General features: G+C 71.9%; 54 protein-coding genes (1 of these 54 cut by a window edge). 35 read left to right on the top strand and 19 right to left on the bottom strand.

Features of this window, described 5'->3' with window-relative positions; genetic code table 11:
* The coding region (locus AB0M54_RS28465; RefSeq protein ID WP_364474612.1) for an NAD(P)-binding domain-containing protein at window positions 1-508 on the bottom strand (508 nt) is incomplete at its 3' end.
* A 139-nt stretch (window positions 509-647) separates the two neighbouring features.
* On the opposite strand from AB0M54_RS28465, the gene AB0M54_RS28470 reads away from it, so the two are divergent.
* Window positions 648-1,214: a GrpB family protein gene (locus AB0M54_RS28470; RefSeq protein WP_364474614.1), complete on the top strand. Its 567-nt coding sequence runs from the start codon at window positions 648-650 to the stop codon at window positions 1,212-1,214.
* Between the two features lie 58 nt (window positions 1,215-1,272).
* Here the strand turns inward: AB0M54_RS28470 and AB0M54_RS28475 are convergent, their stop codons facing one another.
* Both AB0M54_RS28475 and AB0M54_RS28480 read right to left on the bottom strand, forming a co-directional pair.
* Window positions 1,273-1,422, bottom strand: a complete 150-nt coding sequence (locus AB0M54_RS28475) for a helix-turn-helix transcriptional regulator (protein ID WP_364318130.1) — start codon at window positions 1,420-1,422, stop codon at window positions 1,273-1,275.
* Window positions 1,423-1,689: 267 nt separating this feature from the next.
* The gene (locus tag AB0M54_RS28480; protein WP_364474616.1) at window positions 1,690-3,123 is read right to left on the bottom strand and encodes a hypothetical protein; all 1,434 of its coding nucleotides are present in this window, start codon (window positions 3,121-3,123) and stop codon (window positions 1,690-1,692) included.
* Between the two features lie 143 nt (window positions 3,124-3,266).
* Here AB0M54_RS28480 and AB0M54_RS28485 point away from each other — a divergent pair, with 143 nt between their 5' ends.
* The 5 genes from AB0M54_RS28485 to AB0M54_RS28505 all read left to right on the top strand — a co-directional run bounded on the left by AB0M54_RS28485 (window position 3,267) and on the right by AB0M54_RS28505 (window position 8,271).
* Complete coding sequence (locus tag AB0M54_RS28485; RefSeq protein ID WP_364474618.1) at window positions 3,267-5,108, top strand: hypothetical protein; 1,842 nt, start codon at window positions 3,267-3,269, stop codon at window positions 5,106-5,108.
* A gap of 33 nt (window positions 5,109-5,141) precedes the next feature.
* Complete coding sequence (locus tag AB0M54_RS28490; protein WP_364317632.1) at window positions 5,142-5,336, top strand: hypothetical protein; 195 nt, start codon at window positions 5,142-5,144, stop codon at window positions 5,334-5,336.
* 29 nt (window positions 5,337-5,365) lie between these two features.
* Window positions 5,366-6,931 (top strand): YncE family protein, encoded by a 1,566-nt coding sequence (locus AB0M54_RS28495; protein ID WP_364474620.1) that lies wholly within the window; start codon window positions 5,366-5,368, stop codon window positions 6,929-6,931.
* A 90-nt stretch (window positions 6,932-7,021) separates the two neighbouring features.
* On the top strand, window positions 7,022-7,588 hold the full coding sequence (locus AB0M54_RS28500; RefSeq protein WP_364317642.1) for a sigma-70 family RNA polymerase sigma factor: 567 nt from the start codon (window positions 7,022-7,024) through the stop codon (window positions 7,586-7,588).
* Window positions 7,585-8,271, top strand: a complete 687-nt coding sequence (locus AB0M54_RS28505) for a zf-HC2 domain-containing protein (RefSeq protein ID WP_364317643.1) — start codon at window positions 7,585-7,587, stop codon at window positions 8,269-8,271. The genes AB0M54_RS28500 and AB0M54_RS28505 overlap by 4 nt, the downstream gene beginning before the upstream one ends.
* A gap of 84 nt (window positions 8,272-8,355) precedes the next feature.
* Here AB0M54_RS28505 and AB0M54_RS28510 read toward each other — a convergent pair whose 3' ends face one another.
* The 5 genes from AB0M54_RS28510 to AB0M54_RS28530 all read right to left on the bottom strand — a co-directional run bounded on the left by AB0M54_RS28510 (window position 8,356) and on the right by AB0M54_RS28530 (window position 12,102).
* The gene (locus AB0M54_RS28510; RefSeq protein ID WP_364474621.1) at window positions 8,356-8,964 is read right to left on the bottom strand and encodes a hypothetical protein; all 609 of its coding nucleotides are present in this window, start codon (window positions 8,962-8,964) and stop codon (window positions 8,356-8,358) included.
* Between the two features lie 171 nt (window positions 8,965-9,135).
* Window positions 9,136-10,812, bottom strand: coding sequence for a sulfate permease (gene sulP / locus AB0M54_RS28515; protein ID WP_364474623.1), 1,677 nt, complete (start codon window positions 10,810-10,812; stop codon window positions 9,136-9,138).
* A gap of 43 nt (window positions 10,813-10,855) precedes the next feature.
* Window positions 10,856-11,200 (bottom strand): HAD-IA family hydrolase, encoded by a 345-nt coding sequence (locus AB0M54_RS28520; RefSeq protein ID WP_364474625.1) that lies wholly within the window; start codon window positions 11,198-11,200, stop codon window positions 10,856-10,858.
* A complete protein-coding gene (locus tag AB0M54_RS28525) occupies window positions 11,152-11,364 on the bottom strand; it encodes a hypothetical protein (RefSeq protein ID WP_364474627.1) in 213 nt (70 codons plus the stop codon). Before AB0M54_RS28525 ends, AB0M54_RS28520 begins: the two co-directional genes overlap by 49 nt.
* A 66-nt stretch (window positions 11,365-11,430) precedes the next feature.
* Window positions 11,431-12,102 carry a GntR family transcriptional regulator gene (locus AB0M54_RS28530; RefSeq protein WP_364474629.1) on the bottom strand — a complete coding sequence of 224 codons (672 nt, stop codon included), beginning with the start codon at window positions 12,100-12,102 and terminating at the stop codon, window positions 11,431-11,433.
* A 111-nt stretch (window positions 12,103-12,213) separates the two neighbouring features.
* Here AB0M54_RS28530 and AB0M54_RS28535 point away from each other — a divergent pair, with 111 nt between their 5' ends.
* The 10 genes from AB0M54_RS28535 to AB0M54_RS28580 all read left to right on the top strand — a co-directional run bounded on the left by AB0M54_RS28535 (window position 12,214) and on the right by AB0M54_RS28580 (window position 20,173).
* Window positions 12,214-13,014, top strand: a complete 801-nt coding sequence (locus AB0M54_RS28535) for an FAD binding domain-containing protein (RefSeq protein ID WP_364474631.1) — start codon at window positions 12,214-12,216, stop codon at window positions 13,012-13,014.
* Window positions 13,014-13,547, top strand: a complete 534-nt coding sequence (locus AB0M54_RS28540; RefSeq protein ID WP_364317654.1) for a (2Fe-2S)-binding protein — start codon at window positions 13,014-13,016, stop codon at window positions 13,545-13,547. Before AB0M54_RS28535 ends, AB0M54_RS28540 begins: the two co-directional genes overlap by 1 nt.
* On the top strand, window positions 13,544-14,866 hold the full coding sequence (locus tag AB0M54_RS28545; RefSeq protein WP_364317656.1) for a molybdopterin cofactor-binding domain-containing protein: 1,323 nt from the start codon (window positions 13,544-13,546) through the stop codon (window positions 14,864-14,866). Before AB0M54_RS28540 ends, AB0M54_RS28545 begins: the two co-directional genes overlap by 4 nt.
* Window positions 14,854-15,867: a molybdopterin cofactor-binding domain-containing protein gene (locus tag AB0M54_RS28550; RefSeq protein ID WP_364317658.1), complete on the top strand. Its 1,014-nt coding sequence runs from the start codon at window positions 14,854-14,856 to the stop codon at window positions 15,865-15,867. The genes AB0M54_RS28545 and AB0M54_RS28550 overlap by 13 nt, the downstream gene beginning before the upstream one ends.
* Window positions 15,861-16,163: an EthD family reductase gene (locus tag AB0M54_RS28555; RefSeq protein WP_364317659.1), complete on the top strand. Its 303-nt coding sequence runs from the start codon at window positions 15,861-15,863 to the stop codon at window positions 16,161-16,163. Before AB0M54_RS28550 ends, AB0M54_RS28555 begins: the two co-directional genes overlap by 7 nt.
* Before the next feature lie 11 nt (window positions 16,164-16,174).
* Window positions 16,175-17,020: a MoxR family ATPase gene (locus AB0M54_RS28560; protein ID WP_364474633.1), complete on the top strand. Its 846-nt coding sequence runs from the start codon at window positions 16,175-16,177 to the stop codon at window positions 17,018-17,020.
* A gap of 202 nt (window positions 17,021-17,222) precedes the next feature.
* The gene (locus tag AB0M54_RS28565; RefSeq protein WP_364317663.1) at window positions 17,223-18,119 is read left to right on the top strand and encodes a VWA domain-containing protein; all 897 of its coding nucleotides are present in this window, start codon (window positions 17,223-17,225) and stop codon (window positions 18,117-18,119) included.
* On the top strand, window positions 18,116-19,024 hold the full coding sequence (locus tag AB0M54_RS28570) for an amidohydrolase family protein (protein WP_364474635.1): 909 nt from the start codon (window positions 18,116-18,118) through the stop codon (window positions 19,022-19,024). The genes AB0M54_RS28565 and AB0M54_RS28570 overlap by 4 nt, the downstream gene beginning before the upstream one ends.
* Before the next feature lie 68 nt (window positions 19,025-19,092).
* Window positions 19,093-19,554, top strand: coding sequence for a nuclear transport factor 2 family protein (locus AB0M54_RS28575; protein ID WP_364317667.1), 462 nt, complete (start codon window positions 19,093-19,095; stop codon window positions 19,552-19,554).
* 1 nt (window position 19,555) lies between these two features.
* On the top strand, window positions 19,556-20,173 hold the full coding sequence (locus AB0M54_RS28580; RefSeq protein ID WP_364317669.1) for a TetR/AcrR family transcriptional regulator: 618 nt from the start codon (window positions 19,556-19,558) through the stop codon (window positions 20,171-20,173).
* Window positions 20,174-20,270: 97 nt separating this feature from the next.
* Here the strand turns inward: AB0M54_RS28580 and AB0M54_RS28585 are convergent, their stop codons facing one another.
* Together AB0M54_RS28585 and AB0M54_RS28590 are read right to left on the bottom strand one after the other, a co-directional pair.
* Window positions 20,271-21,644, bottom strand: a complete 1,374-nt coding sequence (locus tag AB0M54_RS28585; RefSeq protein ID WP_364474637.1) for a GGDEF domain-containing protein — start codon at window positions 21,642-21,644, stop codon at window positions 20,271-20,273.
* An 80-nt stretch (window positions 21,645-21,724) separates the two neighbouring features.
* On the bottom strand, window positions 21,725-22,993 hold the full coding sequence (locus AB0M54_RS28590) for an acetyl-CoA C-acetyltransferase (protein ID WP_364474639.1): 1,269 nt from the start codon (window positions 22,991-22,993) through the stop codon (window positions 21,725-21,727).
* Window positions 22,994-23,039: 46 nt separating this feature from the next.
* Here AB0M54_RS28590 and AB0M54_RS28595 point away from each other — a divergent pair, with 46 nt between their 5' ends.
* From AB0M54_RS28595 to AB0M54_RS28610, 4 genes are read left to right on the top strand one after another with little or no spacing between them, the layout of a single operon-like run.
* A complete protein-coding gene (locus tag AB0M54_RS28595) occupies window positions 23,040-24,329 on the top strand; it encodes a 3-oxoacyl-ACP reductase (protein WP_364317674.1) in 1,290 nt (429 codons plus the stop codon).
* The gene (locus tag AB0M54_RS28600; protein WP_364317676.1) at window positions 24,329-25,108 is read left to right on the top strand and encodes a MaoC/PaaZ C-terminal domain-containing protein; all 780 of its coding nucleotides are present in this window, start codon (window positions 24,329-24,331) and stop codon (window positions 25,106-25,108) included. The genes AB0M54_RS28595 and AB0M54_RS28600 overlap by 1 nt, the downstream gene beginning before the upstream one ends.
* Window positions 25,109-25,148: 40 nt before the next feature.
* Window positions 25,149-26,360, top strand: coding sequence for an acyl-CoA dehydrogenase family protein (locus tag AB0M54_RS28605; RefSeq protein WP_364317678.1), 1,212 nt, complete (start codon window positions 25,149-25,151; stop codon window positions 26,358-26,360).
* Entirely contained in the window at window positions 26,360-27,925 is a 1,566-nt protein-coding gene (locus tag AB0M54_RS28610; protein ID WP_364474641.1) for an AMP-binding protein, read from the top strand. Before AB0M54_RS28605 ends, AB0M54_RS28610 begins: the two co-directional genes overlap by 1 nt.
* Window positions 27,926-27,933: 8 nt before the next feature.
* Here AB0M54_RS28610 and AB0M54_RS28615 read toward each other — a convergent pair whose 3' ends face one another.
* Window positions 27,934-28,404, bottom strand: a complete 471-nt coding sequence (locus AB0M54_RS28615) for a hypothetical protein (protein ID WP_364474643.1) — start codon at window positions 28,402-28,404, stop codon at window positions 27,934-27,936.
* A gap of 38 nt (window positions 28,405-28,442) precedes the next feature.
* Here AB0M54_RS28615 and AB0M54_RS28620 point away from each other — a divergent pair, with 38 nt between their 5' ends.
* Entirely contained in the window at window positions 28,443-28,595 is a 153-nt protein-coding gene (locus tag AB0M54_RS28620; RefSeq protein ID WP_364317682.1) for a hypothetical protein, read from the top strand.
* A 203-nt stretch (window positions 28,596-28,798) separates the two neighbouring features.
* On the opposite strand, the gene AB0M54_RS28625 is transcribed toward AB0M54_RS28620, so the two are convergent.
* The 3 genes from AB0M54_RS28625 to AB0M54_RS28635 form a co-directional block, all read right to left on the bottom strand.
* Window positions 28,799-29,482, bottom strand: a complete 684-nt coding sequence (locus AB0M54_RS28625) for a VTT domain-containing protein (RefSeq protein ID WP_364474644.1) — start codon at window positions 29,480-29,482, stop codon at window positions 28,799-28,801.
* Between the two features lie 108 nt (window positions 29,483-29,590).
* Window positions 29,591-30,421 carry an ABC transporter permease gene (locus AB0M54_RS28630; protein WP_364474646.1) on the bottom strand — a complete coding sequence of 277 codons (831 nt, stop codon included), beginning with the start codon at window positions 30,419-30,421 and terminating at the stop codon, window positions 29,591-29,593.
* Window positions 30,418-31,338 carry an ATP-binding cassette domain-containing protein gene (locus tag AB0M54_RS28635; protein ID WP_364474648.1) on the bottom strand — a complete coding sequence of 307 codons (921 nt, stop codon included), beginning with the start codon at window positions 31,336-31,338 and terminating at the stop codon, window positions 30,418-30,420. Before AB0M54_RS28635 ends, AB0M54_RS28630 begins: the two co-directional genes overlap by 4 nt.
* Window positions 31,339-31,450: 112 nt before the next feature.
* Here AB0M54_RS28635 and AB0M54_RS28640 point away from each other — a divergent pair, with 112 nt between their 5' ends.
* The 3 genes from AB0M54_RS28640 to AB0M54_RS28650 all read left to right on the top strand — a co-directional run bounded on the left by AB0M54_RS28640 (window position 31,451) and on the right by AB0M54_RS28650 (window position 33,965).
* Entirely contained in the window at window positions 31,451-32,650 is a 1,200-nt protein-coding gene (locus tag AB0M54_RS28640; RefSeq protein WP_364474650.1) for a sensor histidine kinase, read from the top strand.
* Complete coding sequence (locus AB0M54_RS28645; RefSeq protein WP_364317691.1) at window positions 32,647-33,321, top strand: response regulator transcription factor; 675 nt, start codon at window positions 32,647-32,649, stop codon at window positions 33,319-33,321. Before AB0M54_RS28640 ends, AB0M54_RS28645 begins: the two co-directional genes overlap by 4 nt.
* Window positions 33,322-33,446: 125 nt before the next feature.
* Window positions 33,447-33,965, top strand: a complete 519-nt coding sequence (locus tag AB0M54_RS28650; protein ID WP_364317693.1) for a TrmH family RNA methyltransferase — start codon at window positions 33,447-33,449, stop codon at window positions 33,963-33,965.
* A 140-nt stretch (window positions 33,966-34,105) separates the two neighbouring features.
* Here AB0M54_RS28650 and AB0M54_RS28655 read toward each other — a convergent pair whose 3' ends face one another.
* Together AB0M54_RS28655 and AB0M54_RS28660 are read right to left on the bottom strand one after the other, a co-directional pair.
* Complete coding sequence (locus tag AB0M54_RS28655) at window positions 34,106-34,765, bottom strand: response regulator transcription factor (RefSeq protein ID WP_364317695.1); 660 nt, start codon at window positions 34,763-34,765, stop codon at window positions 34,106-34,108.
* Entirely contained in the window at window positions 34,762-35,601 is an 840-nt protein-coding gene (locus AB0M54_RS28660) for a histidine kinase (protein ID WP_364474652.1), read from the bottom strand. Before AB0M54_RS28660 ends, AB0M54_RS28655 begins: the two co-directional genes overlap by 4 nt.
* Window positions 35,602-35,700: 99 nt before the next feature.
* Here AB0M54_RS28660 and AB0M54_RS28665 point away from each other — a divergent pair, with 99 nt between their 5' ends.
* From AB0M54_RS28665 to AB0M54_RS28680, 4 genes are all read left to right on the top strand, one after another.
* Window positions 35,701-36,408, top strand: a complete 708-nt coding sequence (locus AB0M54_RS28665; protein WP_364317698.1) for an ATP-binding cassette domain-containing protein — start codon at window positions 35,701-35,703, stop codon at window positions 36,406-36,408.
* Window positions 36,405-37,139 carry a hypothetical protein gene (locus AB0M54_RS28670; RefSeq protein WP_364317699.1) on the top strand — a complete coding sequence of 245 codons (735 nt, stop codon included), beginning with the start codon at window positions 36,405-36,407 and terminating at the stop codon, window positions 37,137-37,139. Before AB0M54_RS28665 ends, AB0M54_RS28670 begins: the two co-directional genes overlap by 4 nt.
* Complete coding sequence (locus tag AB0M54_RS28675; protein ID WP_364317701.1) at window positions 37,136-37,696, top strand: hypothetical protein; 561 nt, start codon at window positions 37,136-37,138, stop codon at window positions 37,694-37,696. The genes AB0M54_RS28670 and AB0M54_RS28675 overlap by 4 nt, the downstream gene beginning before the upstream one ends.
* A 71-nt stretch (window positions 37,697-37,767) precedes the next feature.
* Window positions 37,768-38,334: a TetR/AcrR family transcriptional regulator gene (locus AB0M54_RS28680; protein WP_364317703.1), complete on the top strand. Its 567-nt coding sequence runs from the start codon at window positions 37,768-37,770 to the stop codon at window positions 38,332-38,334.
* A gap of 98 nt (window positions 38,335-38,432) precedes the next feature.
* On the opposite strand, the gene AB0M54_RS28685 is transcribed toward AB0M54_RS28680, so the two are convergent.
* Window positions 38,433-45,896 (bottom strand): SDR family NAD(P)-dependent oxidoreductase, encoded by a 7,464-nt coding sequence (locus tag AB0M54_RS28685; RefSeq protein WP_364474653.1) that lies wholly within the window; start codon window positions 45,894-45,896, stop codon window positions 38,433-38,435.
* A 414-nt stretch (window positions 45,897-46,310) separates the two neighbouring features.
* Window positions 46,311-47,813, bottom strand: a complete 1,503-nt coding sequence (locus AB0M54_RS28690) for a hypothetical protein (RefSeq protein ID WP_364474655.1) — start codon at window positions 47,811-47,813, stop codon at window positions 46,311-46,313.
* Between the two features lie 110 nt (window positions 47,814-47,923).
* On the opposite strand from AB0M54_RS28690, the gene AB0M54_RS28695 reads away from it, so the two are divergent.
* Window positions 47,924-48,661 (top strand): SDR family oxidoreductase, encoded by a 738-nt coding sequence (locus tag AB0M54_RS28695; protein WP_364474657.1) that lies wholly within the window; start codon window positions 47,924-47,926, stop codon window positions 48,659-48,661.
* A 24-nt stretch (window positions 48,662-48,685) separates the two neighbouring features.
* Here the strand turns inward: AB0M54_RS28695 and AB0M54_RS28700 are convergent, their stop codons facing one another.
* Window positions 48,686-49,282, bottom strand: coding sequence for an AAA family ATPase (locus AB0M54_RS28700; RefSeq protein ID WP_364474659.1), 597 nt, complete (start codon window positions 49,280-49,282; stop codon window positions 48,686-48,688).
* Between the two features lie 77 nt (window positions 49,283-49,359).
* Here AB0M54_RS28700 and AB0M54_RS28705 point away from each other — a divergent pair, with 77 nt between their 5' ends.
* From AB0M54_RS28705 to AB0M54_RS28730, 6 genes are all read left to right on the top strand, one after another.
* Window positions 49,360-51,117, top strand: a complete 1,758-nt coding sequence (locus AB0M54_RS28705; RefSeq protein ID WP_364474661.1) for an FGGY family carbohydrate kinase — start codon at window positions 49,360-49,362, stop codon at window positions 51,115-51,117.
* 97 nt (window positions 51,118-51,214) lie between these two features.
* Window positions 51,215-52,051 carry a tagatose-bisphosphate aldolase gene (locus AB0M54_RS28710; protein ID WP_364474818.1) on the top strand — a complete coding sequence of 279 codons (837 nt, stop codon included), beginning with the start codon at window positions 51,215-51,217 and terminating at the stop codon, window positions 52,049-52,051.
* Window positions 52,052-52,083: 32 nt separating this feature from the next.
* Window positions 52,084-53,073, top strand: a complete 990-nt coding sequence (locus AB0M54_RS28715) for a LacI family DNA-binding transcriptional regulator (RefSeq protein WP_364474663.1) — start codon at window positions 52,084-52,086, stop codon at window positions 53,071-53,073.
* Between the two features lie 125 nt (window positions 53,074-53,198).
* Complete coding sequence (locus tag AB0M54_RS28720) at window positions 53,199-54,359, top strand: alcohol dehydrogenase catalytic domain-containing protein (RefSeq protein WP_364474665.1); 1,161 nt, start codon at window positions 53,199-53,201, stop codon at window positions 54,357-54,359.
* Between the two features lie 117 nt (window positions 54,360-54,476).
* On the top strand, window positions 54,477-55,229 hold the full coding sequence (locus tag AB0M54_RS28725; protein WP_364474667.1) for an SDR family oxidoreductase: 753 nt from the start codon (window positions 54,477-54,479) through the stop codon (window positions 55,227-55,229).
* Between the two features lie 323 nt (window positions 55,230-55,552).
* Window positions 55,553-55,849 carry the 5' portion of an MFS transporter gene (locus tag AB0M54_RS28730; RefSeq protein WP_364317718.1) on the top strand. It continues 1,131 nt past the right edge of the window, so the window shows 297 of its 1,428 coding nt (coding positions 1-297); it begins with the start codon at window positions 55,553-55,555; the stop codon falls past the right edge of the window.

The raw sequence follows: 55,849 nt of genomic DNA on the forward strand, positions 1-55,849 counted from the left end.
ACTCGACCTCCGTCGTGCGCGGTGCGGCTGCGGGCCGCGCGCCCCCCCGGGCGCCCACCCCGGGCGGGCCCGCGGCCCCCCCGCGCCCCCGCCCCCCCGCCGCCAGGTGCTGCCAGTAGATGTTGTTGAAGACCTTGACCAGCCGGGCGCCGCTCAGATGCTTCTGCTCCAGCTCGGCGCTGGTCAGCGTGCCGTCCGCCAGCTCGGGGAAGTCCCCGTCCCGCTGCGCGGAGTAGTTGTTGGTGTCGAGCACGACCTTGCCGGCCAGCCGCTCGGCCGGCAGCTTCCGGAAGGCGTGGAACGGCACGCTCACCACCACGAGGTCGGCCGCCGCAGCCACCTCCGCGGGCGTCGCCGCCCGGGCCCGCGACCCCAGCCGCGCGACCAGATCGGCCAGCGTCTCCGGTCCCCGCGAGTTGCTCAGCACCACGTCGTGCCCGGCGTCAACGGCCAGCCGAGCAACCGTCCCACCGATGTTCCCGGTCCCGATGAATCCCACAGTCGTCATGTCGCCGACAACCCGGACAACCCCGGTGGCATTTCCACCCGGCCGCCCCTGTAACGACCGCCACGTTTTCCCGAACCCTCAACTCGACGTTGACCCTGAACCTCAGGGTGAGGGTGAGGCATCGGTAGCGTTTGTCGTCATGCCGTTCCCGGACGAGAAGGTGCAGGTCGCGGTCATCGATTATCGGTCGAGCTGGATCGATGAGTACGAAGTGCTGGCGGCCGAACTCCGTGCGACGCTGGGCGACGTGGCGGTCGAGATCGACCACGTCGGGTCGACCTCGGTGCCCGGGCTGGCGGCCAAGGACTGCCTCGACGTGCAGGTGCGCGTGGCGGTGCTCGACGAGCCCCGGATCGTCACCCGGCTGGGCGCGATCGGCTTCCGCCGCCGGCCCGAGCCGTGGAACCGGGCGGAGCACTCGGCCGGGCGGGACTACCGCAAGCTGGTCTTCGCCCCTCCGGTGGGCGCTCGTCCCAGCAACGTCCACGTGCGCGAAAGTACGGGTGGGAACGCCCGCTACGCGCTGCTGTTCCGGGACTTCCTGCGCGGCGACGACGACGCGCGACGGGCGTGGGGCGCGTTCAAGCAGCGCCTGGCGGTCAGCGTGCCTGATCTGCTGGATTACGGGCAGATCAAGGCGCCGGCCACCGACGTCCTGATGGCGGCGGCCGAGCGGTGGGCGGCCGACACCGGCTGGGAGCCGTGACGTCAGGACACGGCGGCAGCGCAGCGGCAGGCGGCCCGACACCGGCTGGGGGCGGACGTCAGGACAGGGCGGCGGCCAGGTCGCGGCGGGAGACGATGCCCAGTTTCTGGTAGGCGTGGGCCAGGTGGGTCTCCACGGTGCGGCGGCTCAGCTGCAGGCGGTGGGCGATGTCGCGGTTGGTCAGGCCGGTCGCAGCCAGGACGGCGATCTGGCTGCGACCGCGTCGGTCAGGGACGCCGGGCCGTGTGGCCCCTGCTGATCGGGGCGGTCAAGACAAAGGTCGGGGCGGTCAGGTGAAAGGTCGGGGCGGTCAGGAGAAAGGCGGAAGGCCCGCACCTCGACCAGCGTGCGGGCCCCCGACCCATCACGGCGTCCCGTGGTCGAAACGGGATCGGGGCGGAGGCTAGTGAGCCGCCCGCTCTGCCCGGCCGGGGCCGCCCCCGGCTCGTTGAGCTAACGCCGTATGTCCAGATTTCTAGTGCTGCCCGGAGAAGACCCCCGCCCCGCGCATCATGCCCGCCAGCAGCGGCGACGTCACGGTCACGCCGTGCACCAGGTCGCGGGCCGGGCTGGTCGGTTCCACCCCGTCCTGCCGGTACGGCTGGGTCCACCCGGTCGACGCGGGGTCGATCCCGGCGGCCTCGCACCAGTCCCGAACCGTGGCGGCGGGGCACGAGGCGTCGCCGAGCACCACGTCCCAGGGCAGCGGCAGCATCGTCCACACGCCGATGTCGGGGTGCTGCCGGCCGCCCGAGCTCACGTGCCACCGGTACACGTCGGCCGCCATCAGCGCCGGCACCTTGCCAGGCAGCGACGTCTCCAGCACGTGCTCCAGGTTCATCGCGGTGAGCAGGTTCAGCCAGCCCGTACGCAGCTGGTTGAAGGCCCGCGAGGCCGCGTTCCAGGTGGACGAGTCGTCGCCGGGCCGCACCATCATCCGCCCGCGGTCGCGGTGGTGGTCGAAGGTCCGCCGCAGCGTCCGCGCGCACGCGACCATCTGCTCGTAGTAGACGCCGAGCAACTCGCCCCGCTGGGCGTCGGTGAGCCGGTCGAGCACCTGCGGCCGGGTCAGCACCCGGGCCAGCGCCTCGGGCCGGCCGGTCGGGGCGTCGAGCGCGGCGCGCAGCAGCGCCTCGGCCAGCTCGTCCATCGGCCGCGCCTGCTGCCCGGCCGTGAAGACGGTGCGCATGCCGAGCCGCGCCGTGTAGTAGGCGACGAACGCCGCGGTGCGCGGGCAGGCGGTGAAGGTCTCACGATCGATGGTGTACGCGAGGCGCGACTTCCCGATCGCCGTGACGGTTTCCCGGTCCCGCTCGGCGGCCAGCACCGCGGTCCGCTGCTGAAGGTGCAGCACCGCGCGTACGGCCTTCCGGTATCCGCGTACCCGCAGGCCGGGCAGCTGGTCTTGGCGCTCGGCGGCGTCCAGCCGGGTGCGGGTGTCGGTGTGCCCGCCGACGTCACCGCGCCGGCCGTGCGGCTTGCCCGGCCACGTCTGCCCGTACTTCCGGACGCCGGCGCGGCGCATCTTCCGGCGTACCGGATCGGCGGGGCCGGTCAGACCGAGCGCGGGCAGCGCCTGGCCGAGCCAGCGCTCCAGCTCGCCCGGGTCGGCGGGATCGGCCGGGGCCGGCGCGGGCGTGTGCGCGGCGGTCCAGACGGGGACCATCGCGGTCGCGGCGGCCTGGTAGGCCCGGTCGAGCCCCGGGTGCCGCCGCCACTCCCCCGACATCGACGACCCCGGCGCGAACGACCCGGCGCTCATGACGGCGAGGTGGCGCAGCTCGCGGGCCGGGCGCGCGTCGAGCCACCCGGTCGCGCCGAGCATGACGAGACGCGCGGCAACCAGCTGCGGAGTCGGCCGGGCGCGCAGCCCACCGTGCAGCTCAGCGAGGATGTCCGCCGTGGCCACAGCCATCGATCATGGCCGCCGGCCCCGCCCGCCGCCACCGATTTGCCGCTGAGCGGAACGGCCGGCCGTCGGAGGGTCCTGGTGAACCCGGATCACGGGCGGGCCGTGGTGGCGGTGAACCCGCCGATCACGAGGAGCCCACGATGACGTCCACCCCGATCCCGATCAAGCGCGCCGCCTTCGCGGGGCTTGCCGTCCTGATGCTCACCTCCGGCTGTGGGTGGTTCGGCCGCGATGAGCGCACGGCCACCTTCCACGAGGGCGCCGTCCGCGACGATGCGACCGGTGTACGTCTGATCAGCGCCGGCGCGGACGGGACCGACGTACGGTTCGCCACCGAGAAGGACCCGCCGGACGCGCCGAACCTGGACTTCGCCACCGGGGTCGGCGAGGCCGTGGACATCAGGCCGGAGGGCGCGCTGCCGGGGGCCGAGGTGCGGATGCGCGCCGACGCGGCCCAGGCCCACGGGTTCATCGCCGTCTTCAACACGAAGGCGGGCGCGTGGCTGCCGCTGGACACCCGGTACGACGCGCGGGCACACGAGCTGGTGGCCGAGGCGCCGCACTTCTCGATGTACGGGATGTTCCTGCCCAAGGTCGTGGACCGCGTCCGGGACCTGCTGGCCGGCCAGGTGCTCGGGGTGCTGCGGAAGATGCGCGACGACGTCACCGGCACGATGCGGCTCGCGGACATGGCCGACTGCGGCGGCGGGCGGACCGCCGACGGGAAGGTGCTGCCCGGGGCGAGCACGGCGGTCGCCGCCCGAGGGTGGGCCGCGGACGTCCAGAAGGGGCACGCCAAGGAACTCGGGGTGTGCGTCGTCGAGGATCAGGGGGCCCGTTGGTTGCGGGTGGCGAACCGTAACGGCTACCCGGTCGTGTTGATGCCGCCGGCCGGGGCCACCGACGCGTCGCCCAACGACTACGACGTCCGGATGCTTGGCGACGACCTCTTCCTGCTGGCCGGGCGCCAGCTCGAGGCGGTCGCCGGGCACGGGCTGGCCGGCGGGTTGAAGAGCGCCGAGCTGAAGGTCACCACGGACGGCACGTTCACGGTCGACGTGGTGGCGTCGCCGTTGCCGATCGCCTGGGACGTCGGCACCGCCCTCCTTTCGGTGGTGCTTCCCGGCGTACCCAAGGCGAAGGTCGCTCTGAATGCCGCCGAACGGCGCGCCATCGACGCTCTGGGCGGTCCGGCCGCGGGGTTGCACGCGAGCCGCGAGACGGCGGTCAACAAGATCAAGGACGACCCGGCGCTGCGTGATCCGGGGCAGCGGCCGGAGCAGGCCATGGCGCTGCTGGACCTCTGGTCGTGCCTGGCCAAGTCGAAGGCGGCCGTGCTGAACGTGTCGGCGACGGACGCGTTCGAGGCGATCCGGCACTGCGTCGGGCTGGTCGCACAGGCGCTCGGCCGGGAGGCGGTGGCGCTCGGCACCGACGTACTCAAGAACCTCAAGGTGTTCAACGAGGTCGGCGACTTCCTCCGGCACGCGATCACCCCGGCCGTGATCGAGGTGCGGGCGCCGCTGCGGGCGAGCCGGCTCGGCGGCGTCGACTGGCTCGCCGTGGCCGGCCCCGACCTCGGCTGCGACAGCGAGCCCGAGATGCTGAAGCGGCCCGAGAGCCACGACATCACCGGCGACGGGGTGCCGGACACGTTCGTGACGCTCGACTGCTGGACCAGCAACCAGATCAGCCCCGATCAGATCCGGGTGTACGACGGCAGCTCCGACCCGTCGGCCCCGGCCCTGCTCGGCGTGCTCACCGACGGGGCCGCCGCCAACTTCCACCTCGAGTGCCTCACGTTCGACGGCAAGACCGTGCAGACCAGGGGGTACGTGCTGCAGGGTGCCGACCCGGCCGGGGTGCCCAGCCTCCTGGGCGTCCGCTCGGCGACCTGGGACGGCATGCGGTTCCGGCTGTCCGGCCTGACCACGAGCGCGGCCCCCGACGGGTACGAGTCGGCCGTTCCCGGCTGCGACTGAACCGTTTCCACCTCTCCGTACGTACACCAGGACATGTGGGATGACCGCCGCCTCCTGGCCGCGATCGCCGCCCTGCCGCCGGAGGCCTTCATCGAGGGACCGCCGGAGGGCGGCGATCTGCTCTGGCGCCGCGCCGCCAAGCGCCTGCGCGCCGCCGAGGGTTCCCCGTCCGCCGGGTCGTCCGACGACCCTCAGCTCGCCCCGGTGATCCCGCTCCCCCTCGACTGAGCAGGCGTTTTCGGCGCAAGATGGTGCCGATGAGCGAAACACGGCTGCCCGCGAAACTGCGGAAGCGGATCACCAGCGTCAACCGCGACGTTCGCGTCCGGGTGATCGCCGAGCTGGAACGGCTCGCGACCGGCGCCGACACCGACCGGGCGGCGGCCGCCCTCGACGCCCTGTCCGCGCTGGCGACGGACGACAGCCTCGCGGTCCGGGAGGCGGCGTCGGCGGCGCTGGGCCGCACCACGATCAGCCTCGACCCCGATCGGGTGGATTTCGGCGACCTCGTGCCCGGCACCTCGCGGGTGGTCGCCGAGGTGACGATCGGCGGGCCGCCGCTGGCCCGGGCGCTCACCGCCACCGCCTCCGACCCGGCCCTGCGGGCGACCCTGGACGGCGACCGGCTGCGCGTCTCGTGGCTGCCCAGCGCCGGCGCGTTCCGCGGCACGGTCACCCTGCACGGCCCGGCCGGCGACACGAACCTGCTGGTCACGGGTCAGGCCGGGGCGGCGTCACCGCCGTCACCGCCCTCGCCGCGGCCCCGGTCCCGGCGGCGGTGGCCGGTCGTGGCCGCGGCCGTCGCCGTCCTGCTTCTGATCGCCGGGGCATGGACGCTGCTGGACCAGCCTCCTCGGGTGAGCCCTCCGCCCACCGCCCGGCCGGCCGGCCCGCCGCCGCCGCGGCTGGTCAGCTCGCCCAAGCCCCGGGTGGCAGGCACGATCCCGGTCGGCGCCGAGCCCGAAGGCGTGGCGGTGTCCCCCGACAGCAGCACGGTCTACGTGGCCAACCAGGGCGCCCGGGTGCTCTCCGTGATCGACGCCGCGTCCCGCCGGGTGACCCCGGTGACGCTGCGCAACACGGCCCGGTTCGTCGCCGTCTCCCGCGACGGCCGCACGGTCTTCGTCTCGATGTACGAGAAGACGGGCACCGTGATCAGCGGCAGCGGTGTCGCCGTGGTGGACGCGGCCACCCGCACGGTCCGCCGGTACCTGGCCACCGGCGCCCAGCCGTACGACCTGGCCGTGGCGCCGGACGATCGGCTGTGGGTGCCGATCCACGGCGGCCGCAGCGTGGAGATCTACGCCGCGGGCGACCTCCGGCTGGTCACCCGGGTCTTCGTGCCCAAGAACCCGCATTCGGTGGCGTTCTCGGCCGACGGCCAGCGCGCCTTCACCCCCGACCACGAGTCGAACTCGATGTCGGTCATCGACATGCGCACCGACCGGCGGGTGGCCACGCTGGCCGTCAGTCGCGCCCCGCACAGCGTGGCGGTCACCCCCGACGGCCGGAAGGTGATCGTGGCCGCGTGGGAGGCCGGAGCGGTCGACATCATCGACGCGCTGACGCTGGGCCGCGCCGGGCCATTCCGGGTCGGCTACCACCCTCAGAGCGTGGCGGTGGCCGTGGACGGCGGGTTCGCCTACACCGTGAACGAGGGCGACGCCACGGTGTCGGTCATCCGGGTACGCGACGGGCGGGTGACCGCGACCATTCCGGTCGGTGACAGCCCCCGGACCGTTGCCGTCGCGCCCGACGGTCGTTTCGCATACGTGACGAACGGCCACGACAACACCGTCTCGGTGCTTTCCCTGGCCGCCTGAGACGCTGCCGGGGTCGGGCGATCGGTCCATTGACCTGCGCGCATGCACTTCGGGCAAGATCGTTGACGAAAGGTTCCTGAGGGAGGTTGCATGGCGGTGGGGTGGCCGCGCCGGCGCGAGTCGAGCGCCGACGACCTGCTCATCCGCCGGCTCTACCAGGAGCACGGTGGCGCGCTGCTGGCGTACGCGACGCGGCTGATGGGCGACCGCGCGCTCGGCGAGGACGTCGTGCAGGAGACGCTCGTCCGGGCCTGGCGCAATCCGGACCGGCTGACCGAGGACAAGGGCTCCGTCCGCGGGCTGCTGTTCACCATCACCCGCAACATCGCGATCGACCGGCACCGCGCCCGGCAGGCCCGCCCGACCGAGGTGGCCGAGACGATCAGCTCCACCCCGGTGGAGAAGGATCATGCCGACGCCGTGGTCGACTCGATGGCCGTGCTCGGCGCCATGGACAAGCTCGCCCCCGAGCATCGTGACGTGCTGAAGAAGATCTACTACGAGGGCCGCAGCGTCGACGAGACGGCCGAGTCCCTGGGCATCCCGCCCGGTACCGTGAAGTCCCGAAGTTATTACGCGTTACGCAAGCTGCGGGAGGCCATGGCCGAACGCCCGGGCGGAGCGGGGCTGACGATCGCGGAGGGAGCGGCCGGATGAGCGACCATCAGACCGAACTGCTCGGCGCGTACGTCCTCGGCGTGCTCGACCCCGGCGAGCGGTCCACCGTGCAGAAGCACCTCGACGGCTGCGAGCACTGCCGGGCCGAGGCCGACGAGCTGCGCGAGATGGAGGCGGCGCTGGGCGAGCTCCCGCCCGAGGCGCTGATCGAGGGCCCGCCCGAGGACGGCGACCTGCTGCTGCAGAAAACCCTTCGCGAGGTACGCGGTGAGCGCGCCCGTGGCGACCGCACCCGCCGGGCGGTCTGGGTGGCGGCGGCCGCCGTGGCCGGCGTGGCGGTTCTGGGCGGCGGCACGCTGATCGGCCGCGCGACCGCCCCGTCGGGCCAGATCGCGGCCCCCGCCCCGGCCATCTCGACCGCCGTTCCCGGCACCCGCGGCGGCACCGCCACCGACCCGGCCACCGGCGCCGCGATGGCGGTCCAGGTCGAGCCCGCGGCCGGCTGGGTGCGGGTGCATGCTCAGGTGTCGGGGATCGCGACCGGAGAACAGTGCCGCCTCTGGGTGGTCGCGCGCGACGGCCGTCGTCGCGAGGCAGGCAGCTGGCTGGTGGCCGGCGCCGCCTCCCGCGTCGACGGGTCGGCTCTGGTGGCGCCGGCCGACGTCGCCTCGGTGCAGGTCGAGACCTTCGCCGGCCGCCCCTTGATTACCGTGCCCGTCTAGGCCGTGTTTCAAGACCCGGCCAGGGCTGCGACGTGGCCCTGATCGGGTTATGAAACACGGCCCGGCTCCATCGGTAGTCCGTTGTCACGGGGTGAACTGCTCTTTGACGCGGCTGACCTTGCCGTCCTTGAACGTGAGGATGAACAGGCGGTTCTGGCTCTCGGCGGCCAGTCCCTCGAGCGAGGTCTCCAGCTGCACCATGATGTCGTTGGGTGACTGCAAGGACAGCTTGGCGCCCGGGGCGAGCGTCGCCGTGCGGAGCTTCGGGTTGTGGTTGCGGATGTAGTAGTCGTTGCACATGGCGCTGTCGCTGATCCGGACGCCGTCGGCCTTGCACGCCTTGCGGGCCGCCGCCCCGGTGAACCACTCGACCTTGTCGAAGGTGACGGTGCGCGAACCGGTGTCGACGGCGGTGAGGTAGCCGTACTGCGTGCCCACCAGATCGGTCGTGGTTTGTGCCTTCGGCGCCGGGGCTTCAACGGTCGGCGGTTCCAAAGCCGGCTCCGAAGCCGGCTGTTCCGCATCCGGCTCGGCGGTCGGCAGGTCGGCGGACGGCGTGACGACGGGCTCCGAGGCCGCGGCCGGCACGGGCTCGGGCTGCGGTTGCGGCTCGTTGCGCGCGCATCCCGCGACTCCCCCGGCGACCGCGGCACCGGCGACGGCAAGGACGATCAGGCGGTTGAGGTGCTTCATGACGGCCTCCCGGTGGCGTTGGATTCACCGCCACCACGGCCGCCGCCCCGATCCGGTTCACCCGAACTTTCGGCTCACCCATCCGGAAGATGGCTCGTTCCGACCATCGAAAGTCAGTGCCGGTCGGTGCGGAAGATGCGGCCGGCGTCGGCTGCGCACGCTCGCAAGCGGTCATCCGGACGGGCGAGTGGCCTCGTAGGCGGCGACCGTGGTCGGCAGGGTCGGGAAGATGTGGTCGGCGCCGATCGAGCCGGTCAGGCCGTACCGGTCGAGCTCGGCCCTCAGGTCTTGTTTGACCCTGGCCAGACCGAACACGATGCCGCGGGCGGTCAGCTCGGCCCGGAGCCGGTCGAGGGCGTCCAGGGCGGTGCTGTCCACCTCGACGTTGGCCTCGGCGTTCAGGACGAACCAGCGGACCGGCTCGGTCTCGGCGGCGACCGCGGCCAGGGCGCGCTGCCGGAAGTTCTCGGCGTTGGCGAAGAACAGCGGCGAGTCGTAGCGGTAGATCAGCAGACCGGGTACGGTCCGCGCGGCCGGGAAGTCGTCGACGTCGTGCATGCCGGCCAGCCCGGGGACGAGACCGAGGACCGCGTCGTGCGGGCGGGCCACCCGGTGCAGCATCTCGGCGACGGACAGACCGACCGCGAGCAGCACGCCGGTCAGAATGTCGAACACGACCACACCGGCCAGCGCGGCCAGGGCGAGCAGCAGCTCGGTGCGGCGGAACGAGGCCAGCCTGCGGAAGCCGGCGATGTCGACCAGCCGGACCGCCGCGTAGACGACCAGCGCCCCCAGCGCGGCGGCCGGGAACAGTGCGAGCATCGGCCCGGCGAACAGCAGCACGGCCGCCACACAGACCAGAGCGACAAGCGAATACATCTGGGTACGCGCACCGCCCGCCACGCCCAGCGCGGTGCGGCTGCCGCTGCTGCTGATCGGGAAGCCCCGCAGCAGCCCGGCGCCGACGTTGGCCACGCCCAGCGCCAGTAGCTCCTGGTTGGCGTCCACCGGCTCGCCGGTGCGCTCGGCGAACGCCCGGCCGGTCAGCACGGTGTCGGTGTATCCGACGACCAGCACGCCGACCGCGGGCAGCAGCAGCGACCCGAAATCACCGAGGTCGGGCCGGGCAAGCGCGGGCAGGCCGCGCGGCACCTCGCCGACCACCGCGACACCGTGCCCGCGCAGGTCGAACACCAGCACCGCGACGGTGGCCAGCAGCACCACGACCAGCGGCACGGGCAGCCGCGGGAACCGCCACTGCCCGAGGAACAGCAGGGCCAGCACGGCCACCCCGAGCAGCGCCGTCGGCACGTGCATCCGGCCGAGCCGACCGGCGAACGACCACAGCTCGGCCGGCACGGTGTCGCCGTCCACGCGTACGCCGGCGAGCTTGCCGAGCTGCCCCGAGATCATCGTCAGGGCCACGCCGGCCAGGTAGCCGACCAGGATCGGCCGGGACAGCAGGTCGGCGACAAACCCGAGCCGGGCCACGTACGCGACCAGGAACAGCACCCCGACCACGACGGCGAGGGCGGCGGCCAGCCCCGCGTACCGACCGGGGTCACCGGCGGCCAGCGGCGCCACCACGGCCGCGGTCATCAGCGCCGTCGTCGACTCGGGCCCGACCGAGAGATGCCGCGACGACCCGAGCACCGCGTACACGGCCAGCGGCGCCAGCATCGCCCACAGCCCCGCGACCGGCGGCAGCCCCGCCAGGCCGGCGTAGGCCATCACCTGCGGCACGAGGTAGGCGGCCACGGTGATCCCGGCCAGCAGGTCGCCGCGCAGCCACGACCTCCGGTACGACCGGAGCACGCCCACCCCGGGCACGAGCTGCGCGAACTTCATCAGCCGATCTTCGCACCTCGCGTCCTCAAGATCGACACGCCGGTCAGAGGGCAGCGATCGCGACGGGGAGGTCCGTCATGCGGGTGACGAGCACGTCTGCCTCACCCAGCAGCTCGGCCGGGGTGAGGGCGCAGTACCCGATGACGCGCATGCCCGCGGCCTTGGCCGCCGCCACGCCGGCCGGGTTGTCCTCGACGACGACGCACACCCCCGGTGGCGCGGTCAGGCACGCCGCGGCGTGCAGGAACAGGTCCGGAGCGGGCTTCCCTCGGGCCACATCCTCGGCGCTGAAGAGGTGTTCCTCGGCGAACAGGCGCCGCAGGCCGGTCAGGCCCAGGCTCAGCCGGATCCGGTCGTGCCGGGCCGACGACGCGACACACATCCGCATCCCGCCCTCTCCTCACTGCGCCCGAGGTGCTCGGCGAAGATCTCCTCCCGCGTGATGGGCCGGCCCAGACCCCGGATCAGCTCCCGGTCGACCTCCTGGATCAGGCGTTCGCTGTCCACCAGGACGCCATCACAGTCGAAGATCACCACTTCCGGCCGATTCACGCGCCCAGTGTCCACGACCCGGCGCCCGCAAGCGGTCCCGCACGACCAAGCCCGCTCGAAGCGGGGTCAGCTGGCCTGGGGGCGGAGGCGGCCGTGGGCGTCGTGGGGGAGGTCGGCGTAGTGCCATTGGTGGTCGCGGGCGTGGCGGCAGGCGGTTTCGAGGTTGCCGGACTCGATGGCGGCCAGGAGGGCGGCGTGGTCGCGGACGACGTCCTTGAGTTTGACCTCGGCGGCGACCATCGTCACGGCGGTGCGGGCCTCGATCTGCAGGGCCTCCCAGGACAGGCGCAGCAGCTCGTTGTGGCCGGCCTCGATGATGTGGCGGTGGAAGGCGACGCTCGCCTTGGCCACCGCGTCGTCGTCGTTCCGGCGGGCCGCCGACCGCATCGTCGTCACGGTCTCGCGGAGCTCGGCCAGCGGCATCGTGCCGGCCAGCATGGCCAGCCGGGTGGCGGTCTCTTCCAGCGCCGCCCGCACCACGTAGCTCTCGCGCAGCGTCTGCTGCACGAAGTGGCGGACGAAGGTGCCGCGCCGGGGCCGGGTCTCGACCATGCGCATGGCTTCGAGCTCGCGCAGCGCCTCGCGGACCGGCGCCTGGCTGGTGCCGAAGCGGGCGGCCAGCTTGGTCTCGACCAGTCGTTCGCCGGGCGGGATGGCGCCCGACACGATGTCGACCACGAGCATGTCGCGGATCTGCTGCCCCAGCGTCAGGCGCGTGACCTGCGACGGTTCGGTCATGAGCCCATGTTAGTCACGCGACGGGGTTGACCTCGTGCCGGTTGGAGGACAAGTATCAATTATCGATAGTTGATCGTCCGGAAACATGTGCTCACTCCTCGGGAGGCGCCGATGATCACCGCGTTGCGGATGCCGGAGTCGCCCGAGGCCGCCGCCGAGGCCGTGGCCGGGGGCGGTCGCGTGATGGCCGGCGGAACCGTGGTCATGGCCCAGGTCAACACGGGACCGATCGACGCCGGCGAGCTGATCAGCCTGAGCCGGGCGGGGCTGAGCGGTGTCACGGTCACCGGCGGCGTGGCGCGAGTGGGCGCCACCACGACGTTCGCCGACCTGGCCCGGCACCTGCCTTTCCTCAAGCCCGCGATCCGGACGCTCGCCTCGCCGTCCATCCGCAACCTGGCCACCGTCGGCGGCAACCTGTTCGTGCCACAGCCCCACGGGGACTTCGCGGTCTGCCTCGAAGCCCTGGACGCGACGGTCGAGCTCACCGGCGGCCGCGAGACGCCGGTCGGGCAGCTGGAACTCGGAGCGGGCGAGATCGTGACGGCCGTACGGTTCCGGGTGCCCGAGGACGGCACCTGGTTCTTTCACAAGGCCATGCGCCGGCGCCTCAACTCCGCCGCCATCGTCACTGTGGCAGCGACCGTTCGGCGTACCGGAAACGACGTAAGCGCGGCCCGCGTCGCGCTCGGCGCCGTCGCACCCAGGGTGATCCGCTCCCCCGCCGCGGAGAATGTCCTGCTCGGCCGGCCGCTCGACCGGGAGGTGCTCGACGCGGCGGGGGAAGCGGCCCGCGCCGACATCGCGCCCTTCGACGACGCGTACGCCAGCGCCTGGTACCGCCGCCGTGTCCTGCCCGTGCACTTCCGCCGCACGTTCGAGGCCGTGCAGTCCGAGACTGAGGAGTCCTGATGGCATCGAGCGTGGTGACGCTGACCGTCAACGGGCGGGAAGAGGAGTTTCTGGCCCGGCCGGCGGAGTCGCTGCTGGCCAGCCTGCGTGACCGGCTCGGGCTGATGGCGGCCAAGCGCGGCTGTGCTCAGGGGAGCTGCGGCACGTGCACGGTGCTGGTCGGCGGGCGGCCGGTGATGGCCTGCCTGGTGCCGGTGGAGACGATCGAGGGCGGCCAGGTCAGCACGCTCGAAGGGGTCGCCGACGGGGAGCGGCTGGATGAGGTGCAGCAGGCGTTCCTGGACGGGTTCGCCACGCAGTGCGGCTTCTGCACGCCCGGCATGATCATGGCGGCCGAGGCGCTGCTCGCCGACAACCCCGACCCCACGCGCGAGGAGGTGGTCGAGGCGATCTCCGGCAACGTGTGCCGCTGCACCGGCTACCACTCGATCATCGCGGCGATCCTGGACGCGGCGGACAGACGGAAGCATGCGGCGGGGAAACCAACGGACTCGACGGACAGACAAAAGCACGCGCCGGGGAGACGACAGTGAGCGACTTCAAGGTCATCGGCTCGACCGTCCAGCGGTCGGACGCGCTCGGGCACGTCACCGGCCGCACCACGTTCTTCGAGGACCTGAATCCGGCCGGCCTGCTCCACCTCAAGATGGCGCGCTCGGAACGGCACCACGCGCGGTTCACGGTCGACGTCAGCGAGGCCGAGAAGACGAAGGGCGTCGTCCGTGTCTTGACCGGCGACGACATCCCGAACAACCTTTTCACCCCGCTCAAGCTGATCGGCGTCGAGCCGGACGACGAGCCGATCCTGGCCGACGGCACCGTGCGCTACCGGGGCGAGCCGATCTGCGCGGTGGTCGCCGAGACCGAGGCCGCCGCGTACGAGGGCGCCTCGAAAATCAGGATCGACTACGAGGACCTGCCCGCGGTGTTCGACGTCGAGGAGGCGCTCAAAGAGGGCGCCCCGATCGTCAACGAATATCAGCAGACCAACTACTTCACGTACGAGGGGCACCACTGCCGCCGGATCCGGTTCGGCGACTTCCACACCGCCGAGAAGCAGGCGGACCACGTCTTCGAGTGGCGTTACCAGTCCGCGCCGATCGAGCACGCCCCGACCGAGACCACCGGCTGCATCGTGATCCCGCAGGGCGACGGGCGGCTGCGCGTCCACTCGGACACCCAGGCCTGCTTCTTCACCCTCGACAACACCGCCCTCATCCTGGGTACGCCGTTCAGCAAGCTCCGGATCGTCGGCGGCACGGTCGGCGGCGGCTTCGGCGGCAAGGTCGACGTGATGGTCGAACCGGTGTCCTGCGTGGCCGCGATGCTGACCGGGCGGCCGGTGAAGTTCGTCTACAACCGGCACGAGGAGATGCAGGTGTCGTCGCCGCGGGCGGCCGAACGGATCATCATCAAGGACGCGGTCATGAACGATGGTCGCATCCTCGGCCGCCACGTGACCCTCTACGTCGACTCGGGGGCGTACGCGCGGCACACCCCGTACGGGACCACCAAGGCCGCCGCCCACCTGCCCGGACCGTACGCGATCCCGAACGTCTGGGCCGACTGCCACTGTGTCTTCACCAACCGCACGCCGTCCAGCGCGATGCGCGGCTTCGGGGTGACCATCGCCGACTTCGCGCTGGAGTCGCAGATGGACCGCATCGCCCGCGCGCTCGACCTCGATCCGTTGCGACTGCGGCTGCTCAACGCCTACCGCGACGGCGACATGAAGGCCCACCGCAAGCGGGCCGAGGGAACGGCGCTGATCGAAGTGATCCAGCGGGCGGCCGAGATGGTCGGCCACGACCTGCCCGACGAGTACAAGGCGATGTCCTCATGGCAAAGCTGAGAGGCCGGGGGTACGCCTCCGTCAACTACCCCACCGGCATGAACCTCGGCGGCGACCCGTCGCAGGCGCTGATCCATTCGACCACCACCGGCACCTTCGTGGTCAGCCTGTCGTCGGTCGATCTGGGCCAGGGGCTCAAGACGGTCGTCGCCCAGTGTGCCGCCGAGGTGCTCGGGCTGCCGTTCGGGAACATCATCATCGACACCGCCGACACCGACACCGGACCCCACTGCATGGGCACGTTCGCCAGCCGCGGCACGCATCGGGTCGGCAACGCGGTCATCATGGCGGCCACCGAGGCCCGTGAGGTGATGCTGGCCGTGGCCGCCGACGAGCTCGAGGTCGACCCGGGCGACCTGGAGACCGACGGCACCGGCTTCATCCAGGTCAAGGGGGCCGACGAGAAGCGCATCCACATCACCGACCTGGCCCTGGCCGCCCACTTCAAGCACGGCCGGACCATCTCGGGGCGCGGCATCTACCTGAAGGAGCCGAGCAGCCCGGTGCCGGAGACCGGCGAGATGGACCCGGACTCCTGCCAGGCGCACGCGTGCACGGTCGCGGTGGTCGAGGTCGACGACGAGACCGGCGTGGTCGAGGTGCTGGAGATGCACAACGCGTACGAGATCGGCCGGGCCCTCAACCCGGCCATGGTCACCCAGCAGGTCGAGGGCGGCGCCTGGATGGGCATGTCGCACGCGCTGTTCGAGGCGACCGAGCCCTACTACCCGGCGCGCGACCACGGCCCGGCCGACTTCACCGAGTACCTGATGCCCGGGCCGGCCGACATCGCCCAGCAGTGGAGCCAGATTCTGGAGCGGCCGGCCGACAACGGGCCGTTCGGCGCCAAGGGCATCGGGGAGATGACCGCCAACGCGCCGATCCCGGCCATCGCCAACGCTATCTTCGACGCGTGCGGCGTACGCCTGGACACCATGCCTTTCACCCCCGAGCGAGTGCTGCGGGGTCTGGATGTTCTCAAGGGAGTCGAAGCATGCTGAAGGTCATGTCGTTGCTCAAGCGGGCCGAGGGCCTGTCCCAGGACGACTTCGCGAAGTGGGTCACCCAGGACCACCTCGCGTACGCCCAGAAGATCCCGGGCCTGCGCAAGTACACGGTCAACGTGAGCAGCGGCGACGATCCCGCCTTCGACGCGGTGAACGAGCTGTACTTCGACGACGAGGACGCGCGGGTGGCCGGGTTCGCCTCCGAGCAGGGCAAGGCGGCCGCGGCCGACGCCGGCGCGCACACGTCGAGCCGGGTGCACCTGCTGACCACCGAGTACCCGCAGTTCTGAGACAGGTCTCAGTGGATCTCGCTTCCCTCTTCCAAGGCGAAGGCTACTTCGCGGACGAAGGGCTGCTCACCGCCGTACATCTGGCTCTGCTCCTCGATCGGCCGTTGCTGCTCGAGGGCGAGCCGGGTGTCGGCAAGACCGAGCTCGCGTCGGTGCTGTCGCGGGTCCTGGATCGCGAGCTGATCCGCCTCCAGTGCTTCGAGGGGCTCGACTCCGGCCAGGCGCTCTACGAGTGGGACTACCCCAGACAGCTCCTCCGGGTACGCACGGCCGAGTCGCGTGGCGAGGACATCGGTGACCTGTACGCCGAGGAGTTCCTGCTGCAACGGCCGCTGCTGCGGGCGCTGCGCTCGGCGCGCGGGGCGGTGCTGCTGATCGACGAGATCGACCGGGCCGACAACGAGTTCGAGGCGTTCCTGCTCGAATTTCTCAGCGACTTCCAGATCACGGTTCCCGAGCTGGGTACGCTGCGCGCCGAGCACCCGCCGGTCGTGGTGCTCACCTCCAACCGCACGCGTGAGCTGCACGACGCGCTGCGCCGGCGGTGCCTCTACCACTGGATCGAGTTCCCGTCGGCGGCGCGGGAACGGTCGATCCTCGACGCCCACGTGCCCGGGCTCGCCGACGACGCGGCCGACGCGCTGGTCTCGGCGGTCCAGGACATCCGGGCCCTGCCGCTGCTGAAGCGACCCGGCATCGCGGAGTCGGTGGACTGGGCCCGGGGCGCCGCCGCGCTGGCCGCCGAGGGCAGCTCGTGGCCGGTGGCGTTGCGCCGCGCGCTCGGGCTGCTCATCAAGGACGAGGAGGACACCCGCGTGCTGGCCGACCGATCCGAGGAGATCTTCGGCCATTCGTGAGCTGCTCCGGGGCTTCCTGGACGACCTGCGGCGCTCGGGCCTCCCCGCCCCGCCGGGCAAGCAGGCCGACTTCCTCCGTGCCCTCAGTTCCTCGATCCCCTCCAGCCTTTCCGAGCTCTACTGGTGCGCCCGGATCACGCTACTGAGCGACATCGCCGGCCTTCCCACGTTCGATCGCGTCTTCGACGCCTGGTTCGGGGGGGTGGTCTCGGTCGTCCCACCGCCTCCGGATGAGTCGGACGTCGAGGCGCCGGTCTCGTCGGGCGGTCGCGAGTTGCCCGGCGGCGATCTGCGCGAGGGCGGCGGGACCGAGGCCAGTTCGCTGACCGTACGCACCCGGCGGAGCTTCGGCGGGCCGGACTCCCCCGACCTGGCCCGGGCGCTGCGGGCCGCCTTCGCCGCCTCGGTGCCGACCGTGCCGTCCCGGCGGCGGCGACCATCGTCGTCCGGCCGCACGCTCGACATGCGACGGACGTTGCGGCTCGCCCGCCGGACGGACGGCGAGATCGCCGGGCTGCGCTGGACCACCCGCCCCCGGCGGCCCCGGCGGATGCTGATCCTGCTCGACGTCTCGGGGTCGCTGAAGGAGCACACGCCGCAACTGCTGCGGGTCGCCCACACGGCGCCGCCCCGCTCGGAGGTGTTCACCTTCGGCACCCGGCTGACCCGGATCACCCCGGCGCTGGCCGCCGCCGACATCGAGCAGGCCCTGGCCACCGTGGCCCGGGTGGTGCCCGACGCCGACGGCGGGACCGCGATCGGCGCGGCCCTGCGGTCGTTCCTGGGCAACCCCCGGTTCCTGGCGCTGGCCCGGGGCGCGTTGATCGTGGTCGTCTCGGACGGGCTGGAACGCGGCGACTGCACCGACATGGTCCGCGCCACGGCCCGGCTGGCCCGGCTCGGGCACCGGCTGGCCTGGTGGTCGCCGCTGGCCTGCTCGCCGACCTACCGGCCGGTCACCCGGGGCATGGCCGCCCTGCTCGGCCACCTCGACCATCTGGGCGGCGTACGTGACCTGCCCACCGCCCTGGCCGAGGTCGCGGCCTTCCCCGCGATGACCGCCGGCCCACGCCGATCCGCATGGAGGCACTGGACATGACCGCTTCTCCCGCTGTTCCCCCGGACATCGACATCGTCGACGCCCACCACCACATCTGGCGGCAGGCCGACCTGCCGTGGCTGAGCGGCGAGATGGTCCCGCGCATCTTCGGTCCCTACGAGCCGATCCGCCGCGACTACCCGATCGACGAATACCTCGCCGAGGCGACGGCCTGCGGCATTCGATCGTCGGTGTACGTGCAGACGAACTGGCCCCTGGACCGCAGCGAGGACGAGGTCCGCTGGCTGCGCGACGTGCACGCGGCGACCGGCTGGCCGACCGCGGTGATCGCGTCGGCCGACCTGTTCTCCCCCGGCGCGGCCGAGGTGATGCGCCGCCAGGCCGCCCTCACTCCCCTGGTCCGGGGCGTCCGGCTGCAACTGCACTGGCACGACAACCCGGCCTTCCGCTTCGCCTCGGGTCCCGGCCGGATGAACGATCCGGTCTTCCGCGACAACATCGCCGCGCTGGCCGACCTGGGCGGGCTGTTCGAGCTGCAGGTCTTCCCCGATCAGATGCTCGACGCGGCCGACTTCGTGGCTGCCTTCCCGTCGGTCACGTTCGTCCTGGTCCACGCCGGCATGCTCGACGACCTGGCCCACGTGGAGGCCTGGCGCCGGGGCATGCGCCGCCTGGCCGACCACGGCAACGTGGTGGTGAAGCTGACCGGCCAGGGCACCTTCGTCCACCGCGTCGACGAGGACCTCATCGACCTGGTGACCACCGAGTGCCTGGCCCTGTTCGGGTCGCGCCGCTGCGTGTGGGGCAGCAACTTCCCGATCGAGAAGCTCTGGACCGACCTGCCCACCCTGGTCTCCACCTGGCGCCGTGTCCTCGCCCAGCACCCGCACGAGGTCCAGCTGGACGTCTTCGCCCGCACCGCCCGACGCGTGTACTCGCTCTGACTTGGTTTTCGCGACGGACCGTCGTAATCTTTACGACAGATGTTCGCGAAACCGGGAAGAGGACTGTCATGGACGCACTCGAGGATCGTGCCGAACTCATCGAACTGCTCGGCCGGTACGCCGACATCGCCGACCTGAAGGCGTTCACCGACCTGCCCGGCCGGGTCTTCACCGACCCGCTGACGCTCGACTTCGGGTCGGTCGCCGACATCCCGCCGATGACCATGGCGCTCGGCGACTACATCGAGGTGCTCCGCACGTCGTTCGCCTTCTACACGGCGACCCACCACGTGATCAGCGGTCACGTCATCGAGCTCGACGGCGACCGCGCCACGATCCACGCGCACGTCCGCGCCGAGCACTGGGTCGCCGACGAGCTGGCCGGCGGCGGGCCGAACCGCTGGCTGGTGGTCGGCTTCTACGACAACGAGGCGGTCCGCACGCCGGACGGCTGGCGCCTCACCCGGGTCAAGCTGACCGCGGCCCACCAGGAGAACCCGCACCTCTCGAGCGTCGCCCTGGCCGGCTGAGGTGCCGCGGATCCGGGGCGGCAGCCTCGAGGAGCACCACGAGATGGTCTGGGCCGACCTGGCCGAGGCGATGCGGCAGCTGCTGCTCGAACGCGACTACGACTCGATCACCATGGGCCACATCGCCACCCGGGCCGGGCTCGCGCGCAACACCATGTACAACTACGCCCGCGACAAGGGCGCGCTGGTCCGGGCCCTGACCCAGCGGGCGAGCCGGCCCGCGGTCGAGCGGGTGGCCGCGATCGCGGCGCGGTCGGCCGACCCGGCCGCGGACCGCCTCCGGGACATCGTCGAGGCCGTCCTGGCGGCGTCCACCGACCAGGCCATGCAGCTGATGTTCCGGCCGGGCTCGGCCCCGCTGGTCGCCGAGGTGCCCAAGGGCCCCGACGGCCCGTTCCACGCGATCATCGTCGAGGTCGAGAACGTCGTCCGCGACGGCATCACCCGCGGCGAGTTCCGCGACGTCGGCGACATCCCGCTGACCGTCGAACTCCTCTCCGGCGCCATGCGGGCCGGCGCCGAACGCATCGGCCGCGATCCGACCACCTTCACCCCTACCGTCGCAGCCTGCCGAGACTTGGTCCTTCAGGGTTTGAGCGTGACCACTCACTCAGAATGAAGGCCGCGCGGCTCTGTTCTGGACGCGCCAGCGGCCAAGAGCCGCGCGGCCGGCCTCGGCGGGAGCTGCGGTCAGCACCGCCCACCCGGCTACGACATCAAGCCCTTGAACTTGATCTCAGGGCTTTGGCGGCGTACATGGCGAGATCGGCTTCGCGGATGAGGGTGGCGACGTCGTGCGAGGGGCCGCTGATGCCGACGCTGGCGCCCACCCGGACGGTGTGGCCGGTCACCCGGAACGGGGCCAGGATGCGGTCGCGGACGTCCCAGGCCAGCCGCTCCGCCTCGTCCTGAGCGTCCGGTCCGGTCAGCAGCAGGGCAAACTCGTCACCGCCGAGGCGGGCGGCCATCCGGTGCGGGCCGGCCGCCGCGCGCAGCCGGTTCGCGACCTCGATCAGCAGCTCGTCGCCGCCGCCGTGCCCGTACGTGTCGTTGACCTGCTTGAAGTCGTCCAGGTCGACGCTGATCACGGCCACCGACCCGGGCGGGCCGCTGGTCACGGCGTCGGTCAGGGTCTCGAGGAAGTACTCGCGGTTGGGCAGCCGGGTCAGCGAGTCGTGGTGCGCGCGGTGCTGGAGTTCGGCGCGGGAGGTGACGTTGTGTTCGCCGAGGACCACCTGGTGGGCCAGCGTACGGAAGGCGTCGGCCTCGGTCGGGGAGATGGGCCGTACGCCGCCCAGAAGCACGTAGCGGTCGACGATGTGCTCGACGTGCCAGTGCCGGTGGTCCGGGGCGACGTCGGCGAGGGCGGTGGCCGGGTCGGCGAGCATCGCCTCGGTCAGCGTGCGGCCGATCAGCCCGTCGTCCAGGCCGACGGCGCGGGTCACCCGCCACTCCGCACCCTGCGGACGGACGATGATCAGGACCAGGCCGGGGGCGAGGGCGATCATCCGGGCGGTCAGGTCGATGCCGATGCGGTGCACCTCGTCGACGTTGGCCGCGGCGAGGAGCCGGCCGCCCGCCGAGGACAGCAGGGCGTCGCGGGCCGAGACCAGTTCCTGCTGCACGAGGGCGCGGAGGATGTTGCGCATCACCAGGCCCACCGGCACCACGAACGGCACCAGCCCCAGCACGTCCGACGACCGCCACGACAGGGTCCCGGCGCCGGTCAGCGCGCCCAGGGCGGTTCCGGCGGGGAGGACCGCGAGACCCAGGACGGTTCCGGCGGGGAGGACCGCGAGACCCAGGACGGTACGGATGAGCCAGGCCCGGCCCGTTCCGCGCAGGGCCTGGGCCGCGAACACGGCGATGGCGATGGTCATGATGCGGACGGGGCTGCTGAAGGAGCCGCCGATGACCACCAGCAGCAGCGGGGCCAGCAGCGGTTCACCGGGGACCGGCCGCGTGCGGAAGACGGTCAGCAGGCCGATCAGCGCCGCGATGCCGGTCAGGGACACGGCCTTCCAGCCGGCCGTGGCGTTCGAGGCCAGCACGGGGATCGCGTGCGTGGCCAGCACGATGGAGGAGGCCACGTACGCGATCGTCCGGATACGGCTCAGCGGGGACGGCACGGACATCCTGTTCGGCTCGCGCCGCGCCGGACTGAGAAATGTCAGCGACTGAGAATCGCCACGACGCCCTGGCCGCCGGCCGCGCAGATGGAGATCAGGCCGCGGCCGGAGCCCCGCTCGGCGAGTTGTTTGGCCAAGGTCGCGACGATCCGCCCGCCGGTGGCGGCGAACGGATGCCCGGCGGCCAGCGAGGAGCCGACCACGTTGAGCTTGGCCCGGTCGATCGGGCCGAGCGGGGCGTCCAGCCCGAGGCGGTCCTTGCAGAACTCCGGCGACTCCCAGGCGGCCAGGGTCGCCAGCACCTGCGCCGCGAACGCCTCGTGGATCTCGTAGTAGTCGAAGTCCTGCAGGGTCAGGCCGGCCCTGGCGAGCAGCCGCGGCACGGCGTACGCGGGCGCCATCAGCAGGCCCTCGTCGCCGTGCACGTAGTCGACGGCCGCGGTCTCGCAGTCCTCGAAGTAGGCCAGCGGCGTCAGCGACCGATCGGCCGCCCACCCCTCGTCGGCGAGCAGGACCGTGGCGGCGCCGTCGGTGAGCGGCGACGAGTTGCCGGCCGTCATCGTCCCGCCGGCCTGGCCGAAGGCGACTTTCAGCGCGCCGAGCTTCTGCCGGGTGGTGTCGGGGCGGAGGTTCTGGTCGCGGGTCAGACCCAGGTAGGGGGTCATCAGGTCGTCGAAGAACCCCTTCTCGTACGCCGCGGCGAGACGCTGGTGCGAGGCGAGGGCGAGCTCGTCCTGCGCCTCGCGGGAGATGTTCCAGCGTTCGGCCGTGATCGCGGTGTGCTCGCCCATGGACAGGCCGGTGCGCGGTTCGGCGTTGCGCGGGATCTCGGGCCGGACCAGCTGCTGGGGGCGGAGGCGGGCCACCGCGCGGAGGCGGTCGGTGAGCGTCCGGGCCCGGTTGAGTTGCAGCAGGGTGCGACGAAAGTCTTCGTTGAGTTGCAGCGGCGCGTCGGACGTCGTGTCCACCCCGCCGGCGATCCCGGCGTCGATCTGGCCCAGCGTGATCTTGTTGGCCACCAGCGTCACGGCTTCGAGGCCGGTGCCGCAGGCCTGCTGGATGTCGTAGGCCGGGGTCCGCGGGTCGAGCCGCGACCCGAGCACCGTCTCGCGGGTGAGGTTGAAGTCGCGGCTGTGTTTCAGCACCGCCCCGGCCACCACCTCGCCCAGGCGCTCGCCGGCCAGCCCGAACCGGGCGATGAGCCCGTCCAGCGCCGCGATCAGCATGTCCTGATTGGACGCGGTGGCGTAGCGGCCGTTGGACCGGGCGAACGGGATCCGGTTACCGCCGATGACGGCGACTCGGCGCATCTGTCGACCTCCTGCCGGGAAACCTACTCGCGAGTACGCTACGCGCATGGGCGACAGATACGCGAGTTTCGCCAACACCGGGCCGGGTCACGCGCTGGTCAGACGGCTCGGCCTGCCCGACCCGCCACGGCTGCGCCGCGATGCCGGCCTGGCCGGGCCGGTTCTGCTGGGTGGCAAGCCACATTCTCCGGTACGCGACGTCCTGACCAAGCTGGGCGTCGACGTGCTCGACACGGCCGCCCCACCGCACGGCGCGCTGGTGTTCGACGCGTCCGACCTCGCCGACTCGACCCAGCTGACCGCGCTCTACGACTTCTTCCATCCGTACGCCCGGTCGCTCCAGCCGAACGGCCGGGTCATCGTGCTCGGGACCACCGAGCCCGCGTCCCCCGCGGCGGCCATCGCGCAGCGGGCGCTCGAGGGCCTGACCCGCAGTATCGGCAAGGAGTTCGGGCGGGGCATCACGGCCCAGCTGGTGTACGTGGCGCCGGGCGGTGGGACGGCCACCGGGTCGACCCTGCGGTTCCTGCTGAGCGGGCGATCGGCGTACGTCAGCGGTCAGGTCATCCGGGTCGGACCGGGCGACCCACCGGCCGGGCCGGACGAACGCCCCCTCGACGGAAAGATCGCGCTGGTCACCGGGGCGGCCCGGGGCATCGGCGCGGCCATCGCCCGGGTGCTGGCCCGCGACGGCGCCTCGGTGATCGCGCTCGACGTGCCGGCCGTGGGCGACGCGCTGGCCGGGGTGGCGAACGAGGCCCGCGGCCGGGCCGTGCAACTCGACCTGACCCATCCCGAGGCCGCGAGCCGCCTGGCCCAACACCTGCCGGACGGCGTGGACATCGTCGTGCACAACGCCGGCATCACCCGCGACCGGACGATCGCCAAGATGGACGCCGCCGGCTGGAACTCGGTGATCGCGGTGAACCTGACCGCGCCGTCGGTCATCACGTCCGACCTGCTCGATCGGGGCCTGCTGCACGACGGCGGCCGGGTCGTCGGGGTCTCCTCGATCGCGGGCATCGCCGGCAACCGCGGGCAGACCAACTACGCGACCAGCAAGGCCGGCGTGATCGGGTTCGTGCAGGCCACGGCGCCGGCGCTGATCGGGCGGGGCATCACGGTCAACGCGGTCGCGCCCGGGTTCATCGAGACGGCGATGACCGCGAAGATGCCGATGATGCTGCGGGAGGCCGGGCGGCGGATGAACAGCCTGTCCCAGGGCGGGCTGCCGGTCGACGTGGCCGAGACGATCGCCTGGCTGGCCGCGCCGGGGTCGGGCACGGTCACCGGCAACATCGTCCGGGTCTGCGGGCAGAGCCTGCTGGGGGCGTGATGTCGGTTCTCCGGGCCGCGGCGACCCTCCTGCCCCGCCGGCGCGGGCCGGGCCTGCCCGCACGTGAGGTGACGGCCGAGGTCGAGGTCGGCCTCGACCGGCTGGCTTCGTACAGCCGGATCTGCGGGTTCCCGGTCCGCGACCGGCTGCCCGGCACGTTTCCGCATGTGCTGTCGTTCTCCCTGGTCATGGACCTGATGACCGGCCCGGACTTCCCGTTCCCGGTGGTCGGTCTGGTGCATGTCGCGCAGCGCGTCACGGTGCATCGGCCGCTGACCTTCGATCGAATGCGTTTCTCGGTACGGGCTTCCGACCTGCGCCCGCACCACCGGGGACAGCAGTTCGACGTGGTGACGGTCGGCTCGGTCGAGGATTCCGTCGTCTGGGAGGGGGTTTCGACGTACCTTCGGATCTCTGGTCGTAGCCCTTCGTCGGGCCGATCTCCGGACGATCGCCCCGCGCGGACCGCCACCTGGCGTGTCCCGGCGCGGACGGGTCGTGACTACGCGGCGGTGTCCGGGGACCACAACCCGATCCACACGTCCCGGCTGGGCGCGCGGCTGTTCGGGTTCCCCCGGCCGATCGCGCACGGGATGTGGACGATGGCCCGGTGCCTGGCCGCGCTCGACGCGCGCGTTCCCGCTGCGTACACGATGGATGTCGATTTTCGGCGGCCGCTTCTGCTGCCCTCGACGGTCGGTTTCAGCGCCACGCCGATCGACGGTGGCTGGGCGTTCGAGGTGGATTCTCATCTTGCCGGTCGCGTCTCCGCGCTTTAGTGTTACCAGAGGTAACGGTAACTCTTTCCGGAGGCGGCGCATGGAGTTCTGGCTGGGGCTCGACGAAGACCAGGTCGAGCTGCGCGACTGGGTGCACGGCTTCGCCGAGAGCGTGGTCCGGCCGGCCGCCGCCGAGTGGGACGAGCGCGAGGAGACGCCGTGGCCGGTGCTCCAGGAGGCGGCCAAGATCGGGCTGTACGGGTTCGAGTTCCTGGTCAACACCTACTCCGACACCTCCGGCCTGTCGCTGCCGATCGCCAACGAAGAGCTGTTCTGGGGCGACGGCGGCATCGGCATGGCCATCTCCGGCACGTCGCTGGCGGTGGCCGCGATCTACGGCTCGGGCACCCCCGACCAACTCGCCGAGTGGGTGCCGCAGTGCTTCGGTGACGCGGCCCAGCCGATGGTCGGCGCCTTCTGCACGACCGAGCCCCAGGCCGGGTCCGACGTCGGCGCGATGCGGACGCGCGCGGTGTACGACGAGGCGTCCGACTCGTGGGTGCTCAACGGCCAGAAGGCGTACGCCACGAACGGCGGCATCGCCAACGTGCACGTGGTGACCGCGTCGATCGACCCTTCCCTCGGCTCGCGGGGACAGGCGGCGTTCGTCGTGCCGCCGGGCACGCCCGGGCTGGTGGGGAGCAAGAAGCTCAAGAAGCTGGGGCTGCGTGCGTCGCACACCGCTGACGTGTTCCTCGACGACGTGCGGGTGCCCGGCAGCTGTCTGCTCGGCGGCAAGGAAGCGCTGGATGAGCGGCTGGGGCGGGCCCGCTCCGGCAAGCGCGCTCTGAGTCAGGCGGCGATGCGGACGTTCGAGCTGTCCCGGCCGGCCGTGGGGGCCCAGGCGTTGGGGATCGCGCGGGCCGCCTACGAATACGCGCTCGATTACGCCAAGGACCGGGTCGCCTTCGGCCGGCCGATCATCGAGAACCAGGCGATCGCCTTCGCCCTGGCCGACATGCGGACCGAGATCGACGCGGCCCGGCTGCTGGTCTGGCGGGCGGCGTGGATGGGCGCCAACCAGCAGCCGTTCACCGGGGCCGAGGGCTCGATGTCCAAGCTCAAGGCGGGCGAGGTGGGCGTGGCGGTCACCGAGAAGGCGGTCCAGATCCTCGGCGGGGCCGGCTACGTGCGCGACCATCCGGTGGAACGCATGTACCGCGACGCCAAGATCTACACCATCTTCGAGGGCACGTCCGAGATCCAGCGGCTGGTGATCTCCCGCGCCATCTCCGGCGTCCAGATCCGCTGATGGTCACGCCGGCGTTCATCGGCGTCACCATGGCCCGGCGCGGACTGCTCCGCCCCGGATCGCCGGCCCGGGTGGCCCGACAGCTGTGGTCGTTGCGGCGCTGGGGATTCGGGCTGGCCGGCGAGGTGCGCCAGGCGGCCGCCCGCTCCCCCGACCGAGTCGCGGTGGTCGACGACACCGGCCTCTCCCTGACGTACGCGGCCCTTCTCGACCGCGCCACCCGCGTGGCGCACGCCATCTCGGATTCCATAGTGGCAGGTGATCGGGTCGGCGTCCTGTGCCGCAACTCGGCCGGGATGCTGGCGACCCTGGTGGGCGTGGCCCAGCTCGGCGCCGACCCCGTGCTGATCAACACCGGCCTGCCCGCCGCCCAGCTGGCCGAGCTGATCACGGCACAGAATCTGAGCCTGATCGTGCACGACGACGAGTTCGACGGCGTACCCGCCGGGGTCGGCCTCCCCGCCTCGGTCCTGGAGTCCCGCCTCGCCCAGGTGTCACCCACCCCCTTGCGACCTCCGCCCCGGCCCAGCCGCACCATCGTGCTGACCTCGGGCACCACCGGCACACCGAAAGGCGCCCGGCGACCGACCCCCGGCGGGTTCGGTCCGCTGTGCTCGATCGTCGACCGGATACCCCTGCGCCACGGCGCCCGTGTGCTGATCGCCGCGCCCCTCTTCCACACCTGGGGCTTCGCGACGATGCAGATCGCGCTGGCCCTGCGGGCGACGATCGTGCTCCGGCGCCGCTTCGACCCCGCCGCGATCCTCGACGACTTGACCACGCACCGATGCGGGGCGCTGATCGCGATCCCGGTCATGCTGCAACGGCTGCTGGAGGTTCCGCCGCCGGCCCTTGACGTGCCGCTGGCTCACCGACCGGCCCTGGACGTGGTGGCGGTCAGCGGCTCGGCCCTGCCCGGCGGCCTGGCGACCCGGTTCATGGACCGGTTCGGGGACGTCCTCTACAACCTGTACGGCTCGACCGAGGTTTCGTGGGCGTCCATCGCCACGCCGGCCGACCTGTGGGCCGCCCCCGACACGGCCGGTCGCCCGCCGCACGGCACCACGATCACCGTGCTCGATGCCGCGGGCAACGTTGTGCCGCCGGGCGCGTCCGGGCGGCTGTTCGTCCACAACGACATGCTCTTCGAGGGCTACACCTCGGCCGCCACCGGTGGACAACCTTCCGGGCCACAGGGCCTTCCCACCGGCGACCTCGGACACCTCGACGAGTCCGGGCGGGTCTTCGTCGACGGCCGCGAGGACGACATGATCGTCTCCGGTGGCGAGAACGTCTTCCCGTCCCAGGTCGAGAACCTGCTCGCCGACCGGCCCGAGATTCGCGAGGTGGCCGTGATCGGCGTGCCCGACGACGAGTACGGGCAGCGCCTCGCCGCCTACGTCGTCCTGCACCCGGCCAAGTCGCTGACCGAGGAGCAGATTCGCGATCACGTACGCCGGCATCGCGCGCGGTTCTGCGTACCCAGGGATGTGGTCTTTCTGGCCGAACTCCCCCGCACCACCACCGGCAAGGTCCTCACCCGCCTGCTCGGGCCGCCCCGCTGATCACCCGCTCACCGGTCATCCTTCGGGCCGACCGAACCGTCCTTCGAGTCGACTGAGTCCTCCGTCGGGACGACCGAACACCGAACCGACGTTGCCGCCTCGATCCGCCCGGCCAGCAGATCCAGCTCAGCGCGGGTTCCCACGAGCCCAGCCGCGACGATGGCGTCCAGCCCGCCCTTGACGTCCGACCAGGCCAGTCCCCCCTCACGCAGAGCCTTGAGCACCGCGACCCGCCGGCTTCCGGCCCCCTCGGGCATCCGAAGCCGGTACTCCCCGCCCTGCTCGAGAATGGCCTGCCGGAACTCGTCGGGTGACCGGCCCCACCCCATGGCCTCCACCGTCCCCGTCGAACAGTCATAGGTCAGCACCCAGTGCAGCCGCCCATCGACGATCGTCTCGTACACCCGCCCCGCATGCTCGGTCCCGCAGCCGTCACAGCCCACCGGCACCTCGGCCTCGTAGCCGTCTCCCTGCTCCACGGCAGCCCACTCCTCGTCCGGTTTGCCATACTCCAGCGGTGAAGGTGCCCCGAGTGGTCGCCGTTGACCCTTCCGGTGTCGAGTTGCACGTGGCGACCGTCGGGGACCCGGCCGACCCGCCGCTGCTGCTGATCGGCGTCATGACGCTGAGCCGGACTGGACCGATCGCGACAGCGTGGTCGACCACCTGACCACGCACGCCTGACATCCGGGTCACGAGGATTCGCCGAGCCGGACGTCCGGGCGTCAGCCGAAGCGGTCTTCGACCGGTCCCGCCGAACGGCGAAGGCGCAGCGCGCGAGCCCGAGCTTGCCTTTGCCATGGTCGAGCTGGGCTGGACTCCGCCAAGGTCGAGCTGGGCTGGGCCGAGCTTGCCTTCACCAAGGTCGAGCAATCAGCCCCCTAACGTCGCGCGAGCGGCGCGACGCCGGCTGTACACCCGTTCGCCGTACCAAACTCCAATGTCGATCAGCAGGCAGACCCCGATCAGCAGCGCCCCGCTGGTTCCGTGCGCAAACGCTCCCGCCGCGGCGAAGAGCACGGCAGGCGGCGCCGTGCCCGCCAACGTCCCGATGACCATCCGCCGCCACGTCATGGCCGGCACCATGCCGGCCGCGACCGCCGTGGTCTCGGCCAGCACCGGGACCGGCCGGGTCACCGCCACGACCAGCACCCCGTGCGACCGCAGCCGACGTTCCAGGCCCTCCGGCGCTCGTGCTCGCCGCCCCATCCGCCGCCCGATCGCGAACGCCAGCAGCCCAGACCCGGCCGTGGCCAACCAGGACAACAACGCCCCGATCGGAAGCCCCAGCACCCCACCCAGAAAGATCATGACCACGCTGGAGGGCACCGGCAGCAGCACATCCCCCACCAGCAGCGCGACACCCACCACAGCCACCCAGGGCGCCGCGTCACCGCTCGTCCAGCTTTCCTCGGCCAGGAACGGCGGATTGATCCACTCGACGACGCCGAACCCGACCAGCGAGATCACCGTGACAACCGCCATCACCGTGAGGAAGCGTCGCCGCCCGTCCTCCCTCACCGGATCGACGGCCGTCTCCTCATCACCGATCGCCACGAACTCGCCTCCCGCCCGGCCTCTCAGCCTCGGACGCATCGTTCCATAGGTGATCAACGATCCCGCGCCTGCGATCACTCTCTCGTCCACCATCATCGGCTCCGCACCTCAGGAAGCGTCTCGGCGGCCGAAGCTGATCGCCCCGGCGCCCAGCGCGAGCAGCACATAGGCGGCCGCCACACCGCTCGCGCCACCCTGCGACAGCAGCCAGGGATGATCGCCGCCGGCGAGCTGTGGCGTGAGATTCGGCAGCAGGATCGACCCGAACCTCAGCTGCCACGTGGTCGGCAGGAAGTGCGCGAAGATCGGCGACACCAGCACCAGCCCACCCAGCGTCGTGAGGGCCGCCGCGGTCGACCGCATCACCGCGCCGAGCCCCAGACCCACCAGGCACGTCACCAGCACGATGACGGCCGCGCTGAGCACCGTCGGGATCGCATCCATCCACTCCGGCCAGGGGTTCAGCGGCGCCGGCCGATCGCCGAGCATCAGCCGGGCGTCGGCGAAGGCCATCAGCGAGAAGACCAGCCCGGCGACACCGCCCACCAGCCCGGCCACGGCGGCCTTCGCGCCCAGCAGAACACGCCGCTGAGGCACCGCCAACAGCGCCGGGCCGACCGAGCCGCTGGTGAACTCGCTGGTCATCACCATGGCGCCGATCGCCCCGACGAAGAACGTCACGAACGGCATCGTCACCACGGTCGGGTCGGCCGTCTCGTAGTTCGCCTGGTCGGCCGCCGTCGCCGCGTCGTACGACTGGACCAGCAGAAACAGGATCAGCCCGCCGGCCAGCATCGCGACCACCCCACCGGCCAGGAACCCGTACGTCGATCGCAGCGACCTCACCTTGATCAGCTCGGCCGCGACAGCGTCGCTGAACACACCCGGGCCTCGTGCCGACCTGGCCCCGACGGCCTCGTGGCTCAGCACCGTGCTCATGATCGCGTCTCCCTTTCGCCCGTGGCCCGGTATTCCGCCGCCTCGCCGGTCATCGCCAGATACACGTCCTCGAGCGTGGCGCTGCGCGGTGTCAGCCCATGGATGGGAATCGACGCCGATGCCGCGGCATCGCCGATGGTCGACGCGTCCGCCCCGGTTACGGCCAGGCCACCGTCCTCGGTGTTGGTGACCGTCGCGCCCAGACCGGCGAGGATCGGCGCGAGCTCGGCCGCGCGCGGCGACCGGACGAGCACGTCCCGCTCGAACCGGTCGCGCAAGCCGGCCATCGAGGTTTCCTCGAGCAACCTGCCACGGCCGACGATGAGCACGTGGTCGACGGTGACGGCCATCTCGCTCATCAGGTGGCTGGAGAGCAGGACGGTCCTCCCCTCGGAGGCCAGCGAGCGCAGGGTCGACCGGATCCACCGGATGCCTGCCGCGTCCAGCCCGTTGACCGGCTCGTCGAGCACGATCACCGCCGGATCGCCGAGCAGGGCGCCCGCGATACCGAGGCGCTGTCGCATGCCGAGCGAGAACGTGCCCACCCGCTTGTTCGCCGCGCTCGCCAGGCCGACCTCCTCCAGCACCGCGGTCACCCGCGCCCGGCCGATGCCATTGCTGCGGGCGAGGCAGGTCAGGTGGGTCTCGGCGCTGCGACCCGGGTGGGCGGCGTCGGCGTCGAGCACGGCGCCCACCTCATGCAGTGGGCGATGGATCTGGTCATAACGACGCTTGCCGATCAGCGCCTGGCCGGACGTGGGACGGTGCAGGCCCAGGATGATGCGCAGGGCGGTCGACTTGCCCGCCCCGTTGGGCCCGAGGAAGCCGGTGACCACGCCCGGCCGGACCTCGAAGGACAGGTTGTCGACGGCGAGTGTTGGCCCGTACCGCTTCGTCAGCTCCGTAACCGCAATCATGGGAGAGATGGTGGCCGGGCGGGCACGGGCGGCGCGTCTGACCACGGTTAGATCTTCAATGTATGACCACGGTCAGACGCGCCGCCGGTCGCCGCGCGGATAGCGTGACGGCATGCGAAACCGACCGTTCAGATTCCAGGTGAACGGCGCCGCGGTGGACACCGTGGCCGCCGCCGCTCTGGCCTTCCTGGCGGTCAACGCGACCCTCGACCCGCCGGGTCCCGAGTTCACCGGCCCGGCCTGGCTGGTGTGGCTCGCGGGCGTCGCGGTCGGGCTGCCCATCGCATTCCGGCGGCGCTGGCCGTTACCGGTGCTGAGCTGGGTGGTGTCGGCCGCCGCCGTTGCGACGGCCGCGGGTGTCGTCGGCGTCGGCGTCATCTGGACCACCTGGCTGCCGGTCGTCCTGGCGCTGTACACCGCGGTCATTGTCGCGCCGCGGGTCGCCGTCGCGCTCGCGCTGGTGGGCAGCCTGGTGGCGCCGTCACTCACCATCCCGTGGCTCTACCTCAGCGCGGGGATCGATCCGGCCGACGCCCCGGGCAGCGAGGCGCCGCTGTGGTGGCAGGTGGAAGTCGGCATGGTCGTGGTCCTGGTGACCGCGGCCTGGGTGGTGGGCTGGACCGTCCGATGGCGCCGTTCGGTCCATGCCGAGCTTGCCCGCCGGCTCGCCCAGGAAGCGGTGACCACTGAGCGGCTGCGCATCGCCCGCGAGCTGCACGACATCGTCGGGCACAGCCTGAGCCTGATCGCCGTCCGCGCGACGATCGCCAACGAGATCGCCGACGCACGACCGGGCGAGAGCCGGGCGGCCCTGCTGACCATCGAAGAGACGAGCCAGACCGCGCTCGCGGAGATCCGCCGGCTGCTGGATGTGCTGCGTGCTGATGACGATCCCGCCCCTGATCTGACACCCTCCCCCGGGGTGGACGACCTGCCGTCCGTCGTCGAACACCTGAGATCCGTCGGCGCGAGGGCCGACCTGATGCTCGAGGGCGTCGAGAACCTGCCTCAGGCGGTCGATCTCACCGTCTACCGCATCGTCCAGGAGGCACTCACCAACGTGGTGAGGCACGCGAACGCCGGCCATTGCCAGGTGACCGTCAAGGCCGGACACGGCAGCGTCCACGTCGAGGTGCTTGATGACGGCCGGCCCCAGCGTTCGACCGGCAAGCGACCCACCGGGCAGGGCCTGATCGGCATGCGTGAGCGTGTGGCGATGTACGGCGGCACGCTGACCACCGGACCACGTCCGGAGGGTGGCTTCCGGGTGGCGGCCGACATCCCCTACGCCAGGGCAAGGGATGCCTCATGACACAGGACGTCAAGGTGCTCCTGGCCGAAGACCACGATCTGATGCGTGAGAGCTTCCGCGCCCTGATCGACGCGTCCTCCGGCTTCGCCGCGGTCGGCGAGGCCCGCACCGGCACCGAGGCGGTGAGCCTGGCCCGGCAACATCAACCCGATGTGGTGCTGATGGATGTGCGGATGCCCGAGATGGACGGCATCGAAGCAACCCGGCAAATCTGCACCGCGCCGGAGACCGCCGCGGTTCGGGTGCTCATCCTGACCACCTTCGACCTGGACGAGTACGTCTACGCCGCGCTGCGGGCCGGCGCGAGCGGCTTCCTGGTCAAGGACGCCAAGGCGGCCGAGCTGCTCAACGGCATCCGGCTGGTGGCGGCCGGAGATGCCCTGCTGGCGCCCCGGGTCACCCGGCGGCTGATCGCAGCGTTCGCCGGTCAGGCCAACACGGGTTACCTCTCACCCGGCGAGCTGGAGACGGTCACCGAGCGGGAACGCGAGGTGCTCGCGCTGATCGCGCGCGGAATGTCCAACGGCGAGATCGCGGAACAGCTGACCCTCGGGGTCGGGACGATCAAGACCCACATCACCCGGCTGCTGAACAAGCTCGGCGCACGTGACCGGGCCCAGCTGGTGATCGCCGCCTACGAGACCGGCGTGGTCACGCCGAGGTCGCGATGATTCCGCGATGCCCCGGCCGGAGCTATCATCGGCGTCGGCAAGTCGTCGTCGATGGCCCGGGTACGCCGCTAAGTGCCTTCACACATGTTCTTCGGCAAAGCTGGGAGCTTGATCGCTCCTGTCCGGTGAGCCCGGCCATCCGGGTCCGGTCCCGGAAAGATCTCCGCGCCGTCCGCCGGCCCCGAGCCCACCGCTGCTGGGGCCACCTGGTCGCGGCCCCGTTGTGGCCGCTGCACGGGAGCAATCTCGGCACCCTCCTGCGCACCTGCGATGCGGTTGGCGCCTGCCTCGCGGTGCCACCCTTCCGATGGGTCGACGAGGCCCTGGCCCGGGGCAACACGCTGCGGCGGCCGAGCTGCGTGCACCGGGTCGGCAATCCGCTCAGCTGGCTGGCCGCCGAGCGGGCGGGCGGCGCCCGGGTCGTCGGCGTCGAGCTGGCCGACGAAGCCATCCGCCTGGCTGACCTGCCCGTCGCCGACCGGCGGACGGTCATGGTTCTCGGTCACGAGGCCACCGGCATCCCGCCCGAGGCGCTCGACCTGCTCGACTGTGCGGTGGAGATTCCGATGGTCGGCACGGGTCCGAGCCTCAACGTGGCTGTCGCCGGGTCGCTGGTGCTCTACAAGCTGTCGGGGCTGGCATGACCACGCCTACTGTCGCCCCCGGGCCGGCGACGGTAGTAAGACAAGTGCCGGCGGCATGTTGGCCGCCCGAGCAGCACCTCGTCGAGAGAGCGGCGCAGCCGGCGGCTGGACCCCCGACCCGGCCGCGCCCGCCATGGGCCTCAGCGGCGCGGCCGCACCAGCCCCGCGTCGTAGGCGGCGATCACCAGCTGGGCGCGGTCCCGCGCGGAGAGCTTGGCCAGCAGGTGGGTGATGTGGGTCTTGACAGTCTTCACCGAGACGCCCAGACCCTCGGCGGCCTCGTCGTTCGACAGGCCGCCACCGATCAGCGTCAGCACCTCGACCTCACGCTTGGTCAGCGACTTCAGCGCGGCGGGCCGGCGGCCGGGCCGCGGCGCCGCCACATAGGTCTCGACCAGCCGGGTCAGGATCGCCGGAGCGAAGAGCGACTCACCCCGATGCGTACGCCGGATGGCATCGATGAGTTCCGCCGGCCGCGCATCCTTGAGCAGGAAGCCCGAGGCGCCCGCGCGCAGCGCGCCGTAGACGTACTCATCGAGCTGGAACATGCTCAGCACCACGACCCGCACGGCCGCGAGCTCGGGATCGGCGCAGATGCGCCGGGTGGCCTCCAGCCCATCGACGCGCGGCATGCGCACGTCCATCAGGATCACGTCGGGCCGGGTCGAGCGGGCCCGCTGAACCGCCTGGGCGCCGTTGTCCGCCTCCCCCACCACGGTCAGATCCGGCTCGTGGTCGATCACCAACGCCAGGGCCTGGCGGAGCAGAGGCTGATCGTCGACCAGGAGCACGCGCGTCATGCGGGCACGTCCGGGATCCGCGCGACCACCCGGAAGCCGGCCTCGACCCGTTCGGCGAGCAGTGTTCCGCCGAGGCTCTCGATCCGTTCCCGCAGCCCGATGAGGCCGTGCCCGGCGCCCGGCGTCGCCCGCCAGCCGACCTCGCCGGGCCCACCGTCGGCAACCGTCACCACGACGTGCTCTTCGTCGCGGCGCACGTTCACCCGCACGTCGGTCGGCCCCGCATGCCGGGCCGCGTTGGTGAGCGCCTCACGCACCGTACGACAGACCGCGACCTGAACACCCCGTGACACCTCTCCTACCTCGTCCACAGCAAGCGTGGCCCGCAGTCCGGCCCGGGTCGCCCCGCCGACGATGCCGGGCAGGTCGTCGAGGCTGTCGACCGGCGCCGTGACCGCGGGCGAGCGCAGCACGGTGAGCATCCGCCGCAGCTCGCCGGTCGCCTGCCGACTGACGTCTTCGATGTCACCGAGCGCAGCCTCCATGTCGGTCTTCCGATCGATGTGGCGGCTCGCGGCGGCACGCACCGTGATGAAGCCCAGGGCGTGTGACACGACATCGTGCAGGTCACCCGCGATTCGCAGTCGTTCGGCCAGCACCGCCTCGGTGGCCGCCCACGCGGTCAGTCGCGCTTCGTAGTCGCGGCGGTCGGCCCGTGCCCGCCGCACCGCCCACACCGCCGCCGCGGCCGCCCCGCCCGCCAGCAACGCCGGGATGATCACCGCGGTCGGTCCGCTGCCGCCCACGGTGCACAGCAACACGACCAGCACCGCGACGACCATCGCCAGCACGGGCGCGATGCCGGCGCTGATGACGGGGCGGGATTGGGCGTTCACGGCAACGACTGTAGTTCTCGGACCAGGGTCTGAGACCGCGCCGCAAAATCGGATCACGGTCCGACGCGCCCCCGCCGCCGAGCAGGTTGACTCTTCCCCATGATTTCCGTCGAGCGGGTCAACAAGATCAAAGGCAGGGCCCAGATTTTGTACGATGTGAGCTTCGTCGCGCAGCCTGGCCGGGTCACCGGGTTCCTCGGTCCCAACGGCGCCGGCAAGACCTCCACGCTGCGTGTCCTGCTCGGCCTCGACCGACCGAAGTCCGGGGCGGCCTTGGTGTGCGGCCACCCGTACGCCAGCCTGAAACGTCCTTTGACGACGGTGGGCGCGTTGCTGGACGGAAGCGGAGCACACCGCGCCCGCAGCGCTCGCGGACATCTGCGCTGGGTGGCGGCCAGCAACGGCCTGCCCGATTCGCGCGTCGACGAGGTGCTCGAGACCGTCGGGCTGGCCGGTGAGGCACGCAAGCGGGCGGGACGGTTCTCGCTCGGGATGAGCCGGCGGCTCGGGCTGGCCGCCGCCCTGCTCGGCGACCCCGAGGTGCTGATCCTCGACGAACCGGTGAACGGCCTCGACCCGGCCGGGATCCGGTGGATGCGCGACTTCCTGCGAGATCGCGCGGCACGTGGGAACACCGTGCTGCTGTCCAGCCATCTGATGGGCGAGCTGGCCGAGATCGCCGACGACGTGGTCGTGATCGACAAGGGTCACATCGTGACGCAGGGCACGCTCGCCGAAGTGGTCGGCGGCCACGGCTCGCTCGAAGACGCGTTCTTCGCGCTGACCGCAGGCGGTGGGCCGTGGTGAGCCTGGTTCGCGCCGAGCTGCGCAAACTTCTCGGGCTGCCGACCGCACGCGTCGGCCTGCTGCTCGGCGTGCTGCTGTCGCCGGTCGTCGTGCTGATCAACGCCCCGGCCGCCCGCCGGGCCGACCTGGCCCACTCCGACACCGGCCTGGTCGAACTCGGCGTCGGGCTGATCGGCCCGATGATCCTCGGCGTGGTCATCATGAGCAGCGAGCTGACCTCCACCGGCGACGAGGCGCCACGGGCACGTCAGCTCACGGCGACGCTGATCGCCGGCCCGCGCCGGATGCGCCTGCTTCTCGCCAAGGCAACGGCCCTGATTCTCGTGGTGGCCGTGCAGGCGAGCGTGGCGACGGCCGCGACGACCGGGCTCACCCAGGTGTTGCACGGCGACCGGGTGCCGGTCCCGGCGTTCGCCCGGCTCGCGGCCGCGGTGCTGTACTGGGTGCTGCTCGCGCTGCTGGCGTACTCGATCACTCTGATCGTGCGGAACGGCATCGTGCCGCTGACGTTCCTGATCGTCAACAGCACGTTCGTCTCGGTGTCCTACCTGCTGACCAAGGTCACCGATGCGGCCGCCTACCTGCCCGACATCGTGGGCGCGCAGATGTTCCTCCGCGAGTCCGACTTCCCGGTGCGGATCGCCCCCGTGACCGCCGGGCTGGTGATGAGCGCGTGGATCGCGGCGTTCCTGGTCGTCGGTGCCCTCCTGTTCCGCCGGCGTGACGCATGAACTGGCTCATGGCCGAGCTCCGCAAGCTCGTGACGCTGCCGTCACTCCGGCTGACCGCGGCGTTCACCCTGGGAGCCACAGCCCTGCTGGCCTGGCTAGACGTCGAACCGATCGCCTACACCCAGACGGGCTTCCTGGTGCTGGGCGCGCTTGCCGCCACGGAAAGCCAGACCACGACGCTGCTCGCGATGCCCCGCCGTCTCCCCCTGCACGCGGCCAAGGCGGTCACCCTCGTCGCGGTCACGCTCCCCCTGGCCGCGGTCGCGTCCGTCCCCGCGACCGAACCGGCCGCCGCGGCGACGTACCTTGCGCTGACAACCGTGCTGGCGTTCGCCGCCGGGACGATGATCCGCAATGCCCTGGCCACGGTCCTGGCCCTGCTCGGCACCCATGTCATAGCCGGGCCACTGCTGCGGGGAGCCTCCGACACCGCGACCCGCTTCCTGCCGGACACCCCCGCGTGGGACGCCACGCGCGGCTTCTCCGCCACAGTCGCCTGGACGGCCGCCGTCCTGGTGGTCTCCGCCTACATGTTCCACCGCCGCGATGCTGCCTGACCGCGTGCTCACGAGCCGTGTCGCGTCCGCTCCGGCGCCGGAGCGGAAAAGCACGGACGTACGATGCGACCGTGAGTTACTCGACCGATCCACGGGCGGCGCGCAGCCGGGAGGCGATTCTGGTCGCGGCGCGGGAGCTGCTGGTCGGCGAGGGACCCGGGGCGGTGACCCACCAGCGCGTCGCGCAGCAGGCCGGGGTGGGACGGGCGACCGTCTACCGGCACTGGACGCGGCCCGAGGAACTGCTGCTCGACGTCATGTCCGGGGCCGATCTGCCGTTTTTCAAGGAGCCGGGCGACCCGGTCCGGCCGTGGCTGCGAGGCCAGTTGCGGGCGATGGCCGACGAACTGGTGGTCCCGCCGGTTGCCGCTGTGGCGCTCACGCTGATGCAGGCGGCCATCTGGGACCCGCAGATCGCGGAGAGGCGCGATGCGTCGGTCCGAACCATCAACGAGCGGCTGGGCGCTGCGGTGGCCGTGGCGGTGAGCCGTGGCGAGCTCGAGACCGACGCCCACGACCAGGAGCTCACGTCGACCCTGATCGGGCCGATCGTCTACCACACGGCCATGCAACGGAGCCGGGTCCCCGACGAGCTGATCGACCGCCTGATCGCCGCGATCGGCACCTGGCGCCCATAGATCCGTCGCTCGACGCTGACCCCTCCTCACAACGCCTCGCTCCCCCGGCTCTGGGCGCGAGGTCCGGCCGGCTGGATCGGCTCACCACGCCTCGGCACTCACGTCAGGCGGGCCACCCATGCGCCCATCGCCGCCGCCGTGGTCGTGGCGTGCTCGTCGAGCATCGTGAAGTGGTCACCGGGCACCTCGACGCGCTCGTGCGGCATCGAACGTGTGGTGCGCCAATCCGCCGGCATGCCCGCGACCGGCTCGGCCGCCCCGACGAGCAGGCTCGGCGTGGCGATCGGACCGGGGCGCCAACCATGAAGAAGCCGGATGTACGCCCCGGCGGTCAGCAGCGCGGTCTGCTCGGCGACCGGGCCGAGGCGCCCGTGCAGCTGGGCCAGTCCGGTGGTGACCAGGCTGGTCACCCACTCGTCGGTCACGTCGCCGAGGTCACGCTCGTAGGTGTCGAGCAGCACCAGGCCCGCCGCCGGGCGCCCGCGGCGTTCGAGCCGTCCGGCCGTCGCGTGGGCCAACTGGCCGCCGCTCGATCGGCCCACCAGCACGATAGGGCGGTTATCGGCGGCCGCGATAGCCATGTCGGCGAGCCGTTCGAACAGATCGTCGCGCGACTCCGGCACCTGACGCCGGTCGGTGAAGCCGGGCAGGGGCAGGACGGTCACCGGGCCGCTTGCCGCCCGCGCCAGCGGGAGGAACTCGGCGACCGCGGCCGGCCCGAGCGACGGCAGGCAGACCAGCACGGGACCGTCGCCGTCGCCGTCGGTCACCGGCACCGGTTCGAGTGCGGTGTCGTTCTGCCCGTCCGCGGGCGCGGCGGAGGCGCTGATCAGCAGGTTCGCGGCGAGGCGGTGCTGCCCGCCGGCCCGCAGGGTGTGGAAGAGCCCGACCACTGTCGCCAGCTCGGCGGGTGCGTCGGGGCCGGTGGGCCGGGAAGGCGGCGCGGCCATTGGTGAGCGTGAAGACGACGGGGCGTGAGAGGTGGTGACCGTGGGAGATGCGGAGAGCGCGTCCGAAGCGATGGCCGCAGGAGGGATGGCCGCGGAGGCCACGTGGGAGGACGTCGAGGCTGCGTAAGAGGGAGCGACAGCAGGAGGAGTTGATGTTGCGGCCGAGGACGAGGAAGCGGTCACGGGAGTAGCTGCGGCAGAGGGAGGAGCAGGGGCCGAGGAAGGAGCAGGGGCCGACAACGGAGTTGGCGCGGAGGCGGTGGGTAGGCGGTCGGCCAGCCAGGCGGCCAGTGCTGCGGGAGTTGGGTGGTCGAAGACGACGGTGGCGGGCATGGGGATGCCGGTTGCGGCGACCAGGCGGGTGCGGAGCTGGATGGAGCTGACCGAGTCGAGGCCCTGGTCGGTGAAGGCTGAGCGGACGTCGACTGTTGCGGGGTCGGTGCGGCCCAGTTCGGCGGCTACCTCGTCGCGGACCAGGGCTTCCAGGGCGGTGGTCAGGTCTTCGCCGGACAGGTTGCCGAGGCCGTCGGCCAGGGGTTCGGGGGCTGGGCGGAGAGGATTGGGCGTGGGTGGCGCGGCAGTGTCGAAGATGATGGGGGCCAAGACTGGTTCGTTGCTGTGCAGGGCGGCGTCGAAGGCTGCTGTGACCTCGGGTGGAGACATCGGCCGGAGGCGGGACTTGGCTGATGGCATGCCGCCGTCCAGGGCCAGCGGGCCCCAGGCCAAGGACAGGGCGGGCAGTCCGGCGGCGTGGCGGCGGCGGGCCAGGTCGTCCAGGTAGGCGTTGCCGGCCGCGTAGGCGCCCTGGCCAGGGTTGCCCAGCAGGCCGGACGCGGATGAGCAGAGGATGAACGCGGTGAGGTCGCCGGCCAGGTCGTGCAGGTGCCAGGCGGCGTCCACCTTGGGGCGGAGGACGGCGTCGGCACGGTCGCGGGTCAGAGACTCGATCGGGCCGTCGTCGATCACTCCGGCGGCGTGCACGACCGCGGTCACCGGCGGGTCGGCGGCGGCGATCACGGCGGCCAGGGCGTCTCGGTCGGCCGCGTCGCAGGCCTCGACGGTGACCGTTGCGCCCTCGATCGTCAACTCGGTGGGGCGGCGACTGACCAGCAGCAGGTGACGGACACCGTGGGTCGCGACAAGGTGCTGGGCCAGCAGCCGGCCCAGGGCGCCGGTCCCGCCGGTGATCAGCACGGTGCCGTCGCCGAATCCGCCGCTGACAGACACCTCACCCGAGGCCGAAGAGGCCGAAGAGGCCGAAGAACGAGTCGGCTCGCCAGCGCCCAACCCGACGGAAGCCTGCGAGGCCGAAGGGGCGGTGGCCGAAGGGGCGGTGGCCGAAGGGGCGGTGGCCGAAGGGGCGGTGGCCGAAGGGGCGGTGGCCGAAAGCGCGACAGAAGCCGTGACGGCGGAAGTGGTGACCGCCGAAGGGGCGGCCGACGCGGCGGCGGGATCCAGAGCAGGGAGAGCGGGGGTGGTCGTGACGCGGGTCAGGCTGGGGGTGCCCAACTCGCCGTTGACCACCTGGATCTCCGGGTTGGTGGTGGCGGCGCGGATGGCTGCGGGGCGGGCGGGTGATGAGGCGTCGTCCAGCAGGACCAGGGCCACCTGGTCGGGGTATTCGGCTGCGGCGACTCGGGTCAGGCCGGCGACTGCGGGCGACGTGGTGGTGACGACGATGCGGTCGGTGCCGGCCACCAGCTCCGAGAGGCGTTCGGCCACGGTGAAGACCTGGTCGTGCACGTCGTCCGGCGTTGATGCCGCCGGGTAGGTGGCGTCGAGGACCACCGGGTCGGGGCCAGGCTCGGGCGCGTTGGGGAGGGGTGACCAAGTCGGGCGGTAGAGGGCTTGGGGCAGCGCCCGGACGATCAGTTCGCCGATGTCGATCAGCGGGCGTCCCTCGGCGTCGGCCACCTGGACGCTCAGGCGGTCCGTGCCCGTGGAGGTCAATCGGACGCGTGCGGTGGTGGCGGTGCCGTCGTAGCGGCGGATGTTCGACCAGACGAACGGCACCCGGGGCGGGCCGGCGGCGGCGAGGAGCCGGGACGGGTGCAGGGCGGCGTCCAGCAGGGCTGGGTGCAGGCCGGGCCAGTGGCCGGCCGCGCTGGGCAGCTTGACCTCGGCGTAGACGGCGTCGCCCCCGCGCCAGGCCGCCGTCACGCCCTGGAACGCGGGACCGTAGCCGGTTCCCACGTAGAGATCGGTCAGGTCGGCCGGCACCGCGTCGGGCGGCGGCCACACGGCGGCCCAAGACCAGTCGGCTTGGGCAGGGACGCCGCCGGGCGAAAGGGAGGACGAGTCAGAACGCACGGCGGGGGCGGGCGACGGCTCGGTGGAAGGCAGGGCGCGGCCCGAGGCGTGTGGGGTCCAGGCGTCGCCGTCGCGGAGGTAGATGGTCAGGGGGCGGGTGCCGTCGGGGGCGGCGGGACCCAGGACCAGTTGGAGGTCCAAGGGGGTGTCGGCGATCGGGACGGGGCGGGTGATGGTCAGTTCGGTCAGCGTCGGCGCGCCGGCCGAGCGGGCCAAGGACGTGGCCAGGTCGATGAAGAGGGTGCCGGGAACCAAGGGCTCGTGGCCGATGCGGTGGTCGAGGAGCCAGGGCTGGGTGGACGGTGACAAGGTCGCGTACGCGATGTGGGTGTCCGTGCCGGGAATCTCCAGCATGGTGTGGGACAGCGGCGCCGCGGGGCGCTTCAGGGTGGACAGCCAGAACCGGCGTTTGGTGAACGGGTAGGTCGGCAAGGTTGCGGCCAGCGCGGGGTCGGCCGGGCCGAGCAGCGCCTGGCGGTCGACGTCCACGCCGTGCGCCCACAGGGTGGCCGCGGCGGTTGCCGACGCGGGCAGGGTGCCCTGCGGGATGAGCGTGGCCAGGGACGCGGCCGGGCCCAGCTCCACCACCAGGGCGGGCAGCCGGGCGGCCACGTCGCCGAAGCGGACCGGCTCGCGGATCTGGTTGACCCAGTACGACGCCGAGCGCAGGTCGTCGCCGGCCGCGGGTTCGCCGGTGCGGGAGGAGATGATCGGCACGGTGGGGCTCGCGTACGTCAGGGTCGCCGCCACCGAGGCGAACTCGGCGAGCATCGGCTCCATCCGTACCGAATGAAAAGCGTGACTGACCCGCAAAGCCTTGGTGTGATGGCCCCGTGACCGCAGGGTCGCGGCGACCTCCTCGACCGGCTCGCGGTCGCCGGACAGGACCACCGAGCGCGGGCCGTTGATGGCGCCCAGGTCGACGCCGGGGCGGAGCAGCGGCCGGACATCGTCCGCGGACGCGTTGACCGCGACCATCACCCCGCCCGTGGGCAGCGCACCCATCAGGCGGGCGCGGGCGCCGACCAGGGTCGCGGCGTCGGCCAGGGACAGGATCCCGGCGACGTGGGCCACGGCCAGCTCGCCGATCGAGTGGCCGGCCAGCACGTCGGGCCGCACGCCCCAGGATGCGAGCAGACGGTACGAGGCGACGCCGTACGCGAACAGCAGCGGCTGCGCGTACTGAGTCAGCGCGATGTCGGCGCCGGGCGGGACCGGATCGCCCAGCGCGGCCATCACCTCGTCGTACGCGGCCCGGAAGGCCGGGAACGGCAGCACGCCGAGCCGTTGCGAGCCCTGCCCGGGGAAGACGAACGCCACCTTCCCGGCCGGCCGGCCGGCCCCGATGACCAGGTCGGGATGTGCCCGCCCGGCACTCAGCGCGGTGAGCGCATCGTCACCGAGTACCGCTGCCCGATGCCGCAGAGCCGCCCGCGCCCCCAGCGCCGACGCGGAGACCGGGCCGTGTTCGAGGAGCCCGCGGGCAAGAAGCGCCAGCGCGGTGGGGTCGGAGGCGGAGAGAAGCAAAGGCCCGGTGTCCGAGATGTCCGGTGCGGGCGAGGCCGAAGCGGGAGCCGGGGCCTCGATGATCACGTGCGCGTTCGTCCCGGAGATCCCGAACGATGACACCGCCGCCCGCCGCGGTCGCGAATCCGGGGACAAGGGCCACGGCCGCGCCGACAGCAGCAGCCGCACGTCGCCCGCCGTCCAGTCGACGTGGTCGTTCGGGCGGTCCACGTTGATCGTGCGCGGCAGGCGCCCGCGCCGCATCGCCTCGACCATCTTGATCACCCCGGCGACCCCGGCCGCGGCCTGGGTGTGCCCGAGGTTCGCCTTCACAGTGCCCAGCCACAGCGGCCGGTCCGCGGGCCGGTCCCGCCCGTACGTGGCCAGCAGCGCCTGGGCCTCGATCGGGTCGCCCAGCAGCGTGCCGGTGCCGTGCGCGTCGACGGCGTCCACGTCGGCGGGGCCGAGGCCGGCCGAGGCCAGCGCCGCCCGGATCACCCGCTGCTGCGCGGGGCCGTGCGGGGCGGCCAGCCCGTTGGAGGCGCCGTCCGAGCCGACCGCCGAACCGCGCACCACCGCCAGCACCGGATGACCGTGGCGGCGGGCGTCGGAGAGCCGTTCGAGCAGCAGCAGCCCGGCCCCTTCACCCCAGCTCGTGCCGTCGGCGTCGGCCGAGAACGCCTTGACCCGGCCGTCCGGCGAGAGTCCCCTGAGGCGGCTGAAGCCGATGAACGAGTCGGGCGTCGACATGACCGTGGCGCCGCCGGCGATGGCCATCGAGCACTCGCCGCTGCGTACGGCGGCCGCCGCCTGATGCAGCGCGACCAGGGACGACGAGCAGGCGGTGTCGATCGTGACGGCGGGACCGGTGAGCCCGAACGTGTACGCGATGCGCCCGGAGGCCACGCTGCCGGCCGAGCCCAGCCCCAGGTGCCCCTCGACCTCGCCGGACGGGTCGTCGCCGGCCAGGCGGGAGTAGTCGCGGTACATCAGGCCGACGAACGTGCCGACGTCGCTGCCCCGGACCGACGCCGGCGCGATCCCGGCCCGTTCCCACAGTTCCCACGCGGTCATCAGGAGCAGCCGCTGCTGCGGGTCCATGGTCACGGCCTCGGCGTCGCCGATCGCGAACGGCCCGGGGTCGAAGCCGGCCACGTCGTCGAGGAAGCCGCCGCCCCGGGCGTACGTGTGGCCGGCCCGGTCCGGGTCGGGGTCGTACAGGTCGGGGTCCCAGCCCCGGTCGGCCGGGAACGGGCCGGTCGCGTCGATCTCCTTGCCGACCAGCGACCACAGGTCTTCCGGCGAGGCCACACCACCCGGGTAACGGCAGGCCATGGCGATGATCGCGACCGCGTCGTCGGGCCGGTCCGGCTGCGGCGCGCCCAGCTCGTGCCGGATGACCTTTCCCGAGGGGGTACGCGGAACGGCGTCGATCAGCACGATCTCGTCCGGCGCCTTGGCCGCCGACATGCGGCTGCGCGTGGCGGCGAGCACCGCGGCCGGGTCGACCCGGTCGTGGGCGGCCACCACGTACCCGACGGCGACCTGACCGAGCCGGTGGTGCGGGCGTCCGGCCACCGCCGCGTCGGCCACCTCGGGCAGGGCGAGCAGCACCTTCTCGATCTCGGCCGGGTGCACGTTGGCGCCGCCCCGGATGATCAGGTCGCCGGCCCGCCCGGTGAGCACCAGCTGGTCGTCGGCCCGGAGCCGGCCGAGGTCGCCGGTGCGGTACCAGCCGTCGACCAGCACCTGCGCGGTCACCTCGGGCTGGCGGTGGTAGCCGCGCATCACGCTCTCGCCGCGTACCCGGACCTCACCTTCCGTACCCCGCGGCAGCTCGGCGCCGGTCCGCGGGTCGACGACGCGCACCTCGGTGACGATCCGCCCGACCGAGCCCTCGGCCACGATCTCCTGCCCGGGCAGTTCCATCGCGATCGCGCCGCACGTCTCGGTGCTGCCGTAGCTGTTGACCAGCGGCGCCCCCAGCAGCTCGCGGACCCCGGCGCGCATCTCGGGCGGGCAGGGCGCTCCCCCGGTCACGCACATCCGCAGGGTCGTCTCGACCCGCTGCTCACCGAGCGTGGCCAGCAACCGGTGGTAGACGGTCGGCACGCCGGTGAGGATGGTCGGCGCGGTGGTCCGCAGCGCCGCGATGACGTCGCCGTCGGACGGGTGGTCGAGGATGATCGCGGAGGCGCCGATCACGGTCACGGCGAGCACGCACCGGGCGTGTCCGAGCGCGTGGAACAGCGGCAACGGCCACAGCAGACGGTCACTCTCGGCGATCCCGAGGTGCCGGACCAGCGAACGATCCACCATCGTCAGCCAGCGCCCCTGGCTGGACACCACGCCCTTGGGCCGGCCGGTGCTGCCCGAGGTGTAGTGGATCCAGGCGTCCTCGTCGAGGCCGAGGTCGTCACGCGGGGCCGCGTCGGTGGCGGCGGCGAGCACGCCGGCCACGGTGGTCGAGCCGTGCGCGGTCACGGTGAGCGCCGGCGCGCAGTCCTCGGCCAGGCCGGCCAGCTCGGCGGTGGAAGAGCGAGGGTTCACGGGTACGCCGAGGCCGGCCGCCCGCACCGTCCCCAGCACCGCCACCACGGCGTCGATCCCGGCCGGAACGCAGATCAGCACGGTCTCGCCGCGCCGGTGACCGAGCGCGGCCAGCCCGCTCGCGAAGCGCCCGGTCAGCTCATCGAGCTCGGCGAACGTGATCGCCCGGCCACCCGCCTCGACGGCCACCTTCCCGGGCCGTTCGGCAGCGTGCCGGCGCAGATGCTCCACAATCGTCGCGATCATCCGGCAACCATGCAGCATGATCACCGGCGCCGGCTTGTTGTCCACCACGAATCTCGGCCCGGCCCGGTGATCTCCCGCACAGGACCGGCTCGACGGCCCAGCTCAGGGGTGGCTCCACTGCGGAAAGTCGATCATTCGACACGAGCGTCGGCGGCCGGATCCGGGCCACCGAGGTGTCGCTGACGGCCCGAAGCGCTGTGGACGTCACTGTGCGGGTCAACGAGACAGAAAGAACGTTCGTTCTTGCTCCCGGCGTACCCGTGAGGGTTTTGCCTGATGGCGGTGGGCCGGGAGAATCCGCCGCGGTGCGAGACAGTCGATTGTGAACGGTGGGCGACGCGGACGGGTGGACACCACAGTGCCGCAGAACGCGCCCAGACCGGGGGCAGCGCTTGTTCGCCGAACCGGGCGGGATCAGCCGCGGCGGCGGAGGAGGTCGAGCATGTCGCGGGCGGCCGCGTACAGGGGATGGTCCTTGGGGACGGCCCGCATGACCTGCTTGGCGGCGTCCTTGACCACCGCGGCGTCCTGACGGTTGCCGGACTGCTGGTGGCGGGCCAGGTGGGTGACGCCCAGGTCGAGGATCCGTTCGGCGCGGTCCGGGTGCTCCGGGATGGTCGCCTCGACCGTCTCGTGGATCGCTCGCAGGGCCGCCTCCAGGTCCGCCGGGTCGTTCGAACGGGCGAAGCTCATCCGGTAGGCCTGGCTCAGCGCGTGCAGACGGGTGTCGCGGCCCAACTCCCCCTCCGGGGTGGCGGCGACGGCCCACCGGATCAGCGAGAGCGCCCGGTCGAGGTCGGCCGGATCCTGCGAGACGTACACGTAGCGGGTCAGGTGGGCCCGGCCCAGGTTGGACAGGTACATGGGCCGGTCCTCGTCGTCCTCCGCGGCCGTGTCCAGAGCCTCGCGCATCACCGCGATCGAGTCCTCCGCGTCACCGGTGTCACCGGCGGCGGCGAACCGGAGCTGGAGAAACGTGCCGAGCGTGGTGAGCCGGTTGCTGGTCGCGGCGTCGGCCACCACCGACCGGACGATGGCGATGGCGTCGTCCAGGTCGGCGACCTCCCCGGTCCGGGTGAACCGCAACTGATGCGCCTCGGCCTGGTTCATCCGCAGCGGCACGATGTCGGTCTGATCGTCGGCGGCGAGGATGGCGTGCCGGGTGACCGCGATGACGGTGTCGATCTCGCCGAGCGGCCGGCTGCCATAAGCGATGGCGGGGGCCGTCTTGGGGTTGAGCCGGACCGGCTGGGACGGCCGCCGGCCCAGCACTCCGATCTGCTCGACGAGATCGGGGATCTGATCCATGATCGGCTCCAGCAGCGGCTGGGCGCGGTCCATGTCCTCCTCGCCGTCCACGGCCGCCAGCACGGCGTGCCGGGCATAGAACAGCAGCCCCACCGCGTGCCTCACCTCGTTCGTCGCCGCCCGTTCGGAGCCCAGCAGCACCTCGGCGTCACGAACCCCGGCCGGATCGAGCACGTCCTCGGCGTCGCCGCTGTTCGCGTAGCGGTTGACCCGGGCCTGGACCGCGGCGAGCAGTTCGTCGTACGCACCGTCCGATGAGGGCATGGCTCCGAGTGAAGCAGGGTCCGTCCACCACGGGGCCGTGGACGCACCCTGCTCGATCTCACCGTGGTGGCCCGGCCAGCGGGGCACTTCGATGGCGTCGAGGTCCGGCGAGTAGACCGGGGTGCTGCTGTCGATCTCGATCGTGTTCGGGCCGGCATTGAGGTGCAGCGGGACCGTGGCGGTGGCGGGCCGATCCCAGCCGCCGGACGACGGGAACGCCAGTGACACCGGTGAGGCCCCGGCGCGGTTGGCGTACGAGCGCTGCCGGCGGCTCCGGCTGCAGAGCGGCGCGTTCACCGCGGACGCCGTCCGGCTCGACGCCGACGACAGCTGCTGTTCGTGCAACGCGCCCGTTTCTGCGCCGGGAAGATTTCCGCTCGCGGCTGTCACAGATCGTGGGACTGCCCGGTCATAGCTGGCGAACGCACCTCCACCTCGCCAGAAAGGCTTCAATTATGAAGATCGCCGTCCTCGGTGGCACCGGGCTCATCGGGTCGCAGGTCGTGCAGATCCTGAACACGAACGGGCACGAGGCAGTGCCGCACTCACCATCCACCGGGCTCGACCTGATCACCGGCGCGGGCCTGGCCGAGGCACTGACCGGCGCCGACGTGGTGGTCAACCTGACCAACTCACCGACCTTCGACGACGCGTCCATCGACTGGTTCCGGACCAGCATGACCACCATGCTGGCGGCCGCCGCCACAGCCGGCGTGGGCCACGCGGTCGTGCTGTCGATCACCGGGGCCGAGCAGGTGCCGGCGCTCGACTACTACCGGGCCAAGGTGCTGCAGGAAGATCTGCTCAAGGGCGGGCCGGTGCCGTACTCGGTGGTCCGGGTGACGCAGTTCTTCGAGTTCATGAAGGCGGTGCTGTCGTGGACCTCGGACGAAACCACGGTGCGGCTGCCCGCCACGCTGGTGCAGCCGATGGCCTCGGCCGAGGTGGCGCAGGCGGTCGCCGACGCGTGCATGGGCGCGCCGCTGAACGGGACGCGCAGCTACGCCGGGCCGGAGGTCTTCGCGCTCGACGAACTCGGGCGGATCGCACTGGCCGCAGCCGGCGACCACCGCACGGTTGTCACCGATGACACGGCCGGCATGTTCGCCGCCGCCAAGGGCGACGCGCTCATCGCCAAGGACGACACCGTGATCGTCAAGACCACCTACCGGGAGTGGCTCGCCACCCAGTGAGCCTCCGGCCGACCTTGCGGGTAGTTAGCCAGCCGCGCCAGTCGTCCGGTTTGACGGCTCGATCGTCGAGCGGCAGCCGAGCGCGGCCAGCACGCGGAGCAGCTGCTGATCCGTGGTCAGCTCGGCGTCGATCGGGATCACCGGTATGTCGGGGGATGACGGCGGCGCGGGGACGCGGTGCTGGTCGCGGCTCTCGGCGCGGCCGTCCCGGCGCGCGGCGAAGAGGTCGTCGTCGCCGGTCAGATAGACCATCGCCAGCACGCCGGTCGCGTCCACCAGCCTCTCCCAGGCCGGGCCGCCGCGGAGTTCCTCGGTGAACGGGGCGACCAGCACGGCCCGGCGAGCCGTCGCCACCGTGTCGCGCGCCACTGCCCGGAGCGCGGCATAGCGGCCGTCGCGGATCACCGCACTGTGTGGCGAGGCGAGCCAGTGGCCGCCGAGGGCCTCGGCCGGCAGCGCGTCGAGCAGCGGATTCGTCATCGAGTCGAGGTCCAGCAGCGGCGCTTCCAAGGCCGTGGCCAGCGCACGGCCAAGCGTCGACTTGCCGCTTCCGGCCACGCCCGCGACGGCCACGACCACCGCCTCGGCCGGTTGACAACGTGTCTCGGAGCGCCACATCATGAGGACCATGTTACCGGTGACATGGTCGATCAAGTCACCGGTGACATGAACACATTCCTCCGGGCAGGAGACCTTCAGTGGCGGTCGCGGGCATCGATCTCGGCAGCACCGGCATCAAGCTGCTCGTCACCGACCTCGACGGCGTCGAACTGGCCGCCGAGCAGGTGCCGACGCCATGGCGCCCCGGCCCCGGCGGCACCACCGAGCTGGACGCGACCGACCTCCTCTTCTGCGTCCAGGAGTTGCTGACCCGTACGACCGAGAAGATCGAGGCCATCGCGATCGCGGGCATGGGCGAGACCGGCATGCTGATCGACGCCACGGGCCGGGCCGTCACCCCCGGGTACGCCTGGTTCGACCCGCGCGGCGCCGAGCAGGCGGCCGCCTTCCCACCCGGCGTCCGATCCGAGTTCACGGGCCGCACCGGCCTGCCGCTGGGCGCGCAGGTGAGCGCGGCCAAGCTGGCCTACCTGCGCGACCAGGGCGTGCAACTGTCCGGCCTGCGCTGGCTCAACCTCCCCGAGTTCGTAGCCATGGCCCTGGGCGCCCGCGCCGCCGTCGAGCACTCCCTCATCTCCCGCACCGGCCTGATCGACCAGGACACCGGCCGCCAGTGGCCAGCAATGCTGCACGCCCTGGGCGTCGACGAAACCTTCCTGCCCCCACTGCTGGACGCCGGAACCCTCTGGGGCCTCGCAGCCAGCGACGCGACTGGCGACACGACGAGCGCAGTGGGTGGCACGGCGGAGGCAGCAGGCGGCGCGACCGGCGCGGTGAGCGCGAGAAGCTGGACTCGCGGCGCGGAAAGCTGGACTGGCGGCGCGGAGAGCGCGGAAGGCGGGACTGGCAAAGCGATCGCGGCGAGCGACGCGGCGAGTCGGATCGCCGTTCCGGCGAACATGGCCGGCGCGCTCATCACGGTTGCCGGGCATGACCACCTCGTGGCGGCCGAGGCGGGTGGCGGGTTGCCGCCTGATCACTATCACGTGTCGATGGGCACGGCCGAGGTGTTGCTTCGGGTGATCGACGCGCCGCTCGGGTTCGAGGCGCGGGGACGGCTTGCGGATCATCTGATCAACGAGGTCCGGCATGTGGTGCCGGGGAAGCATGTCCTCGTTGCCGGGGTGAAGAGTGGGCTGCTGCTGCGTCGAGCCCTGCAGACCGCGGGCATCACCGACCGGGCCGGGCGCGACGTGCTCGACACCGGTGTCATGGCGCTGCCGTTCGAGGGAGCGGTGCCGGTCGGTGCGATCGAGGTGTCCGGCGCACGCAATGACGACGGGGTGCTCAAGCTGACCGTTCGCGGTGACGGCGCGACCCCGGCGGAGGTGTTCGGCGCCGTGCTGCGGCACAGCAATGACGAGATTGCCGAGCTGATCCGGGCCATGGATCGTGAACTGCCGCCGGCCATCTCCGCGACGCTCACCGGCGGCTGGGCGGGAATGGCCGCGGTGCGGCGCGCGCGGTCGCGTGTCCTCCCGGCCTTGTCGGTGTCCGGCCGCGAGCAGGAGACCGCCTACGGCGCCACGCGAGCCGCCGCCCGCCTCCTGAGAGCCGCGTCGGCAACGAGCGCGACTCCCGCTGACCACGACCCCACATCATCAGATCACCCGACCACAGATCGCGGGGCGATCCCCGCTCACGGCGACACCACACGCGACGAGCCCACGAACCACACCGCCACCCCCGCACGCCGCGACACCGCACCCGACGAAACCACCACGCCCAAAAAGCGCAGCGCCACCGCACACCGCGACATCACACCCGCGGAGGCCACCACGCTCGCAAGACAGAGCGCCGCCGCTCACCGCCACACACGCCCGACGAGGGCGTAGCGCGCGGGATGACCGCGTACCCCCCGAAGATTGGAAGCGCACCGTGAACACCATTGAGCGTCGTGGCCTTGCCGCGATCTCCACGCCGGCCGGCCGCATGTTGATTGTGGCGGCGGATCAGCGCAACGGTATGAAGGCGGCGATGACTGACGCGCCGGACGGGCCCGGCTCGATCAGCAAGGATGAGCTGGCTGCGGCCAAGGCCGACCTTGTCCGTCACCTCGGCAACTACGCGCCGGCGATTCTGCTTGACCCGGAGGTGGCGCTGCCGGCCGTGGTTGACGACGGCGTGCTGGCGCGGGACACCGCGCTCGTGGTGGGGCTGGACGCGTCCGGCTACGAGAATGTGGACGGGCTGCGATACACGAAGTTTGTCGAAGGTGTTACGCCTAAGCGGGCGCGTGAGCTGGGCGGTGATGTCGGCAAGATGTTGTGGTACGTGCGGCCGGACAAGCAGGACGCCGCGTCTCGGGTGGCGCGGGAGATGCGGGAGCTGATCAGCGCCTGCTCCGAGGAGGGGCTGCTGCTGATCGTGGAGATCCTCACCTATCGGGTGGAGGGAGAAACGGAAGAGGAGTACGCCGACGCGTTCCCGGGGCTGGTCGCCGGTGGGGCGAAGCTGGCCGTCGAGTGCGGCGCGAAGGTGTTGAAGTTGCAGTACCCGGGTTCGGCCGAGGGCTGCGTTGCGGTCACCGCGGCGGCGGATGGCGCGCCCTGGGCGGTGCTGTCGGCGGGTGTCGACCACTCGACATTCCTCGGGCAGGTGGGTACGGCCATGGCCAACGGTGCGGGCGGGGCGATGGCGGGGCGGTCGCTGTGGAAGGACAGCCTCTCGGTGTCGGCCGACCTGCGTGAGGAATACCTGACCAAGCGGGCTCAGCCGCGTCTGTCCGAACTGCGTGAGGTCGTGGACGGTATGCTGCCGGGGCGCTGATCAAGCGAACCCTGGACCGCGGAGGTGACCCCATGGCGACGATGCGCGATGTTGCCGCCCGCGCGGGCGTGAGCGCGAAGACCGTGTCCCGGGTGTTCAACGACGACCCCCACGTGCTGCCCGAGACGCGGCTGCACGTGGAGCAGATCATGCGCGATCTCAACTACGTGCCGAACGTGCTGGCGACCACCTTCCGCAACGGGCGGTCGTCGGCGATCGGGGTGGCCGTCCCGGATGTGGTCGACCCGTTCTTCGCGGCGATCGCCCGGGCCGTCGACGACCTGGCCCGGTCGCGCGGCGTGGCCACCCTGCTCACCAATCTGGGTGACGAGCCGGGACGTGAACGCGACATCCTCGAATCGCTGCTGAGCCGGCGGCTGGCCGGCCTGGTCGTCGCCCCGATCAGCATCGACCACTCGTGGCTCAAGCGCTGGCAGGACAGCACGCCGCTGGTCTTCGTCGACCGGGCGCCGGTCGGGCTGTCCGCCGACACGTTCACCGACAACGACGAGGTCGGCGGCTACCAGGCCACCAGGCACCTGATCGAGCACGGGCACCGGCGGATCGCCTACGTCGGTGGCGACCTCAGGTTGTCGACCGAGCTCAACCGGCTGGCCGGCTACTGGCGCGCGATCGACGAGGCCGGCATCGAGAAGGACGACGGTCTGATCAAGGCGTACGTCGACAACCGCGCCAGCACCGAGGACGCGGTGACCCGGCTCCTCGATCACCCATGGCGGCCGACCGCGGTGTTCTCGTCGAACGCCCGCTGCTCGATGATGCTGCTGCACGCGCTGCCGGCCGACCAACTCGCCGTCGTCGGCTTCGGCGACTTCCCGATGGCCGACGTGGTGCGTCCCGCGCTGACCGTCATCGACCAGGACCCGAACGAGATCGGCCGGCTGGCCGCCCAGCGCGTCTTCGACCGGGTGGACCACCCGAAGCGGCGGCTGCGGAAGACCAACATCCTGGACGTCACGCTGATCGAGCGTGAGTCCTGCAAGGTCGCCGCGCGCTCCTGAGCCGGACTCGGCCGTCCTCTCATGTCACCGATGACATGGTCTGTGATTTTCAGGCATGACACCGGTGGCAAACACCGGTGACATGACCTACTGTGCGTTTCAAGCGAGTTAACCAGGAGGTCGTGATGCGCCAGGCAGTCGTCACCTCCCCGGGCGTCGTCGAACTCCAGCACGCGGACACCCCGACCCCGGCGGACGGCGAGGTCGTGGTGCGTGCGCGCCTGGTCGGGATCTGCGGCTCCGATGTGCACGCGTTCCACGGCCGGCACCCGTTCGTGCCCCTCCCCTACCGCCCGGGCCACGAGATCTACGGGACGGTCGAGTCCAGCCGCGACGGCAGCCGCCTCGTGCCCGGCACCCGCGTGGTCATCGAGCCGATCCTGGCCTGCGGCACCTGCAAGTACTGCCGGGACGGCCGCTACAACCTCTGCGCCACCATGACGTTCTTCGGCTGCACGGCGCCGGGCGGCGGCCTCGCGGAGTGGTTCGCGATCCCCGAGGACCGCGCCGTTCCGATCCCCGACGAGCTGAGCGACGACCTCGCCGTCCTCGTCGAGCCGCTGTCCACCCCCGTGCACGCCGTCCGGCTGGCCGCCGGAAGCAGCACTGCCAGAAGCGGCGCCATCGGGAACAGCACCGCTGGGAACAACGCCGCGGGAAACAACGCAGCCGGAAGCAGCGCCACCGCAGACAGCGCCCGGGACAGCAGCGGCACCGGAAACAGCGGAGACAGAGGCGGCGAGCTGGCCGGCCAGACCGTGGCGATCCTCGGCGCCGGCACCATCGGACTGCTCACCCTGATCGCGGCGCGCCACGCCGGCGCCGCCCGGATCGCGGTCAGCGACCTGTCCCCCGCCAAGCGCGACCGGGCCGCCCGGCTCGGCGCCGACTCGGTGCACGACGGCGCCGACCCGGGCATGGTGGACGCCATCCGCGACGATCTGGGCACCAGCGCCGACATCGTGTTCGACTGCGTCTCCGTGCAGAGCTCGGTCGACCAGGCCATCGCCATCGCGGTCAAGGGCGGCACCGTGGTCGTCGTCGGCGTCCCGGCGGCGCCGGTCACCGTTCCCCTGCCCGAGATCCAGGACCTTCAGGTACGCGTGCAGGGCAGCGCCACCTACACGCGCGACGACATCGAGCAGGCCATCAGCATGCTCGCCGCCGGGGTCGTGGACCCGGCGGACATCATCACCGCCCGCTATCCGCTAGCGAAGGTCGACGAGGCCTTCGCCGCCGCCAGTTCCGGCGAGCACGTCAAGGTCGTCGTCACCGCCGACCACTGAACCGGAGACACCGACCAGCGGACGGGAACGCCGACCACTCCCCGCCCTGATCGCCGGATGGGTGGCCCAGAACAAACTGGTCCGTGGTCAGTCCATGGGCGCGGTGAAATAGGCAGCATGGCTACTAGGAACGGGACACCGATGTTCGACTTCACCAACCGCACCATCCTGGTCACCGGCGCCTCCGGCGGCATCGGCGGCGCCACGGTCCGGCTGCTGCTCCAGCACGGCGCCGACGTCATCGCGGCCGGCACCAGCGAGGAGAACCTGGCGCCGATCGTCGCCGAGACGGGTGTCCGCGGGCTGCCCTTCGACCTGCACTCCGAGGACGCCGTCCGGGACGCCCTGGCCGGCCTGCCACTGTCCGGCGTGGTCAACTGCGCCGGGTTCGGCGGCGAGATCGCCACCCCCCAGGAGACCGACATCAAGGTCTTCGACGAGGTGATCGCGGTCAACACCCGGGGCGCGCTGCTGGTCACGAAGTACGCCGCGCAGAGCATGATCGCCGCCGGCCGGGGCGGGTCGATCGTCAACGTGTCGAGCCAGGCCGCGCTGGTCGCCCTCTACGGCCACGTCTCGTACGCCGCGTCGAAGGCCGCCCTGGACAGCATCACCCGGGTGTCCGCGCTCGAACTGGGCCGCCACAACATCCGGGTCAACAGCGTCAACCCGACCGTGGTCATGACCCCGATGTCGGCCTTCTACTGGGGCCGCGACGAGATCCAGGGCCCGTTCCTCGAGGCGATGCCGCTGGGCCGCTACGCCACCGAGGCGGAGATCGCCGCCCCGATCGTCTTCCTCCTCAGCGACGCCGCCTCCATGATCACCGGCGTCTCGCTGCCGATCGACGGGGGCTACACGGCCCGCTAGGTGTGGGCCACGCCGTCGGCCGTCTCGACACGAGCCGGTTATCGCAGCGGCAGATGCAGGTCGAGGTCGGGGTGAGCGGCCGAACGCACCGACAGATGCAGCTGCCGCGCTTCAGGTGGTGGGCCGGGCTCGGCTCGCCATTCCGGCCGCGTCAGCGGCCGGAGCGCAACCGCTCACGCAGGTGGAGCGGAGCGACCCTCGGCGGGAGCAGCGGTCTGCACCCACCACCCCGCTACGACCGGAACTTGATCTTGATTGTGATATCGCCCTCTTCTGGCTGCGCTCGTTCGGCGTTCGCGCTGGTCCTGGGGTAGGCCAGGTTGGTGACGGACAACAATGTGGGGCTGCGCTCGGAACGTGGGCCGGTGCTGGCCGCGATGATGCTCTGCACCGGCCTGGTCGCGATCGACGCGACGATCATCGCGACCGCGGTGCCGTCGATCGTGAAGGACATCGGCGGCTTCACCGAGTTTCCCTGGCTGTTCTCCATCTACCTGCTGGCCCAGGCCGTGTCGGTGCCGATCTACGGCAAGCTCAACGACCTGTTCGGGCGCAAGCCGGTGATCCTGTGGGGCATCGGGCTGTTCCTGCTCGGCTCGATCCTGTGCGGCGTGGCCTGG

This window comes from Actinoplanes sp. NPDC051470, assembly GCF_040682035.1.
Taxonomy (GTDB): domain Bacteria; phylum Actinomycetota; class Actinomycetes; order Mycobacteriales; family Micromonosporaceae; genus Actinoplanes.

Coding starts and splice junctions, on each gene's coding strand:
- AB0M54_RS28540 (WP_364317654.1), top strand. CDS start 13,014: ATGGCATCGAGCGTGGTGACGCTGACCGTCAACGGGCGGGAAGAGGAG.
- AB0M54_RS28590 (WP_364474639.1), bottom strand. CDS start 22,993: ATGCGCCGAGTCGCCGTCATCGGCGGTAACCGGATCCCGTTCGCCCGG.
- AB0M54_RS28725 (WP_364474667.1), top strand. CDS start 54,477: ATGGCTACTAGGAACGGGACACCGATGTTCGACTTCACCAACCGCACC.
- AB0M54_RS28490 (WP_364317632.1), top strand. CDS start 5,142: ATGTGGGATGACCGCCGCCTCCTGGCCGCGATCGCCGCCCTGCCGCCG.
- AB0M54_RS28505 (WP_364317643.1), top strand. CDS start 7,585: ATGAGCGACCATCAGACCGAACTGCTCGGCGCGTACGTCCTCGGCGTG.
- AB0M54_RS28555 (WP_364317659.1), top strand. CDS start 15,861: ATGCTGAAGGTCATGTCGTTGCTCAAGCGGGCCGAGGGCCTGTCCCAG.
- AB0M54_RS28605 (WP_364317678.1), top strand. CDS start 25,149: ATGGAGTTCTGGCTGGGGCTCGACGAAGACCAGGTCGAGCTGCGCGAC.
- AB0M54_RS28645 (WP_364317691.1), top strand. CDS start 32,647: ATGACACAGGACGTCAAGGTGCTCCTGGCCGAAGACCACGATCTGATG.
- AB0M54_RS28595 (WP_364317674.1), top strand. CDS start 23,040: ATGGGCGACAGATACGCGAGTTTCGCCAACACCGGGCCGGGTCACGCG.
- AB0M54_RS28710 (WP_364474818.1), top strand. CDS start 51,215: ATGTTGATTGTGGCGGCGGATCAGCGCAACGGTATGAAGGCGGCGATG.
- AB0M54_RS28640 (WP_364474650.1), top strand. CDS start 31,451: ATGCGAAACCGACCGTTCAGATTCCAGGTGAACGGCGCCGCGGTGGAC.
- sulP (WP_364474623.1), bottom strand. CDS start 10,812: ATGAAGTTCGCGCAGCTCGTGCCCGGGGTGGGCGTGCTCCGGTCGTAC.
- AB0M54_RS28500 (WP_364317642.1), top strand. CDS start 7,022: ATGGCGGTGGGGTGGCCGCGCCGGCGCGAGTCGAGCGCCGACGACCTG.
- AB0M54_RS28600 (WP_364317676.1), top strand. CDS start 24,329: ATGTCGGTTCTCCGGGCCGCGGCGACCCTCCTGCCCCGCCGGCGCGGG.
- AB0M54_RS28635 (WP_364474648.1), bottom strand. CDS start 31,338: ATGATTGCGGTTACGGAGCTGACGAAGCGGTACGGGCCAACACTCGCC.
- AB0M54_RS28630 (WP_364474646.1), bottom strand. CDS start 30,421: ATGAGCACGGTGCTGAGCCACGAGGCCGTCGGGGCCAGGTCGGCACGA.
- AB0M54_RS28570 (WP_364474635.1), top strand. CDS start 18,116: ATGACCGCTTCTCCCGCTGTTCCCCCGGACATCGACATCGTCGACGCC.
- AB0M54_RS28510 (WP_364474621.1), bottom strand. CDS start 8,964: ATGAAGCACCTCAACCGCCTGATCGTCCTTGCCGTCGCCGGTGCCGCG.
- AB0M54_RS28535 (WP_364474631.1), top strand. CDS start 12,214: ATGATCACCGCGTTGCGGATGCCGGAGTCGCCCGAGGCCGCCGCCGAG.
- AB0M54_RS28610 (WP_364474641.1), top strand. CDS start 26,360: ATGGTCACGCCGGCGTTCATCGGCGTCACCATGGCCCGGCGCGGACTG.
- AB0M54_RS28700 (WP_364474659.1), bottom strand. CDS start 49,282: ATGATGTGGCGCTCCGAGACACGTTGTCAACCGGCCGAGGCGGTGGTC.
- AB0M54_RS28520 (WP_364474625.1), bottom strand. CDS start 11,200: ATGCGGATGTGTGTCGCGTCGTCGGCCCGGCACGACCGGATCCGGCTG.
- AB0M54_RS28470 (WP_364474614.1), top strand. CDS start 648: ATGCCGTTCCCGGACGAGAAGGTGCAGGTCGCGGTCATCGATTATCGG.
- AB0M54_RS28695 (WP_364474657.1), top strand. CDS start 47,924: ATGAAGATCGCCGTCCTCGGTGGCACCGGGCTCATCGGGTCGCAGGTC.
- AB0M54_RS28485 (WP_364474618.1), top strand. CDS start 3,267: ATGACGTCCACCCCGATCCCGATCAAGCGCGCCGCCTTCGCGGGGCTT.
- AB0M54_RS28675 (WP_364317701.1), top strand. CDS start 37,136: ATGAACTGGCTCATGGCCGAGCTCCGCAAGCTCGTGACGCTGCCGTCA.
- AB0M54_RS28530 (WP_364474629.1), bottom strand. CDS start 12,102: ATGACCGAACCGTCGCAGGTCACGCGCCTGACGCTGGGGCAGCAGATC.
- AB0M54_RS28685 (WP_364474653.1), bottom strand. CDS start 45,896: ATGATCGCGACGATTGTGGAGCATCTGCGCCGGCACGCTGCCGAACGG.
- AB0M54_RS28720 (WP_364474665.1), top strand. CDS start 53,199: ATGCGCCAGGCAGTCGTCACCTCCCCGGGCGTCGTCGAACTCCAGCAC.
- AB0M54_RS28550 (WP_364317658.1), top strand. CDS start 14,854: ATGGCAAAGCTGAGAGGCCGGGGGTACGCCTCCGTCAACTACCCCACC.
- AB0M54_RS28665 (WP_364317698.1), top strand. CDS start 35,701: ATGATTTCCGTCGAGCGGGTCAACAAGATCAAAGGCAGGGCCCAGATT.
- AB0M54_RS28575 (WP_364317667.1), top strand. CDS start 19,093: ATGGACGCACTCGAGGATCGTGCCGAACTCATCGAACTGCTCGGCCGG.
- AB0M54_RS28655 (WP_364317695.1), bottom strand. CDS start 34,765: ATGACGCGCGTGCTCCTGGTCGACGATCAGCCTCTGCTCCGCCAGGCC.
- AB0M54_RS28495 (WP_364474620.1), top strand. CDS start 5,366: ATGAGCGAAACACGGCTGCCCGCGAAACTGCGGAAGCGGATCACCAGC.
- AB0M54_RS28715 (WP_364474663.1), top strand. CDS start 52,084: ATGGCGACGATGCGCGATGTTGCCGCCCGCGCGGGCGTGAGCGCGAAG.